The sequence below is a fragment of the Klebsiella sp. GL120222-02 genome (genome assembly GCF_003097195.1).
Lineage (GTDB): Bacteria > Pseudomonadota > Gammaproteobacteria > Enterobacterales > Enterobacteriaceae > Klebsiella > Klebsiella variicola.
Genome location: NZ_QEQO01000008.1, coordinates 230,686 through 288,356, shown reverse-complemented (window position 1 = coordinate 288,356; position 57,671 = coordinate 230,686). Strand labels below are relative to the sequence as shown.

General features: G+C 60.5%; 46 protein-coding genes and 1 riboswitch (2 of these 47 only partly in view). Of the genes, 19 read left to right on the top strand and 27 right to left on the bottom strand.

Annotated elements, in window-relative coordinates; translation table 11 throughout:
• From N438_RS22410 to yegS, 8 genes are all read left to right on the top strand, one after another.
• A protein-coding gene (locus N438_RS22410) for an MdtA/MuxA family multidrug efflux RND transporter periplasmic adaptor subunit (RefSeq protein WP_012541067.1) crosses the window boundary here: on the top strand, positions 1 to 476 show its 3' portion. The gene continues 763 nt to the left of window position 1, outside the view; the window shows 476 of its 1,239 coding nt (coding positions 764–1,239); its start codon lies off the left edge, out of view; it ends in the stop codon at positions 474 to 476.
• A complete protein-coding gene (locus N438_RS22405) occupies positions 476 to 3,598 on the top strand; it encodes an MdtB/MuxB family multidrug efflux RND transporter permease subunit (protein ID WP_012541066.1) in 3,123 nt (1,040 codons plus the stop codon). The genes N438_RS22410 and N438_RS22405 overlap by 1 nt, the downstream gene beginning before the upstream one ends.
• Positions 3,599 to 6,676: a multidrug efflux RND transporter permease subunit MdtC gene (mdtC, locus tag N438_RS22400; protein ID WP_116696520.1), complete on the top strand. Its 3,078-nt coding sequence runs from the start codon at positions 3,599 to 3,601 to the stop codon at positions 6,674 to 6,676. It begins immediately after the preceding gene.
• A 1-nt stretch (position 6,677) separates the two neighbouring features.
• Positions 6,678 to 8,093, top strand: a complete 1,416-nt coding sequence (locus N438_RS22395; RefSeq protein WP_072122233.1) for an MFS transporter — start codon at positions 6,678 to 6,680, stop codon at positions 8,091 to 8,093.
• Entirely contained in the window at positions 8,090 to 9,592 is a 1,503-nt protein-coding gene (gene baeS, locus N438_RS22390) for a two-component system sensor histidine kinase BaeS (RefSeq protein ID WP_116696519.1), read from the top strand. Before N438_RS22395 ends, baeS begins: the two co-directional genes overlap by 4 nt.
• Positions 9,589 to 10,311, top strand: a complete 723-nt coding sequence (gene baeR, locus N438_RS22385) for a two-component system response regulator BaeR (protein WP_004201558.1) — start codon at positions 9,589 to 9,591, stop codon at positions 10,309 to 10,311. Before baeS ends, baeR begins: the two co-directional genes overlap by 4 nt.
• Positions 10,312 to 10,627: 316 nt before the next feature.
• Complete coding sequence (gene yegQ, locus N438_RS22380; protein ID WP_008804076.1) at positions 10,628 to 11,989, top strand: tRNA 5-hydroxyuridine modification protein YegQ; 1,362 nt, start codon at positions 10,628 to 10,630, stop codon at positions 11,987 to 11,989.
• 242 nt (positions 11,990 to 12,231) lie between these two features.
• Positions 12,232 to 13,128 (top strand): lipid kinase YegS, encoded by an 897-nt coding sequence (gene yegS, locus N438_RS22375; RefSeq protein WP_008804075.1) that lies wholly within the window; start codon positions 12,232 to 12,234, stop codon positions 13,126 to 13,128.
• Positions 13,129 to 13,367: 239 nt separating this feature from the next.
• Here the strand turns inward: yegS and N438_RS22370 are convergent, their stop codons facing one another.
• From N438_RS22370 to dalD, 10 genes are all read right to left on the bottom strand, one after another.
• Entirely contained in the window at positions 13,368 to 14,141 is a 774-nt protein-coding gene (locus N438_RS22370; protein ID WP_116696518.1) for an ABC transporter ATP-binding protein, read from the bottom strand.
• Between the two features lie 10 nt (positions 14,142 to 14,151).
• Entirely contained in the window at positions 14,152 to 15,015 is an 864-nt protein-coding gene (locus tag N438_RS22365; RefSeq protein WP_116696526.1) for an ABC transporter ATP-binding protein, read from the bottom strand.
• Positions 14,987 to 15,892: an ABC transporter permease gene (locus N438_RS22360; protein ID WP_040968731.1), complete on the bottom strand. Its 906-nt coding sequence runs from the start codon at positions 15,890 to 15,892 to the stop codon at positions 14,987 to 14,989. The genes N438_RS22365 and N438_RS22360 overlap by 29 nt, the downstream gene beginning before the upstream one ends.
• On the bottom strand, positions 15,889 to 16,926 hold the full coding sequence (locus N438_RS22355) for an ABC transporter permease (protein ID WP_004149062.1): 1,038 nt from the start codon (positions 16,924 to 16,926) through the stop codon (positions 15,889 to 15,891). The genes N438_RS22360 and N438_RS22355 overlap by 4 nt, the downstream gene beginning before the upstream one ends.
• A complete protein-coding gene (locus N438_RS22350; RefSeq protein ID WP_116696517.1) occupies positions 16,923 to 18,545 on the bottom strand; it encodes an ABC transporter substrate-binding protein in 1,623 nt (540 codons plus the stop codon). The genes N438_RS22355 and N438_RS22350 overlap by 4 nt, the downstream gene beginning before the upstream one ends.
• Before the next feature lie 119 nt (positions 18,546 to 18,664).
• The gene (locus N438_RS22345; protein WP_008804070.1) at positions 18,665 to 19,819 is read right to left on the bottom strand and encodes a mandelate racemase family protein; all 1,155 of its coding nucleotides are present in this window, start codon (positions 19,817 to 19,819) and stop codon (positions 18,665 to 18,667) included.
• A gap of 297 nt (positions 19,820 to 20,116) precedes the next feature.
• Positions 20,117 to 20,779: an HAD-IA family hydrolase gene (locus N438_RS22340; protein ID WP_116696516.1), complete on the bottom strand. Its 663-nt coding sequence runs from the start codon at positions 20,777 to 20,779 to the stop codon at positions 20,117 to 20,119.
• Positions 20,780 to 20,827: 48 nt separating this feature from the next.
• Positions 20,828 to 22,105 carry a D-arabinitol transporter gene (gene dalT, locus N438_RS22335; RefSeq protein WP_008804068.1) on the bottom strand — a complete coding sequence of 426 codons (1,278 nt, stop codon included), beginning with the start codon at positions 22,103 to 22,105 and terminating at the stop codon, positions 20,828 to 20,830.
• A 70-nt stretch (positions 22,106 to 22,175) separates the two neighbouring features.
• Entirely contained in the window at positions 22,176 to 23,639 is a 1,464-nt protein-coding gene (gene xylB, locus N438_RS22330; RefSeq protein WP_016161511.1) for a xylulokinase, read from the bottom strand.
• A gap of 10 nt (positions 23,640 to 23,649) precedes the next feature.
• On the bottom strand, positions 23,650 to 25,017 hold the full coding sequence (gene dalD / locus N438_RS22325) for a D-arabinitol 4-dehydrogenase (protein ID WP_032736020.1): 1,368 nt from the start codon (positions 25,015 to 25,017) through the stop codon (positions 23,650 to 23,652).
• 206 nt (positions 25,018 to 25,223) lie between these two features.
• Here dalD and N438_RS22320 point away from each other — a divergent pair, with 206 nt between their 5' ends.
• Positions 25,224 to 26,165 (top strand): sugar-binding domain-containing protein, encoded by a 942-nt coding sequence (locus N438_RS22320; RefSeq protein WP_012541054.1) that lies wholly within the window; start codon positions 25,224 to 25,226, stop codon positions 26,163 to 26,165.
• 81 nt (positions 26,166 to 26,246) lie between these two features.
• Here the strand turns inward: N438_RS22320 and fbaB are convergent, their stop codons facing one another.
• The 3 genes from fbaB to thiM form a co-directional block, all read right to left on the bottom strand.
• Positions 26,247 to 27,299 (bottom strand): class I fructose-bisphosphate aldolase, encoded by a 1,053-nt coding sequence (gene fbaB / locus N438_RS22315; RefSeq protein WP_004201578.1) that lies wholly within the window; start codon positions 27,297 to 27,299, stop codon positions 26,247 to 26,249.
• A gap of 147 nt (positions 27,300 to 27,446) precedes the next feature.
• Complete coding sequence (gene thiD / locus N438_RS22310) at positions 27,447 to 28,247, bottom strand: bifunctional hydroxymethylpyrimidine kinase/phosphomethylpyrimidine kinase (protein WP_008804064.1); 801 nt, start codon at positions 28,245 to 28,247, stop codon at positions 27,447 to 27,449.
• Positions 28,244 to 29,017 (bottom strand): hydroxyethylthiazole kinase, encoded by a 774-nt coding sequence (gene thiM, locus N438_RS22305; protein ID WP_012967567.1) that lies wholly within the window; start codon positions 29,015 to 29,017, stop codon positions 28,244 to 28,246. Before thiM ends, thiD begins: the two co-directional genes overlap by 4 nt.
• Positions 29,018 to 29,051: 34 nt before the next feature.
• Positions 29,052 to 29,149, bottom strand: a riboswitch (TPP riboswitch).
• A 230-nt stretch (positions 29,150 to 29,379) separates the two neighbouring features.
• Here thiM and N438_RS22300 point away from each other — a divergent pair.
• Positions 29,380 to 31,356 carry an alkyl sulfatase dimerization domain-containing protein gene (locus N438_RS22300; protein ID WP_064176416.1) on the top strand — a complete coding sequence of 659 codons (1,977 nt, stop codon included), beginning with the start codon at positions 29,380 to 29,382 and terminating at the stop codon, positions 31,354 to 31,356.
• Positions 31,357 to 31,423: 67 nt separating this feature from the next.
• Here N438_RS22300 and N438_RS22295 read toward each other — a convergent pair whose 3' ends face one another.
• Positions 31,424 to 32,059 carry a helix-turn-helix domain-containing protein gene (locus N438_RS22295; RefSeq protein ID WP_116696515.1) on the bottom strand — a complete coding sequence of 212 codons (636 nt, stop codon included), beginning with the start codon at positions 32,057 to 32,059 and terminating at the stop codon, positions 31,424 to 31,426.
• Between the two features lie 203 nt (positions 32,060 to 32,262).
• Here N438_RS22295 and N438_RS22290 point away from each other — a divergent pair, with 203 nt between their 5' ends.
• Positions 32,263 to 34,239 (top strand): alkyl sulfatase dimerization domain-containing protein, encoded by a 1,977-nt coding sequence (locus tag N438_RS22290; RefSeq protein ID WP_064176418.1) that lies wholly within the window; start codon positions 32,263 to 32,265, stop codon positions 34,237 to 34,239.
• Between the two features lie 82 nt (positions 34,240 to 34,321).
• Here the strand turns inward: N438_RS22290 and N438_RS22285 are convergent, their stop codons facing one another.
• The gene (locus N438_RS22285; protein ID WP_117407221.1) at positions 34,322 to 35,248 is read right to left on the bottom strand and encodes a LysR family transcriptional regulator; all 927 of its coding nucleotides are present in this window, start codon (positions 35,246 to 35,248) and stop codon (positions 34,322 to 34,324) included.
• A 120-nt stretch (positions 35,249 to 35,368) separates the two neighbouring features.
• On the opposite strand from N438_RS22285, the gene N438_RS22280 reads away from it, so the two are divergent.
• The gene (locus tag N438_RS22280; RefSeq protein ID WP_116696514.1) at positions 35,369 to 37,180 is read left to right on the top strand and encodes an adenine deaminase C-terminal domain-containing protein; all 1,812 of its coding nucleotides are present in this window, start codon (positions 35,369 to 35,371) and stop codon (positions 37,178 to 37,180) included.
• Between the two features lie 2 nt (positions 37,181 to 37,182).
• Positions 37,183 to 38,526, top strand: a complete 1,344-nt coding sequence (locus tag N438_RS22275; protein WP_004180600.1) for an NCS2 family permease — start codon at positions 37,183 to 37,185, stop codon at positions 38,524 to 38,526.
• Here N438_RS22275 and N438_RS22270 read toward each other — a convergent pair.
• Entirely contained in the window at positions 38,516 to 39,415 is a 900-nt protein-coding gene (locus N438_RS22270; RefSeq protein ID WP_110197702.1) for a LysR family transcriptional regulator, read from the bottom strand. The two genes, N438_RS22275 and N438_RS22270, sit on opposite strands and share 11 nt — an antisense overlap.
• A 183-nt stretch (positions 39,416 to 39,598) precedes the next feature.
• On the opposite strand from N438_RS22270, the gene N438_RS22265 reads away from it, so the two are divergent.
• On the top strand, positions 39,599 to 39,916 hold the full coding sequence (locus N438_RS22265; protein WP_002912749.1) for an RcnB family protein: 318 nt from the start codon (positions 39,599 to 39,601) through the stop codon (positions 39,914 to 39,916).
• A complete protein-coding gene (locus N438_RS22260; protein ID WP_008804055.1) occupies positions 39,891 to 40,352 on the top strand; it encodes a GNAT family N-acetyltransferase in 462 nt (153 codons plus the stop codon). The genes N438_RS22265 and N438_RS22260 overlap by 26 nt, the downstream gene beginning before the upstream one ends.
• Here N438_RS22260 and apbC read toward each other — a convergent pair.
• Positions 40,349 to 41,458: an iron-sulfur cluster carrier protein ApbC gene (gene apbC, locus N438_RS22255; protein WP_008804054.1), complete on the bottom strand. Its 1,110-nt coding sequence runs from the start codon at positions 41,456 to 41,458 to the stop codon at positions 40,349 to 40,351. The two genes, N438_RS22260 and apbC, sit on opposite strands and share 4 nt — an antisense overlap.
• Before the next feature lie 153 nt (positions 41,459 to 41,611).
• Here apbC and metG point away from each other — a divergent pair, with 153 nt between their 5' ends.
• On the top strand, positions 41,612 to 43,645 hold the full coding sequence (gene metG, locus N438_RS22250) for a methionine--tRNA ligase (protein ID WP_002912753.1): 2,034 nt from the start codon (positions 41,612 to 41,614) through the stop codon (positions 43,643 to 43,645).
• A gap of 110 nt (positions 43,646 to 43,755) precedes the next feature.
• On the opposite strand, the gene N438_RS22245 is transcribed toward metG, so the two are convergent.
• Genes N438_RS22245 through N438_RS22235 form a run of 3 tightly spaced genes read right to left on the bottom strand, consistent with a single transcriptional unit; the run spans position 43,756 to position 46,675 of the window.
• A complete protein-coding gene (locus N438_RS22245; protein ID WP_008804053.1) occupies positions 43,756 to 44,226 on the bottom strand; it encodes a DUF1456 family protein in 471 nt (156 codons plus the stop codon).
• 47 nt (positions 44,227 to 44,273) lie between these two features.
• On the bottom strand, positions 44,274 to 44,993 hold the full coding sequence (gene btsR, locus N438_RS22240; RefSeq protein ID WP_008804052.1) for a two-component system response regulator BtsR: 720 nt from the start codon (positions 44,991 to 44,993) through the stop codon (positions 44,274 to 44,276).
• Positions 44,987 to 46,675 carry a sensor histidine kinase gene (locus tag N438_RS22235; protein ID WP_002912760.1) on the bottom strand — a complete coding sequence of 563 codons (1,689 nt, stop codon included), beginning with the start codon at positions 46,673 to 46,675 and terminating at the stop codon, positions 44,987 to 44,989. The genes btsR and N438_RS22235 overlap by 7 nt, the downstream gene beginning before the upstream one ends.
• A gap of 229 nt (positions 46,676 to 46,904) precedes the next feature.
• Here N438_RS22235 and N438_RS22230 point away from each other — a divergent pair, with 229 nt between their 5' ends.
• On the top strand, positions 46,905 to 47,018 hold the full coding sequence (locus tag N438_RS22230) for a protein YohO (protein ID WP_002912762.1): 114 nt from the start codon (positions 46,905 to 46,907) through the stop codon (positions 47,016 to 47,018).
• On the opposite strand, the gene N438_RS22225 is transcribed toward N438_RS22230, so the two are convergent.
• From N438_RS22225 to bglX, 5 genes are all read right to left on the bottom strand, one after another.
• A complete protein-coding gene (locus N438_RS22225) occupies positions 46,993 to 47,730 on the bottom strand; it encodes an ABC transporter permease (RefSeq protein ID WP_116696513.1) in 738 nt (245 codons plus the stop codon). The genes N438_RS22230 and N438_RS22225 overlap by 26 nt on opposite strands.
• Positions 47,714 to 48,661, bottom strand: a complete 948-nt coding sequence (locus N438_RS22220) for an ABC transporter ATP-binding protein (RefSeq protein ID WP_110203978.1) — start codon at positions 48,659 to 48,661, stop codon at positions 47,714 to 47,716. Before N438_RS22220 ends, N438_RS22225 begins: the two co-directional genes overlap by 17 nt.
• Positions 48,654 to 49,811: an ABC transporter permease gene (locus N438_RS22215; protein WP_023340538.1), complete on the bottom strand. Its 1,158-nt coding sequence runs from the start codon at positions 49,809 to 49,811 to the stop codon at positions 48,654 to 48,656. Before N438_RS22215 ends, N438_RS22220 begins: the two co-directional genes overlap by 8 nt.
• 7 nt (positions 49,812 to 49,818) lie before the next feature.
• Positions 49,819 to 50,736 carry an ABC transporter substrate-binding protein gene (locus N438_RS22210; protein WP_032740119.1) on the bottom strand — a complete coding sequence of 306 codons (918 nt, stop codon included), beginning with the start codon at positions 50,734 to 50,736 and terminating at the stop codon, positions 49,819 to 49,821.
• A gap of 136 nt (positions 50,737 to 50,872) precedes the next feature.
• Entirely contained in the window at positions 50,873 to 53,170 is a 2,298-nt protein-coding gene (bglX, locus tag N438_RS22205) for a beta-glucosidase BglX (RefSeq protein ID WP_075205777.1), read from the bottom strand.
• Positions 53,171 to 53,364: 194 nt separating this feature from the next.
• Here bglX and dld point away from each other — a divergent pair, with 194 nt between their 5' ends.
• Both dld and N438_RS22195 read left to right on the top strand, forming a co-directional pair.
• Complete coding sequence (dld, locus tag N438_RS22200) at positions 53,365 to 55,110, top strand: D-lactate dehydrogenase (protein ID WP_008804046.1); 1,746 nt, start codon at positions 53,365 to 53,367, stop codon at positions 55,108 to 55,110.
• An 85-nt stretch (positions 55,111 to 55,195) separates the two neighbouring features.
• On the top strand, positions 55,196 to 55,750 hold the full coding sequence (locus N438_RS22195) for a GNAT family N-acetyltransferase (RefSeq protein WP_008804045.1): 555 nt from the start codon (positions 55,196 to 55,198) through the stop codon (positions 55,748 to 55,750).
• A 463-nt stretch (positions 55,751 to 56,213) separates the two neighbouring features.
• Here the strand turns inward: N438_RS22195 and pbpG are convergent, their stop codons facing one another.
• Both pbpG and N438_RS22185 read right to left on the bottom strand, forming a co-directional pair.
• The gene (gene pbpG / locus N438_RS22190; protein ID WP_022064810.1) at positions 56,214 to 57,164 is read right to left on the bottom strand and encodes a D-alanyl-D-alanine endopeptidase; all 951 of its coding nucleotides are present in this window, start codon (positions 57,162 to 57,164) and stop codon (positions 56,214 to 56,216) included.
• 188 nt (positions 57,165 to 57,352) lie between these two features.
• On the bottom strand, positions 57,353 to 57,671 hold the 3' portion of the coding sequence (locus N438_RS22185) for a Yip1 family protein (protein WP_008804043.1). 269 nt of this gene lie beyond the right edge of the window; only the last 319 of its 588 coding nucleotides appear in the window; its start codon lies off the right edge, out of view; its stop codon occupies positions 57,353 to 57,355.

The window sequence follows — 57,671 nt, the reverse complement described above, 5'->3', positions numbered from 1 at the left end:
AAGCGCTCAGCGTCGAAGCCTGGGATCGCACCAATAAACAGAAAATTAGTGTCGGCGAGCTGCTGAGTCTCGACAACCAGATCGATGCCACCACCGGGACCATCAAGCTGAAGGCGCGCTTCAGCAATCTGGACGACGCGCTGTTCCCCAACCAGTTCGTTAACGCCCGCCTGCTGGTGGATACCGAAGAGAACGCGGTGGTGATCCCCGCCGCCGCCCTGCAGATGGGCAACGAAGGGCATTTTGTGTGGGTGCTGAACGACGAGAACAAGGTCAGCAAACACAGCGTGACGCCCGGCATCCAGGACAGCCAGAAAGTGGTCATCAGCGCCGGGCTTTCTGCCGGGGATCGCGTGGTCACCGACGGGATTGACCGCCTGACCGAAGGGGCGAAAGTGGAAGTTGTCACCGCCAGCGGCAGCGAGCAGGCGCAGCCCGCTCCGCGCCAGAGCGGTAAACACGGAGCGCGTTCCTGATGCAGGTGTTACCCCCAGGCCGCACCGGCGGCCCGTCCCGGCTGTTTATTATGCGTCCGGTCGCCACCACTCTGCTGATGGTGGCGATCCTGTTAGCCGGGATCATCGGCTACCGCTTCCTGCCGGTCTCCGCCCTGCCGGAGGTCGATTACCCGACCATCCAGGTGGTTACGCTCTATCCGGGCGCCAGCCCGGACGTGGTGACCTCCGCTATCACCGCCCCGCTGGAGCGCCAGTTCGGCCAGATGTCCGGCCTTAAGCAGATGTCGTCGCAAAGCTCTGGCGGCGCCTCGGTAGTCACGCTGCAGTTCCAGCTGACCCTGCCGCTGGACGTCGCCGAGCAGGAAGTGCAGGCGGCCATTAACGCCGCCACCAACCTGCTGCCGAGCGATCTGCCCAACCCGCCGGTGTACAGCAAGGTGAACCCGGCGGATCCGCCGATCATGACCCTCGCCGTCACCTCCTCCGCGATCCCGATGACCCAGGTGGAGGACATGGTGGAGACGCGGGTGGCGCAGAAGATCTCCCAGGTTTCCGGCGTCGGTCTGGTGACCCTCGCCGGCGGCCAGCGCCCGGCGGTGCGGGTGAAGCTTAACGCCCAGGCCATCGCCGCCCTCGGCCTGACCAGCGAAACCGTGCGTACCGCTATCACCAGCGCCAACGTTAACTCGGCGAAAGGCAGCCTCGACGGCCCGGCCCGCGCGGTGACGCTTTCCGCTAACGATCAGATGCAGTCCGCTGAGGATTACCGCCGTCTGATCATCGCTTATCAGAACGGGGCGCCGATCCGTCTCGGCGATGTCGCCAGCGTCGAACAAGGGGCCGAAAACAGCTGGCTCGGGGCGTGGGCCAACCAGCAGCGGGCCATCGTGATGAACGTCCAGCGCCAGCCGGGGGCCAACATCATCGACACCGCCGACAGCATTCGCCAGATGCTGCCGCAGCTCACCGAGAGCCTGCCGAAATCGGTGAAGGTTCAGGTCCTCTCCGACCGGACCACCAACATTCGCGCCTCGGTGCGCGACACCCAGTTTGAGCTGATGCTGGCCATCGCCCTGGTGGTGATGATCATTTACCTGTTCCTGCGCAACGTCCCGGCGACCATTATTCCCGGCGTCGCGGTGCCGCTGTCGCTGGTGGGCACTTTCGCGGTGATGGTGTTCCTCGACTTTTCGATCAATAACCTGACGCTGATGGCCCTGACCATCGCCACCGGCTTCGTGGTGGATGACGCCATCGTGGTGATCGAGAACATCTCGCGCTATATCGAAAAAGGCGAGAAGCCGCTGGCCGCCGCGCTGAAAGGCGCCGGGGAAATCGGCTTCACCATTATCTCCCTCACCTTCTCGCTGATCGCGGTGCTGATCCCGCTGCTGTTTATGGGCGATATCGTCGGCCGTCTGTTCCGCGAATTCGCCGTCACCCTTGCCGTCGCTATTCTTATCTCGGCGGTGGTCTCCCTGACCCTGACGCCGATGATGTGCGCCCGCATGTTAAGCCACGAATCGCTGCGCAAGCAGAACCGTTTCTCCCGGGCCAGCGAGCGTTTCTTCGAACGGGTGATCGCCGTCTATGGCCGCTGGCTGAGCCGGGTGCTGAACCATCCGTGGCTGACGCTCGGCGTCGCGCTGAGCACCCTGGCGCTGTCGATAATCCTGTGGGTCTTTATCCCGAAAGGCTTCTTCCCGATCCAGGATAACGGCATTATTCAGGGCACCCTCCAGGCGCCGCAGTCGGTCTCTTTCGCCAGCATGGCCGAGCGCCAGCGGCAGGTGGCCAGCATTATCCTTAAGGATCCGGCCGTGGAGAGCCTGACCTCGTTCGTCGGCGTCGACGGCACCAACCCGGCGCTGAACAGCGCCCGTCTGCAGATCAACCTCAAGCCGCTGGATGAACGCGATGACCGCGTCCAGACGGTGATCAGCCGCCTGCAGCAGGCGGTGGACGGCGTCCCGGGCGTGGCGCTCTACCTGCAGCCGACCCAGGATCTGACCATCGACACCACGGTGAGCCGCACCCAGTACCAGTTCACCCTGCAGGCAAACTCCCTCGAGGCGCTGAGCACCTGGGTGCCGCCGCTGCTCAGCCGCCTGCAGGCCCAGCCGCAGCTGGCCGACGTCAGCAGCGACTGGCAGGACAAAGGCCTGGCCGCCTATATCAAGGTGGATCGCGACAGCGCCAGCCGCCTCGGCATCTCAATGGCCGATGTCGATAACGCGCTATACAACGCCTTCGGCCAGCGGCTGATCTCCACCATTTACACTCAGGCGAATCAGTATCGCGTGGTGCTCGAGCAGGATACCGAGGCGACGCCGGGCCTGGCGGCGCTGGATAATATCCGCCTGACCAGCAGCGACGGCGGCATCGTGCCGCTGACCGCCATCGCCACGGTGGAGCAGCGCTTTACCCCGCTGTCGGTGAACCACCTCGATCAGTTCCCGGTGACCACCATCTCGTTTAACGTCCCGGACAACTATTCGCTGGGCGAAGCGGTGGACGCGATCCTCGCCGCCGAACAGTCGCTGGATTTCCCGACCGATATCCGCACCCAGTTCCAGGGTAGCTCGCTGGCCTTCCAGTCGGCGCTCGGCAGCACCGTCTGGCTGGTGGTCGCCGCGGTGGTGGCGATGTATATCGTGCTGGGGGTGCTGTATGAAAGCTTTATCCATCCGATCACGATCCTCTCCACCCTGCCCACCGCCGGGGTCGGGGCGCTACTGGCGCTGTGGCTGGCGGGCAGCGAGCTGGATGTGATCGCCATCATCGGCATCATTCTGCTGATCGGCATCGTGAAGAAGAACGCCATCATGATGATCGACTTCGCGCTGGCCGCCGAACGCGAGCAGGGCATGCCGCCGCGGGAAGCGATCTACCAGGCCTGCCTGCTGCGTTTTCGTCCGATCCTGATGACGACCCTCGCCGCCCTGCTCGGCGCCCTGCCGCTGATGCTGAGTACCGGCGTCGGCGCGGAGCTGCGGCGTCCGCTGGGGATCGGCATGGTCGGCGGTCTGATGCTCAGCCAGGTGCTGACCCTGTTCACCACCCCGGTGATCTATCTGCTGTTCGACCGCCTGTCGCTGCACCTGAAGCGCCGCTTCCCGCGTCAGGAAGAGGAGGCGTAAGTGAAGTTTTTCGCCCTCTTCATTTACCGCCCGGTGGCGACGATCCTCATCTCGCTGGCCATCACCCTGTGCGGCATTCTCGGCTTCCGGCTGCTGCCGGTAGCCCCGCTGCCGCAGGTGGACTTTCCGGTGATCATGGTTAGCGCCTCGCTGCCGGGAGCCTCCCCGGAAACCATGGCCTCGTCGGTGGCCACCCCGCTGGAACGCTCCCTGGGACGGATAGCCGGGGTCAATGAGATGACCTCCTCCAGTTCGCTGGGCAGTACGCGCATCATTCTTGAGTTTAACTTCGACCGCGATATCAACGGCGCGGCGCGCGACGTTCAGGCGGCGATCAACGCCGCGCAAAGCCTGCTGCCGAGCGGGATGCCCAGCCGGCCGACCTACCGCAAAGCCAACCCGTCCGATGCGCCAATCATGATCCTGACGCTGACCTCGGACACCTACTCCCAGGGTGAGCTGTATGATTTCGCCTCCACCCAGTTGGCGCAGACCATCGCGCAGATTGACGGCGTGGGTGATGTCGACGTCGGCGGCAGCTCCCTGCCGGCAGTGCGCGTCGACCTCAACCCGCAGGCGCTGTTCAACCAGGGCGTGTCGCTGGACGCGGTGCGCACCGCCATCAGCGACGCTAACGTGCGCAAACCGCAGGGGGCGCTGGAGGACAGCGCGCACCGCTGGCAGGTGCAGACCAACGATGAGCTGAAGACCGCCGCCGACTATCAGCCGCTGATCGTCCACTACCAGAATGGCGCCGCAGTGCGACTGGGGGATGTCGCCACCGTCTCGGATTCGGTGCAGGACGTGCGCAACGCCGGGATGACCAACGCCAAACCGGCGATCCTGCTGATGATCCGCAAACTGCCGGAAGCCAATATTATCCAGACAGTGGACAGCATCCGCGCCCGCCTGCCGGAGCTGCAGCAGACCATTCCGGCGGCTATCGACCTGCAGATCGCCCAGGACCGCTCGCCGACCATCCGTGCTTCGCTGGAGGAGGTGGAGCAGACGCTGGTGATATCGGTGGCGCTGGTGATCCTCGTGGTATTCCTGTTCCTGCGCTCGGGGCGCGCCACGCTGATCCCGGCCGTCGCCGTCCCGGTTTCCTTAATCGGTACCTTCGCCGCGATGTATTTGTGCGGCTTCAGCCTCAATAACCTGTCGCTGATGGCTCTGACCATCGCCACCGGCTTCGTGGTGGATGACGCTATCGTGGTGCTGGAGAATATCTCCCGCCATCTGGAAGCGGGGATGAAACCTCTGCAGGCGGCGCTGCAGGGGAGCCGCGAAGTCGGCTTTACCGTGCTGTCGATGAGCCTGTCGCTGGTGGCGGTGTTTCTGCCGCTGCTGCTGATGGGCGGCCTGCCCGGCCGCCTGCTGCGCGAGTTCGCCGTCACCCTGTCGGTGGCGATCGGCATCTCGCTGGCGGTGTCCCTCACCCTGACGCCGATGATGTGCGGCTGGCTGCTGAAAAGCGGTAAGCCCCACCAGCCGACGCGCAACCGCGGCTTTGGCCGCCTGCTGGTGGCCGTGCAGGGCGGCTATGGGAAATCGTTAAAATGGGTGCTCAGGCACAGCCGGCTGACCGGCCTGGTGGTGCTCGGCACCATCGCCCTCAGCGTCTGGCTCTACATTTCGATCCCGAAAACCTTCTTTCCGGAGCAGGACACCGGGGTGCTGATGGGCGGCATTCAGGCCGACCAGAGCATCTCCTTCCAGGCGATGCGCGGCAAGCTGCAGGACTTTATGAAGATCATTCGTGAAGATCCGGCGGTGGATAACGTCACCGGCTTTACCGGTGGCTCGCGGGTCAACAGCGGGATGATGTTTATCACCCTCAAGCCACGGGACCAGCGCCACGAGACGGCGCAGCAGGTGATCGACCGGCTGCGCAAAAAGCTGTCCAACGAGCCCGGGGCCAACCTGTTCCTGATGGCGGTGCAGGATATTCGCGTCGGCGGCCGGCAGTCGAACGCCAGCTATCAGTACACTCTGCTGTCCGACGACCTGTCGGCGCTGCGCGAGTGGGAGCCGAAGATCCGCAAAGCGCTGGCGGCGCTGCCTGAGCTGGCGGACGTCAACTCGGATCAGCAGGACAATGGCGCCGAAATGGACCTGGTCTATGACCGGGACACGATGTCGCGCCTCGGCATCAGCGTCCAGGACGCCAACAACCTGCTGAACAACGCCTTCGGCCAGCGGCAAATCTCCACCATCTACCAGCCGCTCAACCAGTACAAGGTGGTGATGGAGGTGGATCCGGCCTACACCCAGGACGTCAGCGCCCTCGACAAGATGTTTGTTATCAATAGCGAGGGCAAGCCGATCCCGCTGGCCTATTTCGCCAAATGGCAGCCGGCCAACGCCCCGCTGTCGGTGAACCACCAGGGGCTGTCGGCGGCGTCCACTATCTCCTTTAACCTGCCCACCGGCCGCTCGCTGTCGGAAGCCAGCGACGCCATTAACCGCACGATGACCCAGCTCGGGGTGCCGTCGAGCGTGCGCGGCTCCTTTGCCGGTACCGCTCAGGTCTTTCAGCAGACCATGAACGCGCAGGTGATCCTGATCCTCGCGGCCATCGCCACGGTCTATATCGTGCTGGGGATGCTGTATGAGAGCTATGTGCATCCGTTGACCATCCTCTCGACGCTGCCCTCCGCCGGAGTGGGCGCCCTGCTGGCGCTGGAGATATTCGATGCCCCGTTCAGCCTAATCGCCCTTATCGGGATCATGTTATTAATTGGCATCGTGAAGAAAAACGCCATCATGATGGTCGATTTTGCCCTTGAGGCGCAGCGCACCGGCAATCTGGCGCCGGAAGAGGCGATTTTCCAGGCCTGCCTGCTGCGTTTCCGGCCGATTATGATGACCACCCTGGCGGCGCTGTTCGGCGCCCTGCCGCTGGTGCTCTCCGGGGGCGATGGCTCTGAGCTGCGCCAGCCGCTGGGGATCACCATCGTCGGCGGTCTGGTGATGAGCCAGCTGTTAACGCTCTACACCACGCCGGTGGTCTATCTTTTCTTTGACCGTCTGCGGTTGCGTTTTTCGCGTCACTCCTCTCAACCGGTAAGCGAATAACATGACAGACCTCCCGGCCAGCGTGCGCTGGCAGCTATGGATAGTGGCGTTCGGCTTCTTTATGCAGTCGCTGGACACCACCATCGTTAACACCGCCCTCCCCTCGATGGCCAAAAGCCTCGGGGAGAGCCCGCTGCATATGCATATGATCATCGTCTCCTATGTCCTGACGGTGGCGGTCATGCTCCCGGCCAGCGGCTGGCTGGCCGACCGGGTCGGGGTGCGCAATATCTTCTTCACCGCCATCGTGCTGTTTACCGCCGGGTCGCTGTTTTGCGCCCAGGCCAGCACCCTTGACCAGCTGGTGATGGCGCGGGTGCTGCAGGGGATCGGCGGCGCGATGATGGTGCCGGTTGGTCGCCTGACGGTAATGAAGATCGTCCCACGCGATCAGTACATGGCGGCGATGACTTTCGTCACCCTGCCGGGCCAGGTTGGCCCGCTGCTCGGCCCGGCGCTGGGCGGGGTGCTGGTGGAGTATGCCTCCTGGCACTGGATCTTCCTCATCAATATCCCGGTGGGGATCGTCGGCGCCATCGCCACCCTCTGCCTGATGCCCAACTACACCCTGCAGACCCGGCGCTTCGACCTCTCCGGCTTTCTGCTGCTGGCCGCCGGGATGGCGACCCTGACCCTGGCGCTGGACGGCCAGAAAGGGCTCGGTATATCGTCACGCTGGCTGGCGGGGCTGGTGGCCGTCGGCCTCGCCGCCCTGCTGCTGTACCTGTGGCACGCCCGCGGTAACGCCCGGGCGCTGTTCAGCCTCAACCTGTTTCGTAACCGCACCTTCTCCCTCGGCCTCGGCGGCAGCTTCGCCGGACGCATCGGCAGCGGTATGCTGCCGTTTATGACCCCGGTGTTTCTGCAGATTGGCCTCGGCTTCTCCCCCTTTCACGCCGGGCTGATGATGATCCCGATGGTGCTCGGCAGCATGGGGATGAAGCGGATCGTGGTCCAGGTGGTCAACCGCTTTGGCTACCGCCGCGTACTGGTCGTCAGCACCCTGGGCCTGGCGGCGGTCAGTCTGCTGTTTATGTTTAGCGCCCTAGCCGGCTGGTATTACGCGTTGCCGCTGGTCCTGTTTCTGCAGGGGATGATCAACTCCAGCCGCTTCTCCTCAATGAATACCCTGACGCTGAAAGATCTCCCGGACGATCTGGCCAGCAGCGGCAACAGCCTGCTGTCGATGGTGATGCAGCTGTCGATGAGTATCGGCGTGACCATCGCCGGGCTGCTGCTGGGGCTGTATGGCCAACAGCATATGAGCCTCGACGCCGCCAGCACCCATCAGGTCTTTCTCTATACCTATCTGAGCATGGCGGCGATCATCGCCCTCCCGGCGCTCATCTTTTCCCGGGTACCGGATGACGTCGGCACTAATACTGTCATCCGTCGACGCAACAGGAGTGGATCGTGAAATTTTGGCGCCCGGGCATTACCGGTAAGCTGTTCCTCGCTATTTTCGCCACCTGCATCGTGCTGCTGATCAGCATGCACTGGGCGGTGCGTATCAGTTTCGAACGTGGGTTTATCGACTACATCAAGCGCGGTAATGAGCAGCGGTTAACCATGCTCAGCGACGCGCTGAGTGAGCAGTATGCCCAGCACGGCAGCTGGGCGTTTCTGCGCAACAACGACCGCTTTATCTTCCAGCTGCTGCGCACCTTCGAACGGGATAACGACGACCGTTCGCCGCCGGGACACGGCATGAAGCCGGGTCCGATGGAGGGTCAGAGGCCGGATGGGCCGCCGCCGGATGGGCCGCCCGACGGCCCCAGCGACACCCCGCCGCCGAGGCCGGAAATGCCGCCCCACGGCTGGCGCACCATGTTCTGGGTGGTCGATCAGTCGGGCCGCGTGCTGGTGGGGCCCCGTGAGCGCGTACCGGAGGACGGCACCCAGCGCAGCATTGTGGTCAACGGCGTGGAGGTAGGCAAAGTGATCGCCTCGCCGGTAGAGCGGCTGACGCGCAATACCGATATTAACTTCGACCGGCAGCAAAAGCGCACCAGCTGGCTGATTGTCGCCCTTGCCACCCTGCTTGCCGCGCTGGCCACTTTCCCGCTGGCCCGCGGCCTGCTGGCGCCGGTGAAGCGGCTGGTGGAAGGCACCCATAAGCTGGCGGCGGGCGACTTTTCCACCCGCGTGACAGTGACCGGCGGCGACGAGCTCGGCCGCCTGGCGCAGGATTTTAACCAGCTCGCCAGCACCCTGGAGCGCAACCAGCAGATGCGTCGCGATCTGATGGCCGATATCTCCCATGAACTGCGTACTCCGCTGGCGGTGCTGCGCGGCGAGCTGGAGGCGATTCAGGACGGAGTCCGGCGCTTCACCCCCGAGTCCATCCCCTCCCTGCAGGCCGAGGTGGCTACCCTCACCAAGCTGGTGGACGACCTCCATCAGCTGTCGATGTCCGATGAGGGGGCGCTGGCCTACCAGAAAACGTCGCTGGATATCATCACCCTGCTGGAGGTGGCCGCGGGCGCTTTTCGCGAGCGCTTCGCCAGCCGGCAGCTGAGCATTCAGGTGTCGCTCCCCGAGCAGGCGATGATCTTCGGCGACCGCGACCGCCTGATGCAGCTCTTCAACAATCTGCTGGAGAACAGCCTGCGCTATACCGACAGCGGCGGCAGCCTGCACATCACCGCCCGCCGCAGCGGCCGAATGCTGGTGATTGACTTCGCCGACAGCGCCCCCGGCGTCAGCGATGAGCAGCTGGCCCGCCTGTGCGAACGCTTTTACCGGGCGGAAGGATCGCGCAATCGCGCCAGCGGCGGCTCCGGCCTCGGACTGGCGATTTGCCTCAATATTGTCGCGGCCCACGGCGGCACCCTGCGTGCCGACCATTCGCCTTTTGGCGGGGTTAGCATTAAAGTTGAGTTACCTCTGGAACATGATTTACCGAGAGACGTATGACTGAATTGCCTGTAGATGAAAACACCCCACGCATTCTTATCGTGGAAGATGAACCGAAGCTCGGCCAGCTGCTGATTGATTATCTGCAAGCCGCCGGCTATGCGCCTACGCTGATTAACCACGGTGACAAGGTCCTGCCCTACGTTCGGCAGACGCCGCCGCACCTGATCCTGCTGGACCTGATGCTGCCCGGCACCGACGGTTTAACGCTGTGCCGGGAAATTCGCCGCTTCTCCGACGTTCCGGTGGTGATGGTGACGGCGAAAATCGAAGAGATCGACCGACTGCTGGGGCTGGAAATTGGCGCCGACGACTATATCTGCAAGCCCTACAGCCCGCGGGAAGTGGTCGCCCGGGTGAAAACCATTCTTCGCCGCTGCAAGCCGCAGCGCGATCTGCAGGCTCTGGACGCCCAGAGCCCGCTGATTGTCGACGAAGGTCGTTTTCAGGCCTCCTGGCGCGACAAGCTGCTGGACCTCACTCCCGCCGAGTTCCGGCTGCTGAAAACCCTCTCCCAGGAGCCGGGCAAGGTCTTCTCCCGCGAACAGTTGCTCAACCATCTGTATGACGATTATCGGGTAGTCACCGACCGCACCATCGACAGCCACATCAAAAACCTGCGGCGCAAGCTGGAGGCGCTGGACGCCGAGCAGTCGTTTATTCGCGCGGTGTATGGCGTTGGCTACCGCTGGGAGGCGGACGCCTGTCGACTGGCGTAGTGAGCCTTTTCCCGGCTCGCGCTGCGTTTAGCCGGGCTACACGTTCACCGCCCTCTGCAATCCGTAGCCCGGGTAAGGCGTTTACGCCGCAACCCGGGGAACTCCAGAGCCTATCCCCCCAGGCGTTATGAGTGCTGTCAGTGTGAGCACTGCCCAGGTTCAAAATGGCAAACAAATTAGCCATACTGAAAGATACCCATCTGATATTTACTCCCCTTCGCCGCGGCGCTACAATGCCCGCCCTTAATGTGGGGACACTCCCCAACTCGCCGCACCAGGTGCGGCGAATCTGACCTGTCATCAGAACGAGAACACCATGTTTAAACCAGAACTCCTCTCCCCGGCGGGAACGCTGAAGAATATGCGTTACGCTTTCGCCTATGGCGCCGATGCCGTTTATGCCGGCCAGCCGCGCTACTCGCTGCGCGTGCGTAACAACGAATTCAATCACGAAAATCTGCAGCTCGGCATCAATGAAGCCCACGCGCTGGGTAAAAAATTCTATGTGGTGGTCAACATCGCCCCGCATAACGCCAAGCTGAAAACGTTTATTCGCGATCTGAAGCCGGTGGTGGAGATGGGGCCGGACGCGCTGATCATGTCCGATCCGGGTTTAATCATGCTGGTGCGGGAACACTTCCCGGAGATGCCGATCCATCTTTCAGTGCAGGCCAACGCTGTCAACTGGGCGACGGTCAAATTCTGGCAGCAGATGGGGCTGACCCGGGTGATCCTGTCGCGTGAACTGTCGCTGGATGAAATCGAAGAGATTCGCCGCCAGGTGCCGGAGATGGAGATCGAGATTTTCGTCCACGGCGCGCTGTGCATGGCCTACTCCGGCCGCTGCCTGCTCTCCGGGTATATCAACAAGCGCGACCCGAACCAGGGGACCTGCACCAACGCCTGCCGCTGGGAATACAACGTGGCGGAAGGCAAAGAGGACGACGTCGGTAACATCGTCCACAAATATGAGCCGATCCCGGTGCAGACCGTGGAGCCCACCCTCGGCATCGGCGCGCCGACCGATAAAGTCTTTATGATTGAGGAAGCCAAACGTCCGGGCGAGTACATGACCGCCTTTGAGGACGAGCACGGCACCTACATCATGAACTCGAAAGATCTGCGGGCTATCGCCCACGTTGAGCGTCTGACCCAGATGGGCGTTCACTCGCTGAAGATCGAAGGCCGCACCAAATCCTTCTACTACTGCGCGCGTACCGCCCAGGTTTACCGCAAGGCCATCGACGATGCCGCCGCCGGCAAACCGTTCGATACCAGCCTGCTGGAGACCCTGGAAGGACTGGCCCATCGCGGGTACACCGAAGGCTTCCTGCGCCGCCATACCCATGACGATTATCAGAACTACGAGTACGGCTACTCCCTCTCCGAGCGCCAGCAGTTTGTCGGCGAATTCACCGGGGAGCGTAACGGCCCGCTGGCGGCCGTGGCGGTCAAAAATAAGTTCAGCGTCGGCGACAGCCTCGAGCTGATGACCCCGCAGGGTAACGTCAACTTCACCCTCGAGCATATGGAAAATGGCAAAGGCGAAGCCATGCCAGTGGCCCCGGGCGATGGTTATACCGTATGGTTGCCTGTGCCGGACGACTTGCCCCTGCAGTATGCGCTGCTGATGCGCAACTTCACTGGTCAGACAACCAGAAATCCGCACGGTAACTAGTTAATTTGCGTTATTTTTTCAGGATGTAAGGATATTAGAATCGGATCACATACCGTTTCGATCGAAACAGGTATCATCCATTTCGCTGAAAAACATAACCCATAAATGCTAGTTGTACCAGGAACCACCTCCTTAGCCTGCGTAATCTCCCTTACGCGGGCTTATTTTTTTGCCTCTCCTCCGGTCTTCGCTTGCGTCATGCGGTACACTTTATGCAACATTAAGCAATAAAGGTTCCCTTGATGATGTCTACGTTTCCTGCCAGCTTACTGATCCTTAACGGCAAAGGTGCCAATGAACCGCAGTTACGCGAGGCGGTTAACCTGTTACGCGACGAAGGGATCGATATTCACGTCCGCGTCACCTGGGAAAAGGGCGATGCCGTGCGGTTTATCGATGAAGCCCTGCAGCTGAACGTTGAAACGGTGATCGCCGGCGGCGGCGACGGCACCATTAATGAAGTGGCGACCGCGCTGGTGGAGCGCGGTAGCAAGATGGCGCTGGGGATTTTACCGCTGGGCACGGCCAACGACTTTGCCACCAGCGTCGGCATTCCGCAGGATCTGGCCAGCGCCCTCAAGCTGGCGATCGTCGGCCGCGATGTGCCGATAGATATCGCCCGGGTGAATGATAAAACCGGCTTTATTAATATGGCGACCGGCGGGTTCGGCACCCGGATCACCACCGAAACGCCGGAAAAACTCAAAGCCGCGCTCGGCGGTGTCTCTTATTTAATCCATGGCCTGATGCGTATGGATACCCTGAAGCCAGACCGCTGCGAGATCCGCGGAGAGAACTTTCACTGGCAGGGCGATGCGCTGGTCATTGGCATCGGCAACGGCCGCCAGGCCGGCGGCGGCCAGCAGTTGTGCCCGGAGGCGTTGATTAACGATGGTTTGCTGCATCTGCGCATTTTCACCGGCGAAGAGCTGATCCCTGCCCTGTTCAGCACCCTGGCGAATCCGGAAAACTCGCCGAATATTGTTGACGGTGTCTCCTCATGGTTTGAGATCACCGCCCCCCATGAGATGACGTTTAACCTCGACGGCGAGCCGCTCAGCGGAAAAACCTTCCGCATGGAGCTGTTACCGGCGGCCCTGCGCTGCCGGCTGCCGCCCGACTGCCCGCTGCTACGTTGATCAGGCTTCGCAAAGCAAAGACGGCGCCCGGCTGGTATACAGCAGCCGGGTTCGTTGATTGAGCCTCTGAATGTTAAGGTAAAACGGCACCTGCGGCTGCAGGAAAAACCTGGGCAGGATATCGATCCAAACACCGCACTTACATTAATAGACGATATCTACAACCTCAAACTCACATAATATCAAATAATTACCCATTAAAATGGGCGCATCTGCCGTGAGACAATGCGCCATCAAGCTTAGTAGTCCGCCACCTCGCGCGCCATTTCGCGCGTATATTGCCGACTGGCGTTAACCAGCATCTGCGTATAGGCCGTCCGCGCCTCGCCGCTGACCAACGCATCGACCGTCAGGGTTTCGAGGATCTTCCCGTACTGCATCACCGCCACTTTCTGGCATAAGTGGGCAATAACCCCAAGATCGTGGGTGACCATCAGGTAAGTGAGCTTCGCCTCCCGCTGCAATTCCGCCAGCAGGTTAAGGATCTCAGCCTGCACCGACACATCCAGCGCCGACGTCGGCTCATCCAGCAGCAGCACCTGTGGCTCAAGAATCAGCGCTCTGGCTATCGCCACGCGCTGCCGCTGCCCGCCGGAGAGCTGATGCGGATAGCGCTCACGAAAAGCGCGGTTGAGGCCAACTTTATCCAGCAGCGCATTGATCCGCCGGTCGCGGTCATTGAAACGATGGATCTGCAGCGGCTCTTCGAGGATATCGCCAACGGTGTGACGGGGATGCAGCGATCCGTAGGGGTCCTGAAATACCATCTGCACCTGACGGCAGCGCTCGCGGCTAATTTCATGCCCTAAGCGCTGACCGTCGATAGCCAGCTCCCCCTGCCAGTGGGTAAACAGCCCCGCCAGACACTTGAGCACCGTCGTTTTACCGGATCCGGACTCTCCTACCAGACCGTAGATCTCGCCGGGCTTAACGTGGAAACTGACGTCATACAGCACCTGGTTACGCTTCTCCCCCTCGCCAAACGTGAGGTTGAGATGTTGAACTTCAATCATTATCCGCTCCTTAATCCGTTAACCAGCTGGCCTGACGCTGCAGCACCGGCAGTATCGGGCGACGATGCTGCATATACGGCAGCGAGTTAATCAATCCCTGAGTGTAGGGGTGACGGGCGTTATCGAGATCTTTAGCGGCGATGGACTCCACTACCCGTCCGGCGTACATCACCAGTACGCGGTCGCAGAAGCTGCGCACCAGGTTGATATCGTGGCTGATAAAAATCAGCCCCAGCCCGCGCGACTGAACCAGGTCATCCAGCAGGCCCAGCACCTGCAGGCGCACCGACACGTCCAGCGCGGAGGTGGGCTCATCGGCAATGATCAGTTCCGGGTCGGTAATCAGCATCATGGCGATCATGATGCGCTGCCCCTGTCCACCGGATATTTCATGCGGATAAAGCTGATAAACGCGCTCCGGCTGGCGAATACGCACCACCTCCAGCATCTCCAGCGCCCTGGCTTTCGCCTCATCTTTGCGCCCGGGATGATGAGTAAGCCAGGCCTCGGCGATTTGCTTACCCACGCAGACCACCGGATTAAGCGAATATTTCGGGTCCTGCATAATCATAGAGATACGTTTGCCGCGTACGCCGCGCATCTGCGCTTCGCTAAGATGCTGCAGATCGAGATCGGCAAATTGCATCCGGCTGGCGCTGACGCGGGCCTTTTTCGGATGCAGCTGCAGCAGCGCGCGCCCAACGGTGGACTTACCCGAACCGGACTCGCCGACAATGGCCAGCTTCTCATGCCCCAGCTGGAAGGAGACGCCGCGCACGGCGTGGGTCACCGCGCTACCGTTAACAAAGTCGACGCACAGATCGCGCACGTCGAGCAGCGGTGCATTATTCACTACGGGGATCGAGGATGTCACGTAGGCCATCTCCTAAGAAGTTGAACGCTAAGCTATTGATCAGAATCGCCAGCCCCGGAATAGTTACGACCCACCAGCACTCCATCATATAAGTGCGCCCGCTGGAGATCATCGCTCCCCACTCCGGCTCTGGCGGCTGCGCGCCGAGGCCGAGAAAGCCGAGGCCGGCCGCGGTCAGAATGATCCCGGCCATATTCATGGTGATACGGATAATGACCGAGGGCAGACACAGCGGCACGATATGGCGCCAGAGGACGCGGGCCGATGAAGCGCCCTGCAGACGCACGGCGGAGATAAAATCGGCCTGGCGCAGAGAGAGCGTTTCGGCGCGCGCCAGACGGGCTATCGGCGGCCAGGCGGTCAGCGTGATGGCGATAACCACGTGCTCCAGCCCCGGTCCTAAAGCGGCGACAAACGCCAGCGCGAGGACCAGACTCGGGAAGGAGATGAAAATATCGGTGACGCGCATCAGCACCATATCGACTTTACCGCCGAAATAGCCGGCGCTGACGCCCAGCAGCAGCCCGAGCGGACCGACAGTCACCGAGACCAGCAGCACGATATAGAGCGTGATGCGGGAGCCGTACACCAGGCGACTAAAGATATCCCGGCCAAACTCATCGGTGCCGAACCAGTGCTGTGTATTCGGCGCGACCAGCGCACTATTCAGGTCCTGTACCAGCGGGTTATAAGGCGCAATCAGCGGCGCGAAAATCGCCACCACCAGCAGCAGAAAGATAATGCCTCCGCCGATGGCCGTGAGCGGATTGCGCGCCATTTTGCCGATAAACCCGACGGCCCGCGCCGCCGCGCGTTGCAGCCGCTGACGGCCTTCGCCCGCACCGCCCGAAAGCGGCGAATCCAGAGAAACGGTCATGATTTTGTCCTCGGGTCAAAGAATTGATACAGCATGTCGGAGAGCAGGTTGAGCATCACGAAGATCACGCCCACCAGCAGCACGCAGCCCATCACCGCATTCATATCGCCCAGCAGCAGGCTACCGGTAAGGTAGGAGCCGAAACCCGGCCATGAGAAGACGGTTTCAATCAGCACCGCGCCTTCCAGCAGCGCGCCGTAGGCCAGCGCCACTACCGTCAGCAGCTGCACGAGGATGTTACGAAACGCATGGTTCCAGATAACCTGACGCTCGGTCAGCCCTTTCACCCGCGCGGTAATAATGAACTCCTGCGACAGCTGGGCCAGCATAAAGCTGCGGGTCATACGGCTGATATAAGCCAGCGAGTGAAAACCCAGCAGCGAGGCGGGAAGAATCAGATGATTAATGGCGTTCCAGAACACCTGGCCGTTGCCTGCCAGCAGCGCATCAACGGTCATCAGGCCGGTGCGGCGCGGCACCACACCATCCAGCCCGAGATCTACCCTCCCGGCGCCGCCTACCCAGCCAAGCCAGGCATAGAACACCAGCAGTCCCATCATTCCGACCCAGAAGATCGGCGTCGAGTAGCCCGCCAGGCTGATAATGCGTACCACATAATCGGAGACGCTATTGCGCCGCGCCGCCGCCAACACGCCCAGCGGAATACCAAGACCCGCGCCGACAATAATCGCCATCGTTGCCAGCTCCATGGTGGCCGGGAAGACGCGGATAATATCGTCCACCACCGGTTTCCCGGTCAGCAGCGCGTTGCCCAGATCGCCGTGCAACAGGTTGACGAAATAGATGCCAAACTGGGTGGTCAGCGATTTATCAAACCCCAGCTGCTGGTAAACCTGCTGATAGGTGCTCTGGTCAGCATCCGGGCCGACAATCGCCAGCACCGGGTCGATGGGCATGACGCGGCCAATGGTAAAGGTCAGCAGCAGCAGGCCGAACAGCGTAATCACCACCTGCAGCAGCCGTTTGGATAAGCGCCGGCCGCGTGAGCCGGGCGCAAGGATTGCGGTACTCATCCTTTATCTCCTTCGCGGACTTTATAGACGTCACGCAGAAAAGTGGTGGCGGAGGGGTGCGGCTGATACTCCCGTACCTCGTTGCGCACGACGACCGAATCAACCATCTGCGAAAGCGGAATTAAAGCCGGAACCAGCTGGTCGTAGCGTGTCTGGATGGCCTGGTAGTCAGCCACCTGTTTTTGCGGATCGCGTTCCAGCAGGGCCTGGTCAATCATCGTATTAAGCTGCGGGTCGTAAAAACCGGTACGCCAGCCCTGGAAGTTGGTCAGACGCGCCTTATCACTGTTATCCGGGTTATAGACCAGCGCGCGCAGGCTGGAGTGAGGATGCGGCTCCATTCCGCTGCCGCCGCGTCCCACCAGCAGGTCAAATTTACGCTCGCGCATCGCGCCGTAGATCTGGTTACCGGTGCCGGTGATGATTTTGGCGTTAATCCCCGCCTGCATCAGCGTCGACTGCACGGCGATAGCGATGTTAAGAAATGGCTGATCGGAGAGTACCCGCAGCGTGGTATCAAAGCCGTTGGGATATCCCGCTTCCGCCAGCAGCTTTTTCGCCCGCGCCACGTCCAGCCTGTAGCCAGGGTCGGGCAGCGTGGATGGCATTCCCGCTTTGATAGGCCGCTGGTGCAGCACGCCGTAGCCCGGCATCAGCGCTTTATTGATACCTTGATAATCAATCAGATAGCGCACCGCCTCGCGCACTTTCGGATTGGCGAAGTGCGCCTCTTTCATGCTCATCGCCACGTAGTACATGGTGCCGCGCTGCACCGCATCGACGGTCAGCAGCGGGTCGCTGCGCAGGGCGTTGATATCGGAAACCGCCATGTTGTTGGCAATATCGAGGTCGCCTTTTTCGATCATCAGGCGCAGAGTTTGCGACTCCTGGAAATGACGCAGTACCACGCGGCTCATTTTCGCCTCGCCGCGCCAGTAGTCAGGATTGCGCTTCATGCGCAGCACCTCTTTTGCCTGCCAGGTTTCCAGCGTAAACGGCCCGGAACCGGCTTCATGGGTGGTTAGCCAGCGGTTGCCCCAATCGTTATCCTGCTGGTGGCTTTGCACCGTTTTACTGTCCAGCACCCCGAGGTTGCCCAGCGCCGCCAGCGAGTAAATCACCAGCTGCGGATCGTTATCTTTGGGTAATACGATTTGCACCGTGAAGCGGTCCGGCGCGCTGACCTGGCTGTCGATATTTTTCTTACTGAAGCCATAGGATTTCCATACCGAGGCCTGTGCCAGGTTGAGATGCAGGATGCGCCGCATCGACCACACCACATCGGCGGCGGTCAGCAGGTTACCGGAGTGAAACTTGACGTCATCGCGCAGATGAAAGGTCAGGGTTTTGCCGTCGGGGCTGATATCCCAGGATTTCGCCAGCGCGGGCTTAACGGTGGTGAGCTGCTCAGGGTCCAGCTCCACCAGCGAGTCGTAGAGGTTGACCACGATCCCCACCACTTCGTTACCGGTCATCGCCGCCGGGTCAAGGGTGAGCAGGTTATTCATATTCATGCCGATGATGAGCTGATCGGGCGGCGTTTTCGCCACCGCCGCCCCGCTTCCCATCGACACGGCGAGCGTGAATAAACACGCTGCCAGTAGGGAGGTTTTTTTCATATCTCTGTTTGCCTGTACTGTAGGGTACATGTTGCCGGATGGCGGCATTTTCGCCTTATCCGGCCTACCGGGCCGCAGACCCGATAAGCGCAGCGCCATCGGGCATTTATTTTTTTAAATCAGTCGTGGCTAACGGTATTGGCTTCGATATACGCAAAATTAATGTCTTCGCCGAGGCCCGGACGTTGTGACAAATGCACAAATCCCTGATCATCCATCGGGTCGACAATGCTGTTGAGGTAAGCCGCCGGTTCATCGTAGTCGAGGAACGGATGCAGCAGGCCGCGCTCATACCAACGGCAGTTACGGATCGCGCCCACCACCGCCAGGCTTGCCGCGCCGTTGCCGTGGACTTCGCAATCCATGCCGAAAGATTCCGCCAGCGCCGCCACCTTCATGGTCGGGGTAATGCCCCCCACGCCGTTAGCGCCGGCGCGCAGAATGTCGCAGGCTCCGGCTTTCACCCATTCGGCGCGCATGTGGTGCTTGCCGCCGAAGCTCTCCGGCCCGACGATGGGAATCGACAAGTTTTCCGCCAGCCACGCGTAGGAGGACATCGAATCCTCCTCCATCGGCTCTTCAAACCAGGCGAAATTGAGTTTTTCCAGCGCTTTGCCGATCCACAGCGCCTCGGCGCGGCTGTACCAGTGATAGCCATCAATCATCAGGTCAATATCCGGCCCTACCGCTTCGCGCACCGCCGCGCAGGCTTTAATGTCCATTTTGGGATTGGGCGCAAAAGAGATTGGCGGCATCCAGGTGTGCAGTTTGATGGCCTTGTAGCCGCGGGCGACCAGCTTTTCGGCAAAGGCGGCATACTCTTCCGGGGTCGACAGGCCGCCCGGTAGATCGTCGCCGCACATGGTGCTACCGTAAGCCGGGACGGTGTCGCGATAGCCGCCAAGCAGCTTGTAGACCGGCATCCTGAGGCTGCGGCCAATCAGGTCCCACAGCGCTTGTTCAACAAACGACAGCGCGCGCTCCGTTAGCTGATGTGCGCTGCCGCGCTGCCAGTGGTTAAGATCCTGCCAGATACGCTCGCGGTTAAACGGGTCCTGCCCCACCAGCACTTTGCGAAAAAAAGTATTCACCACGAACGGGCGCACGACTTCCGGAGGCGCAAACGAAAAACCCTGCGCCCCATCATCAGCGGTGATGGTCAGCATCGCCATTTTGGCCATGCTTTCAGCCCCCGGATGGGAGTGCCCGGCGCTGTCGGAAACCCGACGAGTGGGATACTGGAAAACGGTGACATTCACAGATTCAATTTTCATGCTCAATCCTTATCACGGCCAAATCCGATCGACAGAGACAAATCGGCAAAGCGGTTTCACATTATTGAAAATACGTTTCAATATATAATCTAAGCACAATTACGTAGCAGTGCCTCGGACAAACACCGCTAAGCAAGGCCATAAATTTGGGCATTGGCACAACAAGACGTGACTGTTTTCACAAAAGATGAGCGAAATGTGAGGCGGATCGGCATGGAGAAAAAAGGGCGTGAGCGCAGAAAAGAGAGTGACCGACCGTGTACATCCCGGGATTTTCTGCGCTCACGAAAGCGTAAGTTATGTGACCGTCGCTGGCTCGGCGTTAAGCGCTTCCAGCAGTTCAGGTAAGGTTTGATAGCGGCCGACAGCGGCCTGATAGCGCCCCTGTCGGCTATCTTCGGCAACCACCGCCGTGGGAATACCGGCGGCCTGAGCCGCGCAAAAACCGTTGTAACTATCCTCAATCACCAGACACTGGCTGGCGTTGAGATTGAGCTTGCGCAGCGTCGTCAGGTACACCGCCGGGTGCGGTTTGCCGCGTGGTTCATCATCTGCGCTGCAAACCACGTCGAAAAAGTGCCAGAGCGAGAGCTTGTTCAGCACAGCGGCAATAACCTGGCGGGATGATGACGTGGCGAGCGCAATTTGATAGCCCGCCTCGCGAAAATAGCATAACGCCTCATGCACGCCGTGCATCGGCTCGCCTTCGGTGGCGATCAGGCCGGTAATACGCTGTAATATCGCGGCTTCAAGCCGCTGCGGGTCGAGATCAAGCTGAAAATAGCGGCACCAGGTGCCGGCGATTTCGTCGAGGCGTTTGCCTTTGGTGAGGGTTTCACACTCATCCACGCTCGCCGTTGCCCCCCACTGCGCGAGGGCGTCAATCTGCGCCTGGCGCCACAGCGCCTCGGAATCAATAATCACGCCATCCATGTCAAAAATAACCGCCTGCATACTCATTCGTTCACCTCATTAAGGCTGGCATGCGCTTCATGCCAGCCGCATCACCTAAGAGAATTCAACCTGCTCGCGGGCGGTTGCTTCCTTGTGGGAGAACCCCGGTTGCTCCACGCGGATAAAGGCGCAGAGGAAAAAGGCCACCACGTACAATGCGGTGTAGGCGATCACCACCCCGATGGTGCTGAAGAACGGCAGCAACACCACGGCAATCGCCGGCGCGAGAAAGTTCGACATCCCCGCCGACAGGTTATAGACCGAAATCGCCGCGCCTTTGTGCTTCGGCTCCAGCGCCGGGAACACAGCGGCCAGCGGCACGAAGGCGGCGACAAAGATCCCGAGGGCGATAGCGGGGATCAGCGCCATCGCAAAGCTATGGCCAAAGTGCTGAGGGATGTAGTAAAACGCCAGGCTGGAGAGCGCCATCCCGATGCAGCCGAACCAGCGCACCACCTTCATCCAGCCCAGTTTTTCCCCCAGGATCCCCCAGAGCACGTTAGAGAAAATGGTGGTGAAGAAGAAGACTGCCCATACCTGGAGCCATTCTGAAGTGGTGAAGCCCAGCTCATCGACAAACATCATCGGCATAATGACCGCAAAACCGAACAGCGAGAGAGTATTGATAATCCTGACCATGCTCGACAGCAGAATATTGCGGTTGGTATAGAGCAGCGTCGCGGCGCGTCCCAGCTCGGAAAATTTCTGGCGAGTGGTGAGATTCTGCATATGCTGCGGCGTTTGAATATGGCGCAGGGAAGCCAGGGCAATCACGCCTCCGGTGACGCAGAAGGCCAGCGCCAGCCATAAAGTCCCCAGTTCGCCAATGTGCGGAATGGTGAAGCTCGGAATATAGCTGCCGAACACGCCGATGCCGATGGAATAGACCGCCCAGAACCAACCGATGGCCGAGCTGGCATTGTCGCTTTTGACGTTATGGACAATCGCCACGATAAACGAGTAGAGGAACAGCGGATAGGCGAAGCCGCGGATGCCGTAGAAAATCAGGATCAGCGCATAGTTGGCGTGACCGAGGCCGAAAACGAGGAACAGCACGTGGAACACGCACCACAGCACGAAGCCAATCATCATCGTTTTCAGCGGGGTGATAATTTCCGCCACCACGCCGGAAATCCACGCCGACAGCGCGGCGGCCAGGCCGTAGAGGGTAAAGGCAAAGGAGGCCTCCGCCGGAGAGAAGCCGAGCGCTTTGATATAGTGCGACAGAAAGGCTAATTCAAAACCGTCGCCGGTCATAAATACGGCAATGGCGATGTATCCCCAGAGCAGGTTCAGGGGTAAACCGAGCCACTGTTTATTATTGATAGACATAATGACCTCGTTTTCAGGGTACAGGGTGGCCGCTCCGCGATGTGCAACGAAGCGGCTGTTATGATGAAAATCAGTGCTGCCGATAATTCAGGTCGTTTAAATACAGGTCTTTAAACTGCGCGTAGCGTTGCATCAGGGTGTGGTGGCGAACGGGATCCGCACGCCAGGTCTGCCAGACTTCCGGTTTTTCACACACCGCGGCAATCGGTTTGCCCGCCGCCAGGCAGGCCAGCCGCGCCGCGCCCAGCGCGCCGCCGGTCTCTCCCCCTTTATGGGTCACCACCGGCATAGCGAGAATGTCGGCCAGCAGCTGGGCCCAGAAAGGACTGCGGGCGCCGCCGCCCACCAGCGAGCACTGCGCGATGGGCGTACCGCTCTCTTTCAACGCCTGCAGGCCGTCGTTGATACCGAAGCTCACCCCTTCCAGCACCGCGTAGCCAAGCTGGGCGCGCAGGCTGGCGTGGGTCATGCCCCAGAACATGCCGCGCGCGTCAGGATCGTTATGCGGGGTACGTTCGCCGGAGAGATAGGGCAGGAAGAACGGGGCGTGGGCTTTCTCCTCCTCGCTGAGCTCGGCAATTTCCGCCAGCAGCGCCACCTCCGTGGTGCCGGTCAGGCGGCAGAACCACTGCAAACAGCTGGCGGCGCTCAGCATGACGCTCATCTGGTGCCACAGGTTCGGCAGCACGTGACAAAACGCATGTACCGCCGACTGCGGCGCCGGACGATAGGCGTCGGTCACCACAAACAGCACCCCGGAGGTGCCGAGCGAAATAAACGCATCCCCCGGCGAGACCGCGCCGACGCCAATGGCGCTAACCGCGTTATCCCCCCCGCCCCCGGCCACCACCACCGAGGCGTTCAGCCCCCAGCGCGCCGCCACCTGCGGATCAAGGGTGGCGGAAACCTCGCAGCCTTCGACCAGCGTCGGCATGTGGCTGCGCGACAGGCCGCACTTGTCCAGCAGAGCGTCGGACCAGTCGCGCTTCGCCACGTCCAGCCACAGCGTCCCGGCGGCGTCCGACATGTCGGAGACTTTCTTCCCGGTCATCCGATAGCGCAGATAATCCTTCGGCAGCAGCACCGTTGCGGTGCGCTGAAAGTGTTGCGGCTCATGACGGCGCACCCACAGCAGCTTCGGCGCGGTAAAGCCCGGCATCGCCAGGTTGCCCGCCACCTGATGCAGCTCCGGCGCCATCGCCTCCAGCTCGGCGCACTCTGCGGCGCAGCGGGTGTCGTTCCACAGAATGGCCGGACGGATCGTCTCCCCCTCTTCATCCAGCAACACCGCGCCGTGCATCTGTCCGGAGAGACCAATCGCCTTGATGGCCGGCCAGTGCTGCGCGCATTTTTCCCGTAGCGTGCTCATCAGGTACTCCGTCGCCTCCCACCATAGCTCCGGTGATTGTTCTGACCAGTGCGGATGGGGCCGCTGAATGCTCAGCGGCGCGCTATGGCTGGCGATAACCTCATAGTTCTCATCAATGACCAGCGCTTTGACTTCCGATGTGCCGAGATCGATACCCAGATACATAGCCACCTCTTTATTTAATCAGCGTGTAAACGGCGGCGACTTTCTCGCGCATCAGCGCCAGGAAATCCGCGTTATTGGCAAGGTCACCAAACAGGGCTTTATCGCGGGCATAGACAGCCACCGGATCCTGAGCCTCATACATCTCATGCACCGCCTGCGCATCCAGGATGCCGTCCTGGTACTGATAGGGCAGCGTTCCCTTATGCCACTGCTCCATAAAGACGAAGAACAGCGCCGGCAGCATGGCGGTCGCCTCAGGGCGGACGCCGCGCTGATAGCACTCCTGCAGCGTGGGGGCGATCATCGCCGGAATTTTCGAGAAGCCGTCGGCGGCGACGCGCTGGTTGGTGTCCTGGATATAGGGATTGGTAAAGCGCTTAAGCACCACATCCCGGTAGGTGGGCAGATCAATGCCGTTATCGCCGAGGCAGGGAATGACATCCTCCGTGACGTAGCGGTCGGCAATGGCGTAGATAACATCGGTCAGCGTGCTTTCATGAATATACTGCTGGCCAATTAAGGTTCCCGCCCAGGCAATGCAGCTGTGCGACGCGTTCAGAATGCGGATTTTCGCCTCTTCATACGGGATGACCGACTCGACCATCTCCACGCCGACCGCTTCCAGGTTCGGGCGGGCATCACGGAAGTGGTTCTCCACCACCCACTGGATAAAGGTCTCCCCCATCACCGGCGCTTTGTCATCAATCCCGGTTTGCGCTTTGATACGGGCCGGCAGATCGGCCGCCGGACGCGGGGTGATGCGGTCCACCATGGTGTTCGGACAGGTGGTATTGGCCGCCATCCAGTCAATCACCGCCTGTTTGCCGGTGAGCTGCAGGAACTCGACCATGCCGTCGTGGAAACGCTCGCCGTTGTGGCGCACGTTGTCGCAGTTGAGCAGGGTCAGCGGCCCGGCGTCGTCGGCCATGCGCTTCTCCAGGATCCGCGCGAGGGTGCCATAAATGGTTTTGCACTCGCCTTGCAGGTCGGCCTGCAGATCGGGGTTACTGGTTTCCAGCTGATGGCGGGTGTTCAGGTAGTACCCCCCTTCCGTCACAGTAAAGGCGATAACTTTGGTCTGCGGGTTCGCCCCTTCGTTAATCAGCGGCTGCAGCCCGGCCTGCCACGGCAGCAATTTCTGGATAGAAGTAATTTCTTCATATTCGCGCTCCCCTTCCGGGCTGACGGTCTCCAGGACGTAACGTCCTCCCTGCGCCGCCAGCGCCTGCACCACCTGCTCGGCGTCGTTACGAATATTTCCTGCCGCGATGTGCCAGCGCTTATCCCCGGACGCTATCAGACGATGCAGATACCACGCCTGATGCGCGCGATGAAAAGAACCCAGACCGATATGAAGCCATGTGAATTGATTGTTCATGTTCTGTTCTCCTTGAGTTGATGGCGCCACTGTAATTGATCATTTGACCAAAATAAGAGCCACGGATCACAAAAGAACAATTACCCAATTAAATTACAAATGACCAGACAAGAGCAAAAGCTTGCCAGTTATGCCAACCACGGCGAGAATGCGGGTATTCGCCGGGCCAATTGCGAGCCCTGGTCAGCAACTTAGGGCGGGAAACCATGAGTAAAGAAGACGATATCCGGTTGGATCAGAAGGTGCGTGCCGCATGGATGTACTACATCGCCGGTCAGAATCAGAGCGAGATCGCCAGCCAGCTGGGCACCTCCAGACCGGTGGTGCAACGGCTGATCGCCGCCGCGAAAGAAGAAGGGATAGTGTCGATTAATTTGCACCATCCGGTAGCAAACTGCCTCGATTATGCGCAGTTGCTGCAGGAAAAGTACCGGCTTCTCGAGTGCAATGTGGTCCCCGCCTTTAGCGAAGAAAGCACCCTCGACAGCGTGTCGTTTGGCTGCTATCAGCTGATGGCTCGCTATCTGCAGGATGATAAGGAGAAAATCATCGGCCTGGGCTCGGGCCTGACCCTGAAAAAAGCGCTGCAGCGCATCGATTTTGACAGCCTGAATACCCGCTGCGTGGCGCTGATCAGCGCCATGAACGCCGACGGGCAGTGCAATTATTACGATGACGTGCCCCTGCTGCTGACCCGCAAAATTAAGGCCAAGTACTATCAGTGGCCGGCGCCGCGCTACGCCCAGAGCGCGGAGGAGCATGAGATGTGGTGCACCAACCGCTTATTCCGCAGCGTCTCCGGCGTCGCCCAAGAGGCGGACGTGATTTTTGTCGGCATTGGTCCCCTGGGCACGCAAAGTCCGATCTTTAAAGACGGGTTTATCAATCAGGCGCAAATGGATGAGCTGACCGCGCGCGGCGGCATCGGAGAGATCCTCGGACGGTTTATCGATGCGGAAGGCCACGTGGTAGACAGCGAGATCAACCGCATGATCACCAGCTATGATATCCGTCAGAACCACTGCCCGCGTATTGCCGCGGCCTGTGGAGAATACAAACGACCGGCGATCCTGGCGGCCCTTAAAGGCGGCTGGATCAATGGTCTGGTGACCGATGAACATACCGCCCGCTGGCTGCTGACGCGGTAACGGCGCGGCCTGAAGGCGCATACACAACGGTAACCCCGGTGCGCGTCGCGCCACCGGGGATCCCAACGATACTCGTGCTTATCAGGCGATAGTCACTTTCCCGTCAAGGTAGACGTCCTGCACGGCATTGATCAGCTTCACGCCGTCAGCCATCGATTTCTTAAACGCTTTGCGACCAAGGATCAGCCCCATACCGCCGGCGCGTTTATTGATCACCGCTGTGCGCACCGCGTCGGCAAGGTCGGTCTCCCCGCCCGCCGCGCCGCCGGAGTTAATCAGCCCGGCGCGGCCCATATAGCAGTTGGCCAGCTGGTAGCGCACCAGATCGATGGGGTTATCGCTGGTCAGTTTGCTGTACACCCGATCGTCGGTATAGCCGAAGTTAACCGCTTTGTAGCCGCCGTTATTCTCCGCCATTTTTTGCTTAACGATATCGGCGCCGATGGTGGCCGCCAGGTGGTTGGCCTGACCGGTCAGGTCCGCGGAGACATGATAGTCGACGCCATCTTTCTTGAACGCCGAATTGCGCAGATAGGCCCACAGCACGGTGACCAGGCCCAGCTCATGGGCCCGCTCAAAGGCGGCGGAAATCTCTTCTATCTGACGACGCGATTGTTCCGAGCCGAAATAGATCGTCGCTCCCACGGCCACCGCCCCCATATTGAACGCCTGCTCAACGCTGGCGTAGAGGGTCTGGTCGTATTCGGTGGGGTAGCTCAGCGTTTCGTTATGGTTGAGCTTCACCAGGAAAGGGATGCGATGCGCGTAGCGGCGCGACACCGAGGCCAGCACGCCGTAGGTCGACGCCACGCAGTTACAGCCGGCTTCGATCGCCAGCTCGACGATATTTTTCGGATCAAAGTACAGCGGGTTGGCGGCGAAGGAGGCGCCCGCCGAGTGCTCCACGCCCTGGTCAACCGGCAGAATGGAAAGGTAGCCGGTTCCCCCCAGGCGTCCGGTATTGTACAGGGTCTGCATATTGCGTAGCACCGCCGGTGGTCGGTTATTATCCACCATCACCCGATCAACATAATCTGCCCCAGGCAGATACAGCTGGTCGGCCGGAATGGTTATACAACGGTGCTGCAACAGGCTCTCGGCATCTTTGCCCAGCAACTGCGTAATATCAGTCATAGCAATCTCCCGTAAGGCCGGCCGAAGCCGGCATGCATTATCCCAACCCAATTTTTTTGGGCAGGTTAAGCCTGGTACCGACTTAGCCTATTTTCCAGCCGGGGGGCCATTTTTTCAGGAGATTCTGCTGTCCCGTTGCGCTGCCATTTACCACCAGGCGTGGAAATGGTGCACCGGCCCGATGCCGTGGCCCACTTCCAGAGAGTCGGCCTGCGCCAGGGCCGCCGACAGCCAGGCCTTCGCCTCGGCGACGGTGGCCGCCCAGTCCGCATGACGGGGGCGCAGCGCCGCCAGCGCGGCGGAGAGCGTGCAGCCGGTGCCGTGGGTATTTTTGGTCTGCACGCGAGGCGTGGTAAACCGCTGTTCCCCTTCGCGGGTGAAGAGCCAGTCCGGGCTTTCGGCGTCGTCGAGATGGCCGCCCTTCATTAATACCGCGCCGCAGCCCAGCGCCAGCAACGCCCGCCCCTGCTCCAGCATCTCGCGCTCGGTGCGCGCATGGGGGGCATCGAGTAGCGCGGCCGCTTCCGGCAGGTTCGGGGTGATCAATGACACCTGCGGCAACAATCGTTGACGCAGGGTCTCCACCGCCGAGGCCGACAGCAGCGGATCGCCGCTTTTCGCCAGCATGACGGTATCCAGCACCACGTTGGCCACCCGGTAGCGCGCCAGCCGCTCGGCCACGGCTTCCACAATATCGGTCTCCGCCAGCATGCCGATTTTGGTGGTATCGATACGCACATCGCTGAACACCGAGTCGAGCTGCGCGGCCACAAAATCCGGTTCGATGCGATAGACCGACTGCACGCCGCGGGTATTCTGCGCCACCAGGGCGGTGATCACCGAGCAGCCATAGGCCCCCAGCGCGGAGAAGGTTTTCAGATCGGCCTGGATACCGGCCCCACCGCTGGGATCGGTGCCGGCGATGGTCAGGGCGTTGATGCGTTTCATCCCTGCACCTCCTGATACAGCGCGTCGAGAAACGCCGGAATAAAGCTGCCAGGGCCTCCCTGACGGGCGGCGATCTCCCCGGCCTGCTTCATCAGCCCGCAGGCGGCGGCCACGTTTTCCAGCCGGTCTCCCGGCAGCGCCGCGCTCGCCGCCACCACCGCCGACAGCGCGCAGCCGGTGCCCACCACCCGGGTCATCAGCGGATTACCCCCCGCCACGCTGAGCACCCGCTCGCCGTCGGTGACGTAGTCCACCTCGCCAGTGACCGCCACCACGGTAGCCAGCCGGCGAGCCAGCGCCTGGGCCGCCGGCAGCGCCGCGGCGGCCGTATCGGTGGTATCCACCCCGCGCCCGCCGGCGCTCATCCCGGCCAGCGCCAGAATTTCAGAGGCATTGCCGCGAATGGCCGCCGGCTGGAGGGCCAGCAGCTCATGACAAAAGGCCGTGCGCACGGTCAGGGCGCCGACCGCCACCGGATCCAGCGTCCAGGGCCTGCCGGCCTGACGGGCGTGCTCCACCGCGGCGCGCATCGCCACGGCGCGATCTTCGGTCAGGGTACCGACGTTAATTAACAGCGCATCGGCGATAGCGGCAAACTGCGCCGCTTCGCGGGGATCGATCACCATCGCCGGCGAGGCGCCGACGGCCAGCAGAACATTGGCGGTAAAGGTCTGCACCACATCATTGGTCATGCAGTGCACAAGGGGGGAATGGGCGCGCAGCAGATGGCGCAGGTGCGCGACAGGCGCGGGATTCAGCAGCTCAGGCATGGTTTGCTCCCGCCAGACGAGGTAGAAGCAATGACCCTGCGGTCTCTGACTTCCCTACGCTGGCATTATCCAGATCAGGTGGTACGGGTATTTCTCAGCCTTCAACGAAGAAGGGCACCCCGAGTCATAAAAGCGGTACAACATTTTCAGTCAGCAGGGTACGAAATGTGGCGGTGTAACACAAGCCGGCATGATTTCTTTTCCCGTATATGTAAGTACTACAAAAGGAGTAAAACACGCATTTTTTGTAAGCAAAACTGGATGAATGTTAATGCATGGTTATATTTAAAAAACCTGTAACAAACAACCACCTGCGTTAAATCGGTAAAACCGAATAAACCATGCCATTAATGAGGATTCCAATGAAATTGACCCCGATAGTAAAAGGGTTAGCGTTAGCGGGTTTGTTAAATAGTCTCGCTTTCGCCGCCTCGGCGGACACGTCAGCCAAAGAGGCGACCGAAGCGACCAAAAAAGCGAACGATGCCCTCTACAATCAACTCCCCTTCTCCGATAACACCGATTTCACCAATGCGCATAAAGGCTTTATTGCCGCCCTGCCGCCGGAAGTCATTAAAGGCGAACAAGGCAATGTCATCTGGGATCCGGGCCAGTATGCCTTCATTAAAGAAGGGGAAAAAGCGCCGGAGACGGTGAACCCGAGTTTGTGGCGCCAGTCGCAGCTGATTAACATCAGCGGCCTGTTTGAAGTGACCGACGGGGTCTACCAAATCCGCAACCTCGATCTCTCCAATATGACAATTATTGAGGGTAAAGAGGGGATCACCGTCGTTGACCCGCTGGTCTCGGCAGAAACCGCCAAAGTGGGCATGGACCTGTATTACAAAAACCGCGGTAACAAACCGGTCGTCGCGGTGATCTACACCCACAGCCACGTTGACCACTACGGCGGCGTGCGCGGTGTGGTTGATGAAGCGGATGTGAAGTCCGGCAAAGTGAAAATCTACGCGCCGGCCGGCTTTATGGAAGCTGCCGTGGCGGAAAACATCATGGCCGGGAACGTCATGAGTCGCCGCGCCAGTTATATGTACGGCAACCTGCTGAAGCCAGATGCCAAAGGCCAGGTGGGCGCCGGGCTGGGCACCACCACCTCTGCGGGTACCGTCACCCTGATTGCGCCAACCAATATTATTGACAAGGACGGCCAGAAAGAGGTGATCGACGGCCTGACCTACGACTTTATGCTGGCGCCGGGCTCCGAAGCGCCGTCAGAAATGCTGTGGTATATCGAAGAGAAGAAACTGATCGAATCCGCAGAAGACGTCACCCATACCCTGCATAACACCTACTCGCTGCGCGGGGCGAAGATCCGTGAACCGCTGCCGTGGTCGAAATATATCAACCAGGCGATCGTTCGCTGGGGCGATAAGGCTGAGATCATTATGGCTCAGCACCACTGGCCGACCTGGGGCAACGAAAACGTGGTTAACCTGCTGAAGAGCCAGCGTGATCTGTATCGTTACATCAACGACCAGACCCTGCGGATGGCTAACGAAGGCCTGACCCGCGATGAAATCGCCGCTAACTTTAAGCTACCGGACAGTCTGGCCAACACCTGGGCTAACCGCGGCTACTACGGCTCGGTCAGCCACGATGTGAAAGCCACCTACGTGCTGTATCTCGGCTGGTTCGATGGCAACCCGGCCACCCTCGACGAACTGCCGCCGGAAGAAGCGGCGAAGAAGTTCGTCGATTATATGGGCGGTGCGGATGCGATCCTGAAGAAAGCGAAAGAAGATTACGACCAGGGTAACTACCGCTGGGTCGCCCAGGTGGTCAGCAAAATTGTCTTCGCCGACCCCAACAACCAGCAGGCGCGTAATCTGGAAGCCGATGCCCTGGAGCAGTTAGGCTATCAGGCGGAATCCGGCCCGTGGCGTAACTTCTACCTCACCGGCGCCCAGGAGCTGCGTAACGGCGTGGTGAAAGGCCCGACCCCGAACACCGCCAGCCCGGACACCGTCCGCGCCATGACCCCGGAAATGTTCTTTGATTATCTGGCGGTCCATATCAATGGCGAAAAAGCGGGTAACGCGAAGTCGGTGTTCAATATCGATCTGGGCAATGACGGCGGTAAATATAAACTGGAACTGGAAAACGGCGTGCTGAACCACACCGCGAATGCGGAAGCGAAAGAGGCGGATGCCACCCTGACGCTGGATCGCGCCACCCTGAATAAAATCATTCTTAAAGAAGAGACCCTGAAGCAGGCGGAAGAGAAAGGGGAAGTTAAAATCAGCGGTAACGGGGCTAAACTCGATGAAATGCTGGGCTATATGGACAAGTTTGACTTCTGGTTTAACATCGTGACGCCGTAATGATCTGCTGACGGCTATCCTGAGTAACAAGGCGGCGATCCCGCCTTGTTACCCTTCTCAGCGTCGTTCAATAGTCCGCGGGCAGCGGGCGATCGATAGAGATAAGCTTGCCCCGTTTCATGGTGATGTATCCCCCCGCCTTTAAGTCCGCCAGCACGCGAAACACATGGGTGCGCGAAAGATTGGTACGCCTGATGATAAATAACGCCAGTCCCTCATTTTCACCCTCATGGGTGTGTTGTCGATAAAGATAGCGATATAGCATCGGGCGAATCGTCTGATAGCTGGTCACCTGACGGCGTTCATTGTGCAGGTCGATGGTAAAGATACTCATGAACACCAGCACTTTCGCCAGCGCCTCAACGCGCTGCGGATGATTTTCAATAAACAGACGATCGAAGACCGCGTAAGTGATTTTTCGCAGCGTCATCGGGCCACTGCCTGTATATTCAAATTTCGCCAGCGGGCAATACCGCTCCATCAGGCCAATCGGCATATACTCAATGGAATTACCGATACTCAAGCCATCATCCGGCATTAATATTGATAACGAACCCTCGGTACAAAAATAAATATAACCCGACTCCGGACGCCATTTTTTATTAGCGGCGAGAATAATCTCTTCACCTTCCGTAACGATATCGGCAAAAAAGTCGGCTATGGCTAACGTTTTATAATAACTATGTATTTCCTGGAAATTCATCCTCTGCCCTCACCTGCGCCGTTAGCAACAGTATAGCAGCCCTCGTCCGGCGAAGACGAGCGGATCCTTAAGCGACTCCCTGTCAGTCCCATATGGGACTATTCAGCACAATATTTGTCTTTAGAATAAACCGCAAGCCATCCATTTTTAAAAACGGAAAATATTTCTTTATTTCCGCGGAATAAATTACCTGAGAGGTAGTCATGAAATTAAATCAGATAGCCAAAAATCTGGCGCTGGCCGGAATGTTATCGTCTTTGTCGATAACCACCTTCGCCGCCGCGCTACAACAGGATGCCACACCGGCCACGCGTGAGGCGAATCAGGCGCTATACCGCAAACTGCCGTTCGCGGATAAAACCGACTTTAATAACGCCCATCAGGGTTTTATCGCCCCCCTGCCGCCAGCGATGCTCAAAGGCGCACAGGGAAATATTATCTGGGATCCCGCCAAATATGATTTCGTCAAAGAAGGCGAAAAGGCGCCGGACACCGTCAATCCCAGCCTGTGGCGACAGTCACAATTGCTCAATATCGGCGGCTTGTTCAAAGTTACCGACGGCGTTTACCAGATCCGTAATCTCGATCTTTCCAATATGACCATTATCGAAGGCAAAACCGGGATTACGGTCATCGACCCCTTGCTGAGCGCCGAACCGGCCAAAGAGGCTCTGGCGCTCTATTTTGCCCACCGGCCGAAAAAACCGGTGGTGGCGGTGCTGTTTACCCACAGCCATGTGGACCACTACGGCGGTATCCGTGGCGTAGTCGATGAAGCTGACGTGAAAGCCGGTAAAGTGAAGATTTACGCCCCTGCCGGCTTTATGGAGGAAGCGGTTTCCGAGAACATCATGGCCGGTACTGCGATGAGCCGCCGCGCCAGCTACATGTACGGCAACCTGCTGAAGCCGGACGCTAAGGGACAGGTCGGCGCCGGTCTCGGCACCACCACCTCGGCGGGTACCGTTACGCTGATCCCGCCGACCCACTACATTACCCATACCGGTCAGCAGGAAGTGATCGACGGTCTGACCTATGACTTTATGATGGCGCCGGGCTCGGAAGCGCCGTCGGAAATGCTGTGGTATGTCAAAGAGAAGAAAATGATCGAGGCGGCAGAGGATGTGACCCATACCCTGCACAACACTTACTCTCTGCGCGGCGCCAAAATCCGCGATCCGCTGGCGTGGTCGAAATACATCAACGCCGCCATCGACCGCTGGGGCAACGAGGCGGAAGTGATTATCGCTCAGCACCACTGGCCGACCTGGGGGAACGACAATATCGTGAAGCTGATGAAAGGTCAGCGCGATATGTATCGCTATATCAACGACCAGACCCTGCGTATGGCGAACTTAGGCATGACCCGCGATGAGATCGCCGCCAACTTCAAGCTGCCGGATTCGCTGGAGAAACAGTGGTCCAGCCGCGGCTACTACGGTTCCGTTAGCCACGATGTGAAAGCGACCTACGTCTTCTATCTCGGCTGGTTTGATGGCAACCCGGCCACCCTCGACGAGCTGCCGCCAGAACAGGCGGCGAAGAAGTTCGTGGAATATATGGGCGGCGCCGATGCCATCATGCAGAAAGCCAAAGCCGACTACCAGCAGGGGAACTACCGCTGGGTGGCCCAGGTGACCAGCAAAATCGTCTTCGCCGATCCTGACAATCAGCAGGCGCGTGATCTGGAAGCCGACGCCCTGGAGCAGCTCGGATATCAGGCGGAAGCCGGGACCTGGCGCAACTTCTACCTCACCGGCGCTCAGGAGCTACGTAACGGCGTGCAGAAACTGCCGACGCCGAACACCGCCAGCCCGGATACCGTGCGGGCGATGACGCCAGAAATGTTCTTCGATTACCTCGGGGTGCATATCAACGGCGAAAAAGCCGGGGCGGCTAAAGCGGTCTTTAATATCGACCTGGGTAAAGACGGCGGCAAGTACAAACTGGAGCTGGAAAACGGCGTGCTTAACCATACCGCCAACGCGGTGGCGGACAATGCCGACGCCAGCATCTCGCTCAGCCGCGACACCCTGAATAAGATTATCCTCAAGCAGGAAACGCTGAAGCAGGCTGAAGCTCAGGGCAAGGTCAAGATTAGCGGTAATGGCGCTAAGCTCGACGAGATGCTGAGCTACATGGACACATTCGCCTTCTGGTTCAATATCGTCACACCATAAGCGTTTAACGCGGACATCCCCCGTCGCCGGTCAGGCCGCGGGGGATTTTTTGATCCCCCCGCCACGATAATCAATGTGCGGATCAGGCATCAGCGCGACGCAATTCTCCCTGCAGCAGGGAAAAACAGGCTTCGATAAGCGGCGGCAGCGCCTGCGGGCCGCGCATCAGGGCCACCGTACGGGTCAGCGCCGGCTGCTGCAACTGGGCGACCTGGAGCGCCGGGTCCTGCAGATGGGTGGTGTACAGCGCCGGCAGAATGGCCACCGCTAAGCGCGAGCGCACCAGGCCATACAGGGTTTCGATATAGTCCACCTGGTAGCGGGTGGTCAGCGTCAGGCGATGGCTCTCCACTAATGCCGCCACCAGCCGTTGAATATTGCCCTTCGAGAAGACGGCAATATCCCGCCCCACCAGCTGCTTCCACGGCAAGTGCGCCTGCGCGGCCAGCGGATCGTCGCGGTGCAGCACCGCCACAAAGGGATCTTCGCGCAGCGGATAGACCAGCAGTTCAGCAGGCACTGAGCTGTCGATCGCCCCGATACCGAAATCAATCTCGCCGCGCAGCAGCGCCTGGATAAGCGCATCGTTGGTCTGATCGTGAAATTCAATGCGCAGACGCGGAAAGGCCTGGGCCAGGGTCTGCGGCAGCAATGGGAACAGCAGCGAACTGACCGACGGCACCAGACCGATGCGCACAGTCCCGTCGCCGCCCGCCTCGACGATCTGCTGCATATCGAAAAAGGCCGCCTGCGCCACGCTGAGGATCCGCTGGGCGTGGGGTAAAATCGCCGCCCCCAGTTCAGTCAGGGTGACCGCCGAAGCGGTACGGTTGACCAGCTTGCCGCCGAGCACCGTTTCAATCTGCCGCAGCGCGCTGCTCAGCGCCGGCTGGCTAATCGCCAGCCGACTGGCGGTATCGGTAAAATGGCGCAGCTGGGCCAGAGTGACGAAATACTGAAGCTGTTTAAGAGAGAGCGCGGGCAGACGCTGCCAGGGTTCGTTCATTATCGGGTTCGCTACGGTGGTCCTGCACAATAACCCGAGCTTATCGGGTGATAAATTTATTCATCTGGGCAAACGTTTGCTGTGCCCATAGAGTATCCGCATTATCCTTGTGCCGGAGTGGTTATGTCCAGCAATGCTCAAGTCCGTCGTCGCGCCGTGCAGGCCGCGCGCGGCGAATTCCCGTTTGATCTGCTGCTGGTCGAGGCGCAGATCGTCGATATGGCCACGGGCGAAATTCGCCCCGCTGACGTCGGTATCGTCGGCGAAATGATCGCCAGCGTCCACCCGCGCGGCAGCCGCGCCGACGCCCATGAAGTACGTTCCCTGGCCGGTGGCTACCTGTCCCCCGGCCTGATGGACACCCACGTACACCTCGAAAGCTCGCACCTGCCGCCGGAGCGCTACGCGGAAATCGTCCTCACCCAGGGCACCACCGCGGTGTTCTGGGATCCGCATGAGCTGGCCAACGTCCTCGGCGTCGAGGGCGTGCGCTACGCGGTTGACGCCAGCCGCCATCTGCCGCTGCAGGTGATGGTCGCCGCGCCGTCCAGCGTCCCCTCCACGCCAGGTCTCGAAATGTCCGGCGCCGATTTCGCCGGCGCGGAGATGGAGACCATGCTCGGCTGGCCGGAAGTGCGCGGTGTGGCGGAAGTGATGGATATGCACGGCGTGCTGCACGGTAGCGAGCGGATGCAGGAGATTGTCCAGGCCGGTCTCAACAGCGGCAAACTGATTGAAGGCCACGCCCGCGGCCTGAGCGGCGCTGACCTGCAGGCCTACCTCGCCGCCGGCGTCACCTCCGATCATGAACTGACCTCGGCGGACGACGCGCTGGAAAAACTGCGCGCCGGTCTGACGATCGAGATCCGCGGCTCGCACCCCTATCTGCTGCCGGATATCGTCGCGGCGTTAAAAACGCTGCCGCACCTCTCCTCGCAAATCACCGTCTGCACCGATGACGTGCCGCCGGATATGCTGCTGGAGAAAGGCGGGATTATCGCCCTGCTTAACCTGCTGATCGAGCACGGTTTACCGGCGGTCGATGCGCTGCGATTCGCCACCCTCAACGCCGCTATTCGCCTGCAGCGCCACGATCTCGGGCTGATTGCCGCCGGGCGGCGCGCGGATTTGGTGGTGTTTGATTCCCTGGAGAAACTGGTGGCCCGTGAAGTCTACGTTGGGGGGGAACGGCTGGCCCATGCTGGCCGCCTGCTGAAGCCGATCGCCCCCGCGCCGGGCGTGACGCCGCCGCGCGATACTTTGCCGATCGCCCCCCTCCGCGCCGATGACTTTGTTCTGCGCGTCCAGGGCATTCGTCACGGCGTCGCCCGCCTGCGTCATATCCGCGGCGCGCGCTTCACCCAGTGGGGCGAAGTGGAAGTGCAGGTTCGTGACGGGAAAGTCCAGCTGCCCGCCGGCTTCAGTCTGATCTGGGTTAAACACCGCCACGGCCGCCACGAGGCGACACCGCAAATCGCCCTGCTCGAAGGCTGGGGTGAGCTGCGCGGCGCCATCGCCACCAGCTACTCCCACGACTCGCACAATCTGGTGGTGCTCGGGCGCGACGCTGATGATATGGCGCTGGCGGCCAACCAGCTTATCGCCTCCGGCGGCGGGATGGCGCTGGCGCAACAGGGCGAGATCCTTGCCCATGTGGCAATGCCGATTGCCGGCATGCTGTCGGATCTCCCGGCCGCCGAGCTGGCGCGTCAGTTCCGCGAGCTGCGCGATCTGAGCAGCCAAGTCGCCGACTGGGAGCCACCGTACCGGGTGTTCAAGGCCATTGAAGGAACCTGCCTTGCCTGTAACGCCGGGCCGCATTTAACCGATTTGGGTCTGACCGACGGCGGCAGCCGTCAGATAGTCGACCCGTTGATAGCCTGCCGGGAGACCCCGGAGCCAACCGATCACAACAATAATCCTCAGGGAGCCTGAGCATGGCCGATAACACACTTCACTCATCCGCCCGCGCTAACTGGCTGGAGCGCCGCTTTGCGCTGCGCTCGCGCGGCGGTACGCTACGCACTGAATGCCTGGCCGGGATCACCGGCTTTCTCGCCGCCGCCTATTTACTGGTGGTCATCCCGGGGCTGCTGGCGATCGGCGGGATGGACAAAGGCGCCGCCACCACCGGCACCATTCTGGTCTTCGTCGTCGGCTCTCTGCTGATGGCGTTTTATGCCAACCTGCCGTTTATCGTTGGCCCGGGGATTGGCGGCTCGGTGCTGGTGGGAGTGACGCTGGCCGGTAGCGAAGGGATTGGCTGGCAGACTGGCCTCGGGATTGCCTGCTGGTCGGGGATCCTCTTCTTCCTGCTGACCCGCTTTGGCCTGCGCGAAGTGGTCACCCGCTCGGTACCGCAGTCGATCAAGCTGGGGCTCACCGCTTCCATCGGCCTGTTTGTCGCCGTCCTCGGCTTTCGCAATGCCGGGCTGGTGCTGGCCAATGCGAAAACCAACGCGCTGATGCTCGGCGACTTTCTCGCCCCCGGCGCGCTGGTGGCGCTGTGCGGCCTGTTCCTGGCGATAGCCCTGCAGGCGCGTAAGGTTCCGGGCGCGATTTTGTGGGCCATTCTGTGCGCCACGCTGGTGGGCATCCCCTTCGGCGTCACCCATTTGCCGACAAGTTTTATCGACGTTCCCCATTCGCTAACCCCGGTGCTGGGGCAGGTTGACCTGCTGGGGGCGTTAAACATCGCCTTCCTGCCGTTCCTGTTCGTCTTTTTCGCTTCTGAGTTTTTCTCCACCATGGGGACGACGCTGGCGGTGGGCGGCGAGGCGGGGCTGCTGGATGAAGAAGGCAACATGCCGCAGATTAATCGCCCGTTTATGGTCGATTCGATTGCCGCCGCGCTCGGCCCATGGGTGGGCATCCCGGCGGCGACGGCGCTGATTGAGTCTTCGGCGGCAGCGGAAGCCGGCGGCAAAACCGGCCTCACCGCCCTGTCGGCGGCGGTAATGTTCCTGCTGATGCTGCTGTTCACGCCGGTGGCGTTGATGATCCCGAAAGAAGCCACCGCCCCGGCGCTGATCCTGATTGGCCTCAACATGTTCAGCGGCCTGCGCAAAGTGGATCTTGGCAACTTCACCGACGGGCTGCCGGTGCTGATGATGGTGATGATCACCCTTATCGCCAACAGCTTCGGCACCGGGATTGCCGGCGGGCTGCTGTTTTACATTGTGATCAAGGCTATCGCCGGCAAGTGGCGGGAAATCCCGATTGGCCTGTGGGTGCTGGCTGTCCCGCTGGTGTATTACTTCGCGACCTTAGTCAGGCATTAAGCCCTTCACAATGTGATTTCACCTCTTCATATAACAAACGCACCGCGGCAGAGAGCTGTTTGCGGTGCGGGCAAATCAGATTCAACGGCACCACATCCCCCTGATAACGCGGCAGCAGGCGCCGCAGGCGCCCCGCCCGCAGATCGTCGCTGACGTCGAGCATCGATTTATAGGCAATGCCCTCCCCGGCCACCGCCAGCCGACGGATCACCTCGGCGTCGTCGCTCATCACCGTGCCGGAGACCTTCTGCTGCTGAACCACGCCGTCGAGGCTCAGCGACCAGCGGTCGAACGGACGGCCGCGCAAAATGTAGATCAACGCATTGTGCTGGCTGAGCTCCTCGAGGGTCTGCGGCTCGCCGTGGCGGGCGATCCACTCAGGCGAGGCCACCAGCACCCGACGATTTTCCGGCGCCACCGGCAGCGAGATAAACGAGGCATCGTCGTTATTGCCATAGCGAAACGCGACGTCCACCGGATCTTTAAACACGTCGGTCAGCTGGTCGGAAAAGAGCAACCGCAAACGCAGCGCCGGGTGGCGTTGGCGGAAATCACGGAACAGGGTCAGGAGCAGGTTACGCCCGAGGTCCGACGGCACGGCAATCTGCAACATGCCGCGAACTTCATCGTCCGGGGTCTGGATCTTCTGCAGACCGGCTTCAAGGGTATCGAGCATCTGGGTGGCGTAGGGCAGCCAGGTCTCCCCCTCCGGCGTCAGGCGCAGGCTGCGGGTCGAACGGGCAAACAGGCGAATATTGAGGATCGTCTCCAGACGCTTAATCGCCGCGCTGACCTGCGCCGGCTGCTGTCCGGTCTCGCGCGCCGCGTCGCTAAAACTGCCCAGTGCCGCGGCGCGGACAAATAAGGTCAGATCTTCCAGCCTGAACATGCCGATTCTCCCCTGCTTCAGATTGCTCCCAAAATACGCATCACCGTCGCTGCAACGCAAGCGGCACAAGACTTGTGCCGTGTTTTGCTTACACTTTTTAAAAATCCAGTGCTTGCCATTTCAGCAACGCATCAGGAATGATACGAGGCTGCTAATTTGAGTCCAGGTAATATTGAGGAAATTATGCGTAAAACAAAAATGATGCTTCTGGGCGTACTTCTTGCCACCGCTGGCGCCAGCTGGACGGCTACTGCCGCGGGGATCGATCAGTATGCGCTGAAAGAGTTCACTGCCGATTTCACCCAGTTTCACATCGGCGACACCGTTCCGGCGATGTACCTCACCCCGGAATACAACATCAAACAGTGGCAGCAGCGTAACCTGCCTGCACCGGACGCCGGCAGCCACTGGACCTACATGGGCGGTAACTACGTGCTGATCACTGATACCGAAGGCAAAATCCTCAAAGTGTACGATGGCGAGATCTTCTATCATCGCTGATCCGCGCAACCTCCACGTCCGCCCCGGCGAGCCAGCGGACTCTCCGGCGCTGCGCCAGATCTTCCTGCGGGCGCGCAGTTTATCGTGGACCTGGCTTCCCGCCGCGGCGTGGCGGCTGGAGGATTTCGATGCCGCCACCGCGGATGAACAACTGTGGGTCGCGGAATGCGACGGCCAGCCGGTGGGCTTTGCCGCCGTATGGACCGCCGATAATTTCCTTCACCATCTGTTTGTCGACCCCGACTGGCAGGGCAAACATATCGGCAGCGCGCTGCTGGCGCAGGTCGAACGGAGCTTTACCGCCAGCGGAACGCTGAAATGCCTGATGGAAAATAAAAACGCCCTGCGCTTCTACCAGCGTCATGGCTGGACCATCGAAGCACAGGGCGCGTCGCCCGAGGGCAGATACTGGCTGATGCGCTCGCCGCGGCCTTAAACGGCGCGGAAGGCAATCTCACCCGGGATCACTTCTCCCTGCCAGTACATCTGGGCCGCCACCCGGCCCGCCAGCTGGCGGTAGATGTCGGTAAATTCGCTGTCCGGACGCGCCACCACCGTCGGCGTGCCGTTATCCAGATCTTCCCGCAGCGTAATATGCAGCGGCAGCTGACCCAGCAGCTGGGTGTGGTATTTCTCGGCCAGTTTTTGCGCGCCGCCGGTGCCGAAGATAGGCTCGTGGTGCCCGCAGTTGCTGCAGATATGCATGCTCATGTTTTCCACGATCCCCAGCACCGGCACTTCCACTTTCTCGAACATCACGATGCCTTTTTTGGCGTCGATCAGCGCGATGTCCTGCGGCGTGGTGACCACCACCGCACCGGTCACCGGAATGTTCTGCGCCAGGGTCAGCTGGATGTCGCCGGTGCCCGGCGGCATATCCAGCACCAGGTAATCAAGATCCGGCCACAGGGTCTCCTGCAGCATCTGCATCAGCGCCTTGCTGGCCATCGGACCACGCCAGACCATGGCGTTGTCGTCGGTCACCAGGTAGCCGATAGAGTTGGTGGCCAGGCCATACTTGATGATCGGCGCCATATGGGTGCCGTCCGGTGAGGTCGGGCGACTGTCTTCGGCGCCCAGCATGGTCGGAATCGACGGACCGTAGATATCGGCATCAAGAATGCCCACCTTCGCCCCTTCCGCCGCCAGGGCCAGCGCCAGGTTTACGGCAGTAGAAGATTTACCGACGCCGCCTTTGCCGGAGCTGATGGCGATAATGTTCTTCACGCCGTTGACCCCGGGCTGGTTTTTCACGCGCTTGAGGGTCGCGATGCTGTGGGTCAGCTTCCAGTCGATGGCCTTCGCGCCAGTGATGCGCAGCAGCTCGGCGCTGCACTGCTCTTTCAGCACTTCGAAGGCGCTGCTCCAGACGAACGGCATCTGCAGCTCAATATGAACGGTATCGTCCAGCCAGGCGACATGGTGCAGCGCCTTGAGGGCGGTGAGATTATGCTTCAGGGTTGGGTGCTGGAAATTGGCCAGCGTCCCGGCGACCATCGCACGTAGGCGCTCAGGGGATTTGGCCTGGGATTGCGAATTCATCCCGACTCCTTTGTTGTTTTGAGATGCTTTCAGTAATCACAGAGTTTATCACAGCTAACGATTATCCATATATGGGCAGCCATTTATGGCGCACCCACAGCCCTTTTGGTAATATCGGAAGCCCTTTTTACAACAGAAGATGTAATGCTCACTATGACTCAAGTCGCGAAGAAAATTCTGGTAACGTGCGCCCTGCCGTACGCCAACGGCTCCATCCACCTCGGCCACATGCTGGAGCACATCCAGGCTGATGTCTGGGTCCGTTACCAGCGAATGCGCGGCCACGAGGTCAACTTCATCTGCGCCGACGACGCCCACGGCACGCCGATCATGCTCAAAGCGCAGCAGCTCGGTATCACACCGGAGCAGATGATTGGCGAGATGAGTCAGGAGCATCAGACCGATTTTGCCGGCTTCGACATCAGCTATGATAACTATCACTCGACGCACAGCGACGAGAACCGCGAGCTGTCGGAGCTTATCTACACCCGTCTGAAAGAGAACGGTTTTATTAAAAACCGCACCATCTCTCAGCTCTACGATCCGGAAAAAGGCATGTTCCTGCCGGACCGTTTTGTGAAAGGCACCTGTCCGAAGTGCAAATCTCCGGACCAGTATGGCGATAACTGCGAAGTGTGCGGCGCGACCTACAGCCCCACCGAACTTATCGACCCGAAATCGGTGGTCTCCGGCGCTACGCCGGTAATGCGTGACTCCGAGCACTTCTTCTTCGACCTGCCGTCGTTCAGCGAAATGCTGCAGGCGTGGACCCGCAGCGGCGCGCTGCAGGAGCAGGTAGCGAACAAAATGCAGGAGTGGTTCGAATCCGGCCTGCAGCAGTGGGACATCTCCCGCGATGCGCCGTACTTCGGCTTCGAAATTCCCAACGCGCCGGGCAAATATTTCTACGTCTGGCTGGACGCGCCGATCGGCTACATGGGCTCCTTCAAGAACCTGTGCGACAAGCGCGGCGACACCACCAGCTTCGACGAATACTGGAAGAAAGACTCCACGGCCGAGCTGTATCACTTTATCGGCAAGGACATTGTCTACTTCCACAGCCTGTTCTGGCCGGCGATGCTGGAAGGCAGCAACTTCCGTAAGCCGACCAACCTGTTCGTGCACGGCTACGTAACGGTTAACGGCGCGAAGATGTCCAAGTCGCGCGGGACCTTTATCAAGGCCAGCACCTGGTTAAATCATTTCGACGCTGACAGCCTGCGCTACTACTACACCGCCAAGCTCTCCTCGCGCATCGATGACATCGACCTGAACCTGGAAGATTTCGTGCAGCGCGTGAACGCCGACATCGTCAACAAGGTGGTTAACCTCGCCTCGCGCAACGCCGGCTTTATCAGCAAGCGTTTCGACGGCGTGCTGGCCGCTGAGCTGGCCGACCCGGCGCTGTATAAAACCTTCACCGACGCGGCGGAAAGTATCGGCGAAGCATGGGACAGCCGCGAGTTTGGTAAGGCAATTCGCGAAATCATGGCCCTCGCCGACGTGGCTAACCGCTACGTCGACGAGCAGGCGCCGTGGGTGGTGGCGAAACAGGAAGGCCGCGACGCCGACCTACAGGCCATCTGCACCATGGGCCTGAACATGTTCCGCGTGCTGATGACCTGGCTGAAGCCGGTGCTGCCGCAGCTGGCGGCGCGTGCGGAGGCATTCCTCAACAGCGAACTGAGCTGGGATGCCATTCAGCAGCCGCTGCTGGCGCATAAGGTCAATCCGTTTAAAGCGCTGTATAACCGCATCGAGATGAAACAGGTGGAAGCCCTGGTGGAAGCGTCTAAAGAAGAGGTGAAAGCCACCGCGGCCCCGGTCACCGGTCCGCTGGCGGACGATCCGATTCAGGAGACCATCACCTTTGACGATTTCGCCAAAGTCGATCTGCGCGTGGCGCTGATTGAAAACGCGGAATTCGTCGAGGGCTCCGACAAGCTGCTGCGCCTGACGCTGGATCTCGGCGGCGAAAAACGTAACGTCTTCTCCGGCATCCGCTCCGCTTACCCGGATCCGCAGCCGCTGATTGGCCGCCTGACGGTGATGGTCGCCAACCTGGCGCCGCGCAAAATGCGCTTCGGCATCTCCGAGGGCATGGTGATGGCCGCCGGCCCTGGCGGGAAGGATATCTTCCTGTTAAGCCCTGACGACGGCGCGAAGCCGGGTCAGCAGGTGAAATAACAAAAAAGCCGGAGATTATCTCCGGCTTTTTTTTGCCCGGCGGCGCTACGTTTGCACGGGCCTACGGGTTTTGTCGGCCGGGTAAGGCGAAGCCGCCACCCGGCTAAACATCACGCCTTCGGGTGATGCACCCGGTGGGTCAACCCGCGCAGGAAGTTGCGCATAAACTGATCCCCGCACTCGCGGTAGTTTTTATGTTCCGGGGCGCGCATCATGGCGGTGATTTCCGGCACCGACACCCGGTATTTCTGCTCGCTCATGATCGCCTGGATATCGTCCGTTTTCAGCGAGAAGGCGATCCGCAGCTTTTTCAGCACCGTGTTGTTATTCACCCGACGCTCCAGCGCCAGCTCCGGCGCCGAATCATCTTTGCCGCGCTTGTCATAGATAAGGCCGTTGAGGAAACCCGACAGGATAATATCCGGGCAGCGGACAAAACCCTCTTCATCCTCTTTCGTCATCCAGGTATCGAAGCTGGCGGCGGTGGATTCCATATCGGCAAGCGCAAGAATGCGCACCATATCGTTATTATTGGCTTTCAGGGTGTAGCGCAGGCTACGAAGAATATCATTACTGAGCATGAGTGCCTTTTACTGTCGATGTTGCAATGGGGCGCAGTGTAGCAGTTTTACAGGCCAATCGCTTCTTTCAGGCTTTTTAAATAGCGCCGGCTCACCGGCACCGTTTGCCCGGCGCGCATCAGCAGCTCCGCCTGGCCGTTCTCTTCCAGGCGAATCTCCTTCAGGTGCGCCATATTCACCAGATACTGGCGATGGCAGCGCAGCAGCGGCGTGCGGCTCTCGAGGGTGCGCAGGGTCAGCTCGGTAAAGCCCTCTTTTCCCTCGCGATCGGTCACGTAGATGCCGCTCATCCGGCTGCTGACGAAGGCCACATCCTCCATCTGCAGCAGCCAGATACGGCTGTGGCCGGTACAGGGAATGTATTTCAGCGTCTGCCGGGCATCATCCAGCAGCGACACGTCCTGCAGGCTGCGCTCCTGACGCAGGCGGGCCAGGGTTTTCTCCAGCCGCACGGCCTCAATCGGCTTCAGCAGATAGTCAAAAGCGTGCTCCTCAAAGGCTTTCACCGCGTACTCATCAAAAGCGGTGAGAAACACGATATAGGGGCGATGCTCCGGGTCGAGCATCCCGACCATCTCCAGACCGCTGATGCGCGGCATCTGGATGTCGAGAAACAGCACGTCAGGGCGCAGCTTATGTACTGCGCCAATCGCCTCCACCGCGTTGCCGCACTCGCCGACGATCTCGATATCGCGCTGAGTCTCCAGCAAAATACGCAGGTTTTCCCGCGCCAGCGGCTCATCATCGACGATCAATACTCTCAGCATGCATTCTCCTCCAGGGGCAGACGTAGGGTGACACGGGTAAAGCGCTCCGGCTCGCAGGTGACGCTGATGCCGCAGTCGGCGCCAAAACGCGCCCGCAGACGCCTGTCCACCAGATTCATCCCCAGTCCGCTGGCCTGGGGGTTGGCCCGGTACAGCCCGGCGTTATCTTCGATATCCAGCTGCAGCCAGCGATCGTCCTGGCTGGCGCGGATGGTAATTTCGCCGACGCCAAGATGTTGCGATGTACCATGCTTAATGGCGTTCTCCACGATCGGCTGCAGGGTGAAAGCGGGCAGCTGGTGATGCGCCAGCCCCTCGGGCACCGCCATCTGGATCTGCAGGTTAGCCTGGAAGCGAGCCTTCTCAATCTGCAGATAGGCGTTAACATGCTCGATCTCATCGGCAAGCGTGACAATTTCCGTCGGCCGTTTCAGGTTCTTACGAAAGAAGGTCGACAGATACTGCACCAGCTGGCCGGCCTGATCGCTGTCGCGGCGGATCACCGCCTTCAGCGTGTTAAGCGCGTTAAACAGGAAGTGCGGGTTGACCTGGGCGTGCAGGAGCTTGATTTCAGATTGCGTCAGCAGCGCCTTCTGCCGCTCGTACTGTCCGGCGAGGATCTGCGCCGACAGCAGCTGGGCAATCCCTTCCCCGAGGGTGCGGTTGATCGAACTGAACAGGCGATTTTTCGCCTCATACAGTTTAATGGTGCCTATCACCCGCTGGTTCTCACCGCGCAGGGGGATCACCAGCGTCGACCCCAGCTTACAGTGCGGATGAATCGAGCAGCGGTAAGGCACCTCGTTGCCATCGGCGTAGACCACCTCCCCGGTCTCAATCGCCCGTTGCGTATACGAGGAGGAGATAGGCTTGCCCGGCAGATGGTGATCGTCGCCGATGCCGGTAAACGCCAGCAGCTTGTCGCGATCGGTGATCGCCACCGCGCCGATATCCAGCTCCTGGATCAGCACCTGGGCCACCTTCATGCTGTTCTCTTCGTTGAATCCCTGACGCAGGATCCCCTCGGTCGACGCCGCCACCTTCAGCGCGGTGGCGGAAAAGGCGGAGGTGTATTTCTCGAACATCGCCCGTTTATCCAGCAGAATGCGCATAAACAGCGCCGCACCGACGGTATTGGTGACCATCATCGGCGCAGCAATGCTCTGCACCAGATGCAGGGCGTCCTGGAACGGGCGGGCAATCAGCAGAATGATCATCATCTGCACCAGCTCGGCCACGAAGGTGATCGCCCCGGCGGTCAGCGGGCTAAAGACCTTGTCCGGCCGGCCGCGTTTGACCAGCACGCTGTGCACCAGCCCGCCCAGCAGCCCCTCAACGATGGTGGAGACCATGCAGCTTAAGGCGGTCATTCCCCCCAGCGAGTAGCGGTGCAGGCCGCCGGTCAGCCCCACCAGCCCGCCGACCACCGGGCCGCCGAGCAGGCCGCCCATCACGGCGCCGATGGCGCGGGTGTTGGCGATGGAGTCTTCGATATGCAGACCGAAATAGGTCCCCATAATGCAAAAAATGGAGAAGGTGACGTAGCACAGCAGCTTGTGCGGCAGGCGAACGGTGACTTGCATCAGGGGGATAAACAGCCGGGTTTTGCTCATCAACCACGCGATGACCAAAAATACGCACATCTGCTGAAGCAGCAGCAACACCAGATCAAACTCGTACATACCCGCAAACCACACATGCCTGAAAGCGCGTACCATACCCTGCCTGGCGAAAACTTTCTTTGAAGCCCTGCATAAAAATGAAAAATGACGGACAGGATCACACTTTTTTCCGGCGCGTTGCTCAGTAAACGCGGCAAAAACCCCGACGCGGCGCGCTAAACCGCAATTAATGTTTCATTAACACCTGTGCTTCACCGTATAATCCCCCTGTTAACATCAGGAGCCTATTATGAAGCCAGCGAAAATCGCGGTCGTCACCCTCTTCTTACTTATGGCCATCGGCGGGATCAGCGGCGTAATGCTGGCCGGCTATTCCTTTATTGTGCGTGGCGGTGTCGGCTGATCCAGCGGGTCAGACGCTCAAACGCGCGGTCGACGATAATCGCCGCCAGCGCCACCAGCAGCGCCCCCTGAACAATATAGGCGGTATTAAAGCCGCTCAGGCCGATGATGATCGGCGTCCCGAGCGTACTGGCCCCCACCGTCGAAGCAATGGTCGCGGTACCAATATTGACGATGACCGAGGTGCGGATCCCCGCCAGTATTACCGGGCCCGCCAGCGGTAGCTCCACCTTATACAGACGCTGCCAGCCGCTCATTCCCATCCCTTCGGCCACCCCTGACACCCCCGACGGTATCGACCCCAGCCCGGCCAGCGTCCCCTGCAACACCGGCAGTATGCCATACAGCGCGAGGGCGATGAGCGCGGGCAGCCAGCCAAATCCCAGCACCGGCACCGCCATCGCCAGCACCGCCACTGGCGGAAAGGTCTGCCCGATAGCGGCGATGGTCTCCACCAGCGGGCGAAACGCGCTGCCGGCGGGCCGGGTGACCGCCACCCCTGCCCCCAGTCCCACAACCGTTGCCGCGAGACTGGACGCCACCACCAGCCAGCCGTGATCGAGGGTTAGCGCCCAGAAGCTCTCCTGCTGATAGACCGGCCGCGGCAGCTCCGGGAACAGCCGACTGAACAGCGGCGCGCTGTAGGGCAGCCCTACCAGCAGGCCGATAAACAGCGCGATAAGCCACCACAGCGGCTCACGAAGCGCCTTCATGGCTCGCCTCCTGGCGCAGCAGATCGGCAAAATGCAGCGTGCCGCAGGGCCTGCCTTCGGCATCGACCACCGGCAGCGCCTCGCAGCGCCGGGCGACAAACTGCGACAGCGCTTCCCGCAGGGTCATGGTGACGGTCAGCCCCTCGCCCGCCAGCCGTTCGCCGGGACGCAAATAGTCCCCCACCTCGCGCAGCGACAGCAGGCGCACGCCCAGCTCGCTGCGGCCAAAAAAGGTCTGCACAAAGCTATTTTTCGGCCGCAGGAGCATCTCCAGCGGCGCCCCATGCTGGACCACCTCGCCCCCGTCCATCAGCACCAGGTGGTCCGCCAGACGCAGCGCTTCGTCAATATCATGGGTCACCAGCACAATCGTCCGCCCCAGCAGCCGGTGGATGCGCAGCATCTCCTGCTGCAGCGCCTCGCGGGTCACCGGGTCGAGGGCGCCGAAGGGCTCATCCATCAACAGCACCTCCGGATCCGCCGCCAGCGCCCGGGCCACCCCCACCCGCTGCTGCTGGCCGCCGGAGAGCTGATGCGGGTAACGGTCGCGCAGCGTCGCCTCCAGCCCTAACAACGCCATCAGCTCGTCGACCCGGTCGGCGATCCTCGCCCGCGGCCATTTTTGCAGCTGCGGCACAGTGGCGATATTCTGCGCCACCGTCCAGTGCGGAAACAGGCCGATGGACTGGATGGCATAGCCCATCCGCCGTCGCAGGGTCAGGACCGGCTGCTGACGGATGTCCTCGCCGGCAAAACGAATAGTGCCCCGGTCCGGCTCCAGCAGGCGGTTGATCATCTTCAGCGTCGTCGACTTGCCCGAGCCGGAGGTCCCCACCAGCACCGAGAAGGCGCCTTCGCGCAGCTCCAGGGTCAGGTCCTTCACCGCCGGGTGGCCGGCAAACACTTTGCTGACCCCTTCAAACTCAATCATTGGCCTCTCCTTTTAGCCAGGCGCCCCACAGGGCGAACAGGGCATCCACCACCACCGCCAGGGCAATGGTCGGCACCACGCCCAGCAGCACCAGATCCAGCGCACTGCTCAGCAGCCCCTGAAACACCAGCGCGCCAAAGCCGCCGGCGCCGATCAGCGCGGCCACTACCGCCATGCCGACGGTTTGCACGCTGACCACCCGCAGGCTGCGCAGCAGCACCGGCATCGCCAGCGGAAGCTGCACCTGACGAAAGCGCTGCCCGGCGCTCATGCCCATCGCCGTCGCGCTCTCCAGGGCGTCCTGCGGCACCTGCTGCAGGCCGGTCACCACCCCGCGCACCAGCGGCAGCAGCGCATACAAAGTCAGGGCGATCAGGGCCGGCGCCACGCCGGTCCCGGAGACGCCCAGCTCGCCCAGCGCCGGGAAATAGCGCGCCAGGCCGGCAAGTGGCGCAATCAGCAGGCCGAACAGCGCCACCGACGGGATAGTCTGGATCACATTGAGCACGGTGAAGGCCGGCGCCTGCCAGCGCGGACGTCGCCACAGCCATACCCCCAGCGGCAGGCCAATGAGCAGGCCCGGCAGCAGGGTGCCGAACAGCAAAAGCAGATGCTGGCGCAGGGCGTCGTCAAATACCTCCTGACGGTTGGCATACTCCTTCAGCAGAGAGAGCTGATCGAGCGCCCCGGTAGCAAGCAGGATGATGGGCAACAGCCAGACTTGCGCATTAAGCAGCCAGCGCCACAGCGGCCGGACGGTAAGATGACGGATGGCCTCGCTGGCCAGCAGCAGACAAAGCGCCAGCGACAGCCACAGGCCGCTGCCGGGCGAGGTGCGCGCCAGCGGCGAGCCGTGCCGGGAGAGCTCAAGCGCCGCCTGTCCACTGCCCCAGATAAGCAGCGGGAAGAGCAGTTCGGCCAGCAGCAGGTGAAGAAGCGGCGCGGCCCTGCCTGGCAACCAGCAAAGCAGCATCCCGGCAAGGACTGCCGCCATCTGAACGCCGGCGAGCCAGGGCATCACCTGCCACAGCCCGCGCCCTTCGCCGGAGAGTAAGCGATTCGGCGCGTAAGTAATAAACGGCAGCGCCAGCGTAACCAGCAGCAGACCTGTCAGCAGCAGGCCGACGCGGTGAGTACAGCGAATGGTCACCGGTGGCTTACTTCAGCAGGCCTTTCTGCTGCAGAAAATCTGCCGCCACGCGCTTCGCATCCTGGCCTTCCACCGCAATACGGGCGTTCAACTGCTGCAAGGTTTTTTCATCGAGGCTGGCAAAGACCGGCTTCAGCCAGTCGGCGATCTGCGGATAGGCTTTGAGCACTGCCTCACGCACCACCGGCGTCGGGGCATAAATCGGCTGCACGCCCTGCGGATCGCTCAGCGTCTGTAACCCCAGCGCCGCGACCGGGCCGTCAGTGCCGTAGGCCATCGCCGCGTTTACGCCCGAGGTCTGCTGCGCCGCCGCTTTGATGGTCACCGCCGTATCGCCCCCGGCCAGCGACAGCAGTTGGTTCTGGTTGAGGTTGAAACCATACGCTTTTTCAAACGCCGGCAGCGCGTCCGGGCGCTCAATAAACTCCGCCGAGGCCGCCAGCTTAAATTCGCCGCCCTGCTTCAGGTAGCGACTGAGGTCGGCCAGCGAGGTCAGGTGATTTTTCTCCGCCAGGTCCTGGCGCACGGCGATAGTCCAGGTATTGTTGGCCGGCGCCGGGGTGAGCCATACCAGCTGATGTTTCTCCTGATCGAGGCGCTTCACCTTCTCATAGCCCTGTTGGGCATGCTTCCACGCCGGGTCGTTTTCATCTTTGAAGAAGAAGGCGCCATTGCCGGTATATTCCGGATAGATATCCAGCTCGCCGGCGACAATCGCTCCGCGCACCACCGGCGTGGTGCCGAGCTGGATTTTATTAATCGTTTTTACGCCGTGGCTTTCCAGCACCTGCTGGATCATATTGCCCAGCAGCGCGCCTTCGGTATCAATTTTCGAGCCGACCTTCACCGGCTCCGCCGCCTGCAGCGGTAAACTTATCAGGGCGGCCAGCGCCAGCGCACCGGACCATTTCATTGCCATCTTCATCCCGCGTCCCTCAGTTCTTTTGCGCTTCGCTTACAGAAGCTTAAGAGAAAAGCGTAGTCCATTTGCCAGCGATGCGAAAAAGAAAAGGCCGATTAATCGGCCTTTAAAGTGTCACGTTGAGCTTAAGGGCTATTCCTTACAACAGTTCAAACTCGCTCTGCTTCACGCGGGCGGAGTCCACGCCGATAAAGACATTGAATTTGCCCGGCTCAGCAACGTATTTCATCTGCTGGTTCCAGAACTTCAGCGCGTTGACGTCAATCGGGAAGCTGACGGTTTGCGTTTCGCCCGGCTTGAGGTTGACCTTTTTAAAGCCGCGCAGCATTTTCACCGGCCGGCTCATGGAGGCAGTGACGTCCTGTAGATACAGCTGAATGACCGTTGCCCCTTCGCGTTTGCCGGTGTTGGTCACCTGCACGCTGGCGGTCACGCTGCCGTCGCGCGGCAGGGTGGCTGACGACATGGTGACATCGGAGACGCTAAAGGTGGTGTAGCTGAGGCCGTAACCAAACGGATACAGCGGGCCGTTGGCTTCATCGAAGTAACGCGAGGTGTACTTGTTCGGTTTCTCCGGATTATACGGCCGGCCGGTATTCAGGTGGCTGTAGTAGGTTGGGATCTGCCCCACCGAGCGCGGGAAAGACATCGGCAGTTTGCCCGACGGGTTATAGTCGCCAAACAGCACGTCGGCGATGGCGTGACCGCCTTCAGTGCCGGCAAACCAGGTCTCCAGCAGCGCATCGGCTTGCTGATCCTCTTTCACCAGCGCCAGCGGACGCCCGTTCATCAGCACCAGCACCAGCGGTTTGCCGGTGGCTTTGAGGGCGGCAATCAGATTGCGCTGGCTCTGCGGCAGGGTGATGTCGGTCCGGCTGGAGGCCTCATGCGCCATGCCCTGCGCTTCGCCCACCACGGCAACCACCACGTCGGATTGCTTCGCCGCCGCGACGGCTTCGTCGATCATTTCCTGCGGCGAGCGTGGGTCAACCTGCACCGCGTTCTCATACAGGTTAAGGAAATCGACAATGCCTTTATCGTCGGTAACGTTCGCCCCTTTGGCGTAAATCACTTTGCCGTTATCGCCCAGCGCTTCTTTAATGCCGGTCAGCACGGTCACCGACTGGTCGGCCACCCCGGCCGCGGACCAACTGCCCATCATGTCGCGTTTGCTGTCCGCCAGCGTGCCAATCACCGCGATGGTGCCGGATTTTTTCAGCGGCAGCGTATCGAGACGGTTTTTCAGCAGTACCAGGCTTTCGCGGGCCACTTCGCGCGCCTCTTTGCGATGCAGGCGGCTTTCCGCGTTGGTGTCCTGCGGGTCAGAATCTTTTGGTCCCAGGTGGCTGTACGGATCGTTGAACAGCCCCATGTCATATTTGACGTTGAGCACATGACGGGTGGCGTCATCCAGCTCAGCCATGGTCACCTTGCCTGACTTCACCAGCTCCGGCAGGTACTTGCTGTAATACTCGTCACTCATGCTCATGTTGATGCCGGACTTAAGCGCCACGCGCACCGCGTCTTCCGGGTCGGAGGCCACGCCGTGCTTAATCAACTCTTTGATGGCGCCGTGGTCGGAGACCGTGATGCCTTTAAAGCCCCACTGGTCGCGCAGGACGTCTTTCAGCAGCCAGGAATCAGCAGTCGCCGGGGTGCCGTTCAGCGAGTTCAGGGCCACCATCACCGCGCCGCTGCCGGCATCAAGCCCGGCTTTGTACGGCGGCATATAGTCGTTGAACAGGCGCTGCGGGCTCATGTCGACCGTGTTGTACTCTTTCCCGCCCTCCACCGCGCCGTAGGCGGCGAAGTGCTTGACGCTGGTCATCACCGAATAGCGGTCCGCCGGGCTCTTGCCCTGCATCGACTCCACCATCGCCTGGCCCATCATCGTGGTCAGATACGTGTCTTCCCCGAACCCTTCGGAAGCGCGTCCCCAGCGCGGGTCGCGGGAGACGTCGACCATCGGCGCCCAGGTCATGTTCAGGCCGTCATCGGCGGCTTCATAAGCTGACACGCGGCCCACGGTCTTCACGGCGTCAAGGTTAAACGATGAGGCCAGGCCGAGGCTTATCGGGAACACGGTGCGCTGACCGTGCAGCACATCGTAGGCAAAGAACAATGGGATCTTCAGGCGGCTAAGCTGCATCACCTGATCCTGCATCACGCGGATATCCGGCCGGGTGACGGTGTTAAAAATCGCCCCCACCTGACCGTTTTTGATCATTTCGCGGATCGCCTCTTTCGGGTTATCCGGGCCAACGCTTATCAGACGCAGCTGGCCGATTTTCTCGTCTACCGTCATTTTTTTCAGCAGATCGGTGACAAAGGCATCCCGCGCCTGCGGGGTCAGAGGGTGGTTACCAAACAGTTCATCCGCCAGCGCGGGTTGCAGCGCCAGACTCACGGCGACGCCTACAGTGCAGAGCCATTTCATTGTTATCTCGCTTTTTCTCAGACGGGGACTCGGTAAAACATAATAAAAACCGCAGTTTGCCATATATATAAACAACGCGCCCGCAGAATGCTAAGGTTCTTCTCTGATTTTTGCGAAACATTCATGCATCAAATTGTCATACAAAGCGCTATGCTTATCCTCGATATTTCGCGCACCACCACAAGGAGTGGAACATGTCATCTGCACCCACTAATACCCATAAAACGTTTCTGGCGGATCTGGCGCGCCTGGTTGGCCCTTCGCATCTGCTGACCGACCCGGCAAAAACCCAACGCTACCGCAAAGGCTTCCGCTCCGGTCAGGGCGAGGCGCTGGCGGTTGTCTTTCCCGGCACCCTGCTGGAACTCTGGCGCGTGCTTAACGCCTGCGTAGACGCCGATAAAATTATTCTGATGCAGGCGGCCAACACCGGCCTGACCGAAGGTTCGACCCCCAACGGCAATGATTACGATCGCGAGATCGTGATTATCAGCACTCTGCGCCTGGATAAACTGCATCTGCTGGACAAAGGCGAGCAGGTGCTGGCCTGGCCCGGCACTACCCTCTATTCGCTGGAAAAAGCGCTCAAACCGCTGGGTCGCGAGCCGCACTCAGTGATCGGCTCGTCATGCATCGGCGCATCGGTGATCGGCGGGATCTGCAACAACTCCGGCGGTTCGCTGGTGCAGCGCGGGCCCGCCTATACCGAAATGTCGCTGTTCGCGCAGATTGACGCCGACGGCAAGCTGAAGCTGGTCAACCATCTGGGCATTGATCTCGGCAGCACGCCGGAGCAGATCCTCAGCCGCCTCGACGACGAGCGCATCAGCGATAGCGATGTGCTGCACGACGGCCGCCACGCCCACGATCACGACTATGTGACCCGCGTGCGCGATGTCGATGCCGACACCCCGGCGCGCTACAACGCCGACCCGGACCGCCTGTTCGAATCCTCCGGCTGCGCCGGCAAGCTGGCGGTTTTCGCCGCGCGTCTGGATACCTTCCCGGCGGAAAAACGCCAGCAGGTGTTTTACATTGGCACCAACCAGCCGCAGGTATTGACCGAGATCCGCCGCCATATCCTCGCCGAGTTCCAGCATCTGCCGGTGGCCGGGGAATATATGCACCGCGATATTTACGATATCGCCGAGAAGTATGGCAAAGACACCTTCCTGATGATCGACAAGCTCGGCACCGACAAAATGCCGTTCTTCTTCACCATGAAGGGGCGCACCGACGCGATGCTGGAGAAAGTCTCGCTGTTTAAGCCGCACTTTACCGACCGCTTTATGCAGAAGCTCGGCCACGTCTTCCCGGCGCACTTACCGGAGCGGATGAAAACCTGGCGTGATAAATATGAACATCATCTGCTGCTGAAGATGGCCGGGGATGGCATCGAAGAAGCGCAGCGCTGGCTGACGGAATACTTCCAGCAGGCCGAGGGGGATTTCTTCGCCTGTACGCCGGAGGAAGGCAGCAAGGCGTTTCTGCACCGCTTTGCCGCCGCCGGCGCGGCCATCCGCTATCAGGCGGTGCATGCTGACGAAGTGGAAGATATTCTGGCGCTGGATATCGCCTTGCGCCGCAACGATACCGAGTGGTTCGAACATCTGCCGCCGGAGATCGACAGCCAGCTGGTGCATAAGCTCTACTATGGCCACTTTATGTGCCATGTGTTCCATCAGGATTACATCGTCAAGAAAGGGGTCGACGCCCACGCTCTGAAAGAGCAGATGCTGGCGTTGCTGAAAGCGCGCGGCGCCCAGTACCCGGCGGAGCATAACGTGGGTCATCTGTATGAGGCCCCGGAGAGCCTGCAGCAGTTCTATCGCCAGAACGATCCGACCAACAGCATGAACCCGGGGATTGGTAAAACCAGTAAGCAGAAATACTGGGGTGAAGCGGCACCAACGCCGGTCTCCCCGGCAGATCCGCAATAATCAGCGGCAGGACTATTCAGCCTGGCGCTTCTGTATTACGCTGCACGCCGGAGAATGTCTCTCCGGCAGATTCAGGAGCGCCGCCATGCCCGCAGAGGCCCCGTTACTCGACAGTGATTTAGAAATTCGTGAAGCGCTGCCCGACGATGCGCACGCCATCGCCGCGCTGTATGTCTGGCACGTGCTCAATGGCCGCGCTTCCTTTGAAGAGATCCCCCCTACCGTTGACGAAATGCGTAAACGGATCAAAACCGTCCGCGATAACGGGCTGCCCTGGCTGGTGGCGCTGTGGCGCGGCGCCATCGTCGGCTACTGCTACGCCACCTTCTATCGGCCTCGTCCGGCCTATCGTTACACGCTTGAGGAATCGATCTACGTGGAATCCGGGATGGGCGGGCGCGGCATCGGCAGCGCGCTGCTGTCGCGGCTGATCGCCGAATGCGAGAAAGGCCCGTGGCGGCAGATGCTGGCGATCATCGGTGATGGCCATAACAATGCCGGTTCGTTGGCGATCCATAAAAAGTTTGGTTTTACCGTGGCGGGTCAACTGCGCAGCGTGGGCTACAAAATGGGCGACTGGCGAGATACGTTGATTATGCAGCGCGCGCTGGGTGACGGCGACTGGACGCTGCCGGAGTGATATCCGGCGTCAAACCCCCGGCTCGCGGCGTAAACGCCTTAGCCGAGCTACCGTTCAGCGCGGTTCCGGAGAGGCGTCAGCCGCCATCCTGCACAAACACCGGCACTCGGCCTGATTGCCCGGCGGCGCTGCGCTTGCCGGGCCTGCGAAGGGGGCGAACCCGGCGCCAAATCACGTAGCCCGGATAAGGCGCAATGCGCCGCCATCCGGCACAAACGCGGCACGGTGTCGGGTATATTGCCCGGCGGCGCTGCGCTTGCCGGGCCTGCGAAGGGGGCGAACCCGGCGCCAAATCACGTAGGCCGGATAAGGCGCGAGCCGCCATCCGGCACAAACGCGGCACGGTGTCGGGTATATTGCTCGGCGGCGCTGCGCTTGCCGGGCCTACGAAAGCGGCGAACCCGGTGCCAAATCACGTAGCCCGGATAAGGCGCAATGCGCCGCCATCCGGGGGACATGTAGATTAATCGTTCTGCGCGGTCTGCGCGCCGCCTTTCAGCATCGCCTCTGCCATCTGCGATTCGCGCTGCTTTTTATAGCTCAGCGCCGAGGCGGGTACCGGCATCACTTTCCCGGTCTCGATCCAGGTCCGCAAGCGGCTGGCGTCGGCGAAGTGGGTGTATTTACCGAAGGCATCCATCACCACCAGCGCCACCGGGCGTTGGTTAATCACCGTACGCATAATCAGGCAGTGGCCGGCAGCGTTGGTGAAGCCGGTTTTAGTCAGCTGGATATTCCAGTTATCGCGATACACCAGATGGTTGGTGTTGCGGAACGGCAGGCTGTAGGCCGGATGGGCGAAAGTGGCGGTCTCTTCTTTGGTGGTGCTCAACTGACCGATCAGCGGATACTGCTCGCTGGCGATCAGCAGTTTGGTCAGATCGCGGGCGGTGGAGACGTTATGCACCGACAGGCCCGTCGGCTCCACGTAGCGGGTATGAGTCATGCCCAGCGCCTGGGCTTTGGCGTTCATCGCGCGAATGAAGGCATCGTAGCCGCCTGGATAGTGATGCGCCAGGCTGGCGGCCGCGCGGTTCTCGGAAGACATCAGCGCCAGCAGCAGCATCGTGCGGCGGCTGATTTGGCTGTTGAGGCGCACGCGGGAGTAGATCCCCTTCATTTCCGGCGTATGGCTGATATCCACCGTCAGCATCTCATCCATCGGCAGATGGGCATCGAGCACCACCATGGCGGTCATCACTTTGGTGATTGACGCCATCGGGCGCACCAGATCCGGCTGGCTGGCATAGATGATTTTTTTGGTGGCCAGATCGACGATCATGGCGCTGCCGGAGGCGATATCCGGCTGCGAGGCGGCAACCGCCGCGGAGGTTTTTGCTAACGCCTGGGGCGCAAAAGGCACAGCCAGCAGCAAGGTCAGGCTGAGCAAAGAGACTCGAAATTTCGGCATCATGGGCATTCTGAAAAGTATTTTTGCACGTTATGGAACGTACGCCGCGAGGTTAAGTGGGCAACATCGCTGGCAAACGCCATCATACCGCGCCGTAAGGCCCTGTGCCTAATAAGAATCGTGAAGAAATGCTGCATTGCCGACACAAAATACATATTTGCCGGCAATGCATATTATCCAGTGACGTGCGATCAGAAGAGTCGGTAACCATACCCCCACAGTACCACGGTGATCGCCAGCAGCACTTCCAGTACCAGCACTCCGATGGCCAGCGTCGAACTGGCGAAGCTTAAACCCTCTTCCCGGTTAATGCTCAGGAAGGTCGGGATGCCCAGATAGAGCAGATAGCCGGTGTAAAACAGCGCGATGGTACCGATCAGCGCGCACAGCCAGACCAGCGGATAGAGCGCCACAATCCCGCTCAGGAACAGCGGCGTGGCCACATAGCCTGCAAACACCATGCAGCGTTTCAGCGAAGGCTGCTGCGGATACTGCCTGGCCATCCACCAG

What these genes read in the sequence shown, in the direction of transcription:
- N438_RS22405 (WP_012541066.1), top strand. Translation starts at nt 476, where the DNA reads ATGCAGGTGTTACCCCCAGGCCGCACCGGCGGCCCGTCCCGGCTGTTT.
- fbaB (WP_004201578.1), bottom strand. Translation starts at nt 27,299, where the DNA reads ATGACTGATATTACGCAGTTGCTGGGCAAAGATGCCGAGAGCCTGTTG.
- thiM (WP_012967567.1), bottom strand. Translation starts at nt 29,017, where the DNA reads ATGCCTGAGCTGCTGAATCCCGCGCCTGTCGCGCACCTGCGCCATCTG.
- N438_RS22340 (WP_116696516.1), bottom strand. Translation starts at nt 20,779, where the DNA reads ATGAGTATGCAGGCGGTTATTTTTGACATGGATGGCGTGATTATTGAT.
- btsR (WP_008804052.1), bottom strand. Translation starts at nt 44,993, where the DNA reads ATGCTGAGAGTATTGATCGTCGATGATGAGCCGCTGGCGCGGGAAAAC.
- dld (WP_008804046.1), top strand. Translation starts at nt 53,365, where the DNA reads ATGTCATCTGCACCCACTAATACCCATAAAACGTTTCTGGCGGATCTG.
- N438_RS22220 (WP_110203978.1), bottom strand. Translation starts at nt 48,661, where the DNA reads ATGATTGAGTTTGAAGGGGTCAGCAAAGTGTTTGCCGGCCACCCGGCG.
- yegQ (WP_008804076.1), top strand. Translation starts at nt 10,628, where the DNA reads ATGTTTAAACCAGAACTCCTCTCCCCGGCGGGAACGCTGAAGAATATG.
- thiD (WP_008804064.1), bottom strand. Translation starts at nt 28,247, where the DNA reads ATGAAACGCATCAACGCCCTGACCATCGCCGGCACCGATCCCAGCGGT.
- N438_RS22260 (WP_008804055.1), top strand. Translation starts at nt 39,891, where the DNA reads ATGGCGAGATCTTCTATCATCGCTGATCCGCGCAACCTCCACGTCCGC.
- N438_RS22270 (WP_110197702.1), bottom strand. Translation starts at nt 39,415, where the DNA reads ATGTTCAGGCTGGAAGATCTGACCTTATTTGTCCGCGCCGCGGCACTG.
- N438_RS22230 (WP_002912762.1), top strand. Translation starts at nt 46,905, where the DNA reads ATGAAGCCAGCGAAAATCGCGGTCGTCACCCTCTTCTTACTTATGGCC.
- pbpG (WP_022064810.1), bottom strand. Translation starts at nt 57,164, where the DNA reads ATGATGCCGAAATTTCGAGTCTCTTTGCTCAGCCTGACCTTGCTGCTG.
- dalD (WP_032736020.1), bottom strand. Translation starts at nt 25,017, where the DNA reads ATGAACAATCAATTCACATGGCTTCATATCGGTCTGGGTTCTTTTCAT.
- N438_RS22360 (WP_040968731.1), bottom strand. Translation starts at nt 15,892, where the DNA reads ATGACCGTTTCTCTGGATTCGCCGCTTTCGGGCGGTGCGGGCGAAGGC.
- N438_RS22395 (WP_072122233.1), top strand. Translation starts at nt 6,678, where the DNA reads ATGACAGACCTCCCGGCCAGCGTGCGCTGGCAGCTATGGATAGTGGCG.
- bglX (WP_075205777.1), bottom strand. Translation starts at nt 53,170, where the DNA reads ATGAAATGGCTCTGCACTGTAGGCGTCGCCGTGAGTCTGGCGCTGCAA.
- N438_RS22280 (WP_116696514.1), top strand. Translation starts at nt 35,369, where the DNA reads ATGTCCAGCAATGCTCAAGTCCGTCGTCGCGCCGTGCAGGCCGCGCGC.
- N438_RS22370 (WP_116696518.1), bottom strand. Translation starts at nt 14,141, where the DNA reads ATGATTGAAGTTCAACATCTCAACCTCACGTTTGGCGAGGGGGAGAAG.
- N438_RS22345 (WP_008804070.1), bottom strand. Translation starts at nt 19,819, where the DNA reads ATGAAAATTGAATCTGTGAATGTCACCGTTTTCCAGTATCCCACTCGT.
- N438_RS22245 (WP_008804053.1), bottom strand. Translation starts at nt 44,226, where the DNA reads ATGCTCAGTAATGATATTCTTCGTAGCCTGCGCTACACCCTGAAAGCC.
- apbC (WP_008804054.1), bottom strand. Translation starts at nt 41,458, where the DNA reads ATGAATTCGCAATCCCAGGCCAAATCCCCTGAGCGCCTACGTGCGATG.
- xylB (WP_016161511.1), bottom strand. Translation starts at nt 23,639, where the DNA reads ATGTATCTGGGTATCGATCTCGGCACATCGGAAGTCAAAGCGCTGGTC.
- N438_RS22275 (WP_004180600.1), top strand. Translation starts at nt 37,183, where the DNA reads ATGGCCGATAACACACTTCACTCATCCGCCCGCGCTAACTGGCTGGAG.
- N438_RS22300 (WP_064176416.1), top strand. Translation starts at nt 29,380, where the DNA reads ATGAAATTGACCCCGATAGTAAAAGGGTTAGCGTTAGCGGGTTTGTTA.
- N438_RS22295 (WP_116696515.1), bottom strand. Translation starts at nt 32,059, where the DNA reads ATGAATTTCCAGGAAATACATAGTTATTATAAAACGTTAGCCATAGCC.
- yegS (WP_008804075.1), top strand. Translation starts at nt 12,232, where the DNA reads ATGATGTCTACGTTTCCTGCCAGCTTACTGATCCTTAACGGCAAAGGT.
- N438_RS22265 (WP_002912749.1), top strand. Translation starts at nt 39,599, where the DNA reads ATGCGTAAAACAAAAATGATGCTTCTGGGCGTACTTCTTGCCACCGCT.
- N438_RS22195 (WP_008804045.1), top strand. Translation starts at nt 55,196, where the DNA reads ATGCCCGCAGAGGCCCCGTTACTCGACAGTGATTTAGAAATTCGTGAA.
- N438_RS22320 (WP_012541054.1), top strand. Translation starts at nt 25,224, where the DNA reads ATGAGTAAAGAAGACGATATCCGGTTGGATCAGAAGGTGCGTGCCGCA.
- N438_RS22210 (WP_032740119.1), bottom strand. Translation starts at nt 50,736, where the DNA reads ATGAAGATGGCAATGAAATGGTCCGGTGCGCTGGCGCTGGCCGCCCTG.
- N438_RS22355 (WP_004149062.1), bottom strand. Translation starts at nt 16,926, where the DNA reads ATGAGTACCGCAATCCTTGCGCCCGGCTCACGCGGCCGGCGCTTATCC.
- N438_RS22225 (WP_116696513.1), bottom strand. Translation starts at nt 47,730, where the DNA reads ATGAAGGCGCTTCGTGAGCCGCTGTGGTGGCTTATCGCGCTGTTTATC.
- N438_RS22350 (WP_116696517.1), bottom strand. Translation starts at nt 18,545, where the DNA reads ATGAAAAAAACCTCCCTACTGGCAGCGTGTTTATTCACGCTCGCCGTG.
- metG (WP_002912753.1), top strand. Translation starts at nt 41,612, where the DNA reads ATGACTCAAGTCGCGAAGAAAATTCTGGTAACGTGCGCCCTGCCGTAC.
- dalT (WP_008804068.1), bottom strand. Translation starts at nt 22,105, where the DNA reads ATGTCTATCAATAATAAACAGTGGCTCGGTTTACCCCTGAACCTGCTC.
- N438_RS22290 (WP_064176418.1), top strand. Translation starts at nt 32,263, where the DNA reads ATGAAATTAAATCAGATAGCCAAAAATCTGGCGCTGGCCGGAATGTTA.
- N438_RS22235 (WP_002912760.1), bottom strand. Translation starts at nt 46,675, where the DNA reads ATGTACGAGTTTGATCTGGTGTTGCTGCTGCTTCAGCAGATGTGCGTA.
- baeR (WP_004201558.1), top strand. Translation starts at nt 9,589, where the DNA reads ATGACTGAATTGCCTGTAGATGAAAACACCCCACGCATTCTTATCGTG.